Origin of the sequence: Candidatus Pelagibacter sp. FZCC0015 (genome assembly GCF_007833635.1) — a bacterium.
In the GTDB taxonomy this organism is placed as follows: domain Bacteria; phylum Pseudomonadota; class Alphaproteobacteria; order Pelagibacterales; family Pelagibacteraceae; genus Pelagibacter.
Window position 1 is genome coordinate 229,606 of record NZ_CP031125.1, and the last position, 57,671, is coordinate 287,276.

At 29.8% G+C, this 57,671-nt stretch carries 61 protein-coding genes, 1 tRNA gene and 1 other RNA gene (2 of these 63 only partly in view); 22 read left to right on the top strand and 41 right to left on the bottom strand.

Annotation, left to right across the window (positions count from 1 at the left end; genetic code table 11):
• The 11 genes from DT059_RS01215 to hflK all read right to left on the bottom strand — a co-directional run.
• A protein-coding gene (locus DT059_RS01215; protein ID WP_145596079.1) for an ABC transporter permease crosses the window boundary here: on the bottom strand, window positions 1-238 show its 5' end (the start). It extends 701 nt beyond the left edge of the window; the window shows 238 of its 939 coding nt (coding positions 1-238); its start codon is at window positions 236-238; the stop codon falls past the left edge of the window.
• A complete protein-coding gene (locus tag DT059_RS01220) occupies window positions 222-1,205 on the bottom strand; it encodes an ABC transporter permease (RefSeq protein ID WP_240704607.1) in 984 nt (327 codons plus the stop codon). The genes DT059_RS01215 and DT059_RS01220 overlap by 17 nt, the downstream gene beginning before the upstream one ends.
• 61 nt (window positions 1,206-1,266) lie before the next feature.
• Window positions 1,267-2,829: an ABC transporter substrate-binding protein gene (locus DT059_RS01225; protein WP_145596080.1), complete on the bottom strand. Its 1,563-nt coding sequence runs from the start codon at window positions 2,827-2,829 to the stop codon at window positions 1,267-1,269.
• An 82-nt stretch (window positions 2,830-2,911) separates the two neighbouring features.
• Window positions 2,912-3,934 carry a ketol-acid reductoisomerase gene (ilvC, locus tag DT059_RS01230; RefSeq protein WP_145596083.1) on the bottom strand — a complete coding sequence of 341 codons (1,023 nt, stop codon included), beginning with the start codon at window positions 3,932-3,934 and terminating at the stop codon, window positions 2,912-2,914.
• An 18-nt stretch (window positions 3,935-3,952) separates the two neighbouring features.
• The gene (gene ilvN / locus DT059_RS01235; RefSeq protein ID WP_145596085.1) at window positions 3,953-4,501 is read right to left on the bottom strand and encodes an acetolactate synthase small subunit; all 549 of its coding nucleotides are present in this window, start codon (window positions 4,499-4,501) and stop codon (window positions 3,953-3,955) included.
• A gap of 5 nt (window positions 4,502-4,506) precedes the next feature.
• Window positions 4,507-6,273: an acetolactate synthase 3 large subunit gene (locus tag DT059_RS01240; RefSeq protein WP_145596086.1), complete on the bottom strand. Its 1,767-nt coding sequence runs from the start codon at window positions 6,271-6,273 to the stop codon at window positions 4,507-4,509.
• 52 nt (window positions 6,274-6,325) lie between these two features.
• Window positions 6,326-7,234: a tRNA (adenosine(37)-N6)-dimethylallyltransferase MiaA gene (gene miaA, locus DT059_RS01245; RefSeq protein WP_168189250.1), complete on the bottom strand. Its 909-nt coding sequence runs from the start codon at window positions 7,232-7,234 to the stop codon at window positions 6,326-6,328.
• 2 nt (window positions 7,235-7,236) lie between these two features.
• Window positions 7,237-8,652, bottom strand: coding sequence for a Do family serine endopeptidase (locus tag DT059_RS01250; RefSeq protein WP_145596088.1), 1,416 nt, complete (start codon window positions 8,650-8,652; stop codon window positions 7,237-7,239).
• Between the two features lies 1 nt (window position 8,653).
• On the bottom strand, window positions 8,654-8,839 hold the full coding sequence (locus tag DT059_RS01255) for a DUF2065 domain-containing protein (protein WP_075484568.1): 186 nt from the start codon (window positions 8,837-8,839) through the stop codon (window positions 8,654-8,656).
• Window positions 8,840-8,846: 7 nt separating this feature from the next.
• Window positions 8,847-9,719: a protease modulator HflC gene (gene hflC / locus DT059_RS01260; RefSeq protein ID WP_145596090.1), complete on the bottom strand. Its 873-nt coding sequence runs from the start codon at window positions 9,717-9,719 to the stop codon at window positions 8,847-8,849.
• Window position 9,720: 1 nt separating this feature from the next.
• Window positions 9,721-10,821, bottom strand: coding sequence for an FtsH protease activity modulator HflK (hflK, locus tag DT059_RS01265; protein ID WP_072090949.1), 1,101 nt, complete (start codon window positions 10,819-10,821; stop codon window positions 9,721-9,723).
• Here hflK and DT059_RS01270 point away from each other — a divergent pair, their 5' ends adjacent.
• Window positions 10,822-11,697, top strand: coding sequence for an Mrp/NBP35 family ATP-binding protein (locus DT059_RS01270; RefSeq protein ID WP_145596092.1), 876 nt, complete (start codon window positions 10,822-10,824; stop codon window positions 11,695-11,697). It abuts the gene before it with no gap.
• Here the strand turns inward: DT059_RS01270 and thyX are convergent.
• A complete protein-coding gene (gene thyX / locus DT059_RS01275) occupies window positions 11,678-12,625 on the bottom strand; it encodes an FAD-dependent thymidylate synthase (RefSeq protein ID WP_145596094.1) in 948 nt (315 codons plus the stop codon). The genes DT059_RS01270 and thyX overlap by 20 nt on opposite strands.
• A 4-nt stretch (window positions 12,626-12,629) precedes the next feature.
• Here thyX and ssrA point away from each other — a divergent pair.
• Window positions 12,630-12,929, top strand: a transfer-messenger RNA (tmRNA) gene (ssrA, locus tag DT059_RS01280).
• Between the two features lie 54 nt (window positions 12,930-12,983).
• Window positions 12,984-13,148, top strand: coding sequence for a hypothetical protein (locus tag DT059_RS07275; protein ID WP_168189251.1), 165 nt, complete (start codon window positions 12,984-12,986; stop codon window positions 13,146-13,148).
• 17 nt (window positions 13,149-13,165) lie between these two features.
• On the opposite strand, the gene DT059_RS07280 is transcribed toward DT059_RS07275, so the two are convergent.
• A complete protein-coding gene (locus DT059_RS07280; protein ID WP_168189252.1) occupies window positions 13,166-13,342 on the bottom strand; it encodes a hypothetical protein in 177 nt (58 codons plus the stop codon).
• A gap of 221 nt (window positions 13,343-13,563) precedes the next feature.
• On the opposite strand from DT059_RS07280, the gene DT059_RS01285 reads away from it, so the two are divergent.
• Window positions 13,564-14,532 (top strand): polysaccharide deacetylase family protein, encoded by a 969-nt coding sequence (locus DT059_RS01285; RefSeq protein WP_145596096.1) that lies wholly within the window; start codon window positions 13,564-13,566, stop codon window positions 14,530-14,532.
• Between the two features lie 49 nt (window positions 14,533-14,581).
• Window positions 14,582-15,763 (top strand): hypothetical protein, encoded by a 1,182-nt coding sequence (locus DT059_RS01290; protein ID WP_145596098.1) that lies wholly within the window; start codon window positions 14,582-14,584, stop codon window positions 15,761-15,763.
• Between the two features lie 42 nt (window positions 15,764-15,805).
• On the opposite strand, the gene ppdK is transcribed toward DT059_RS01290, so the two are convergent.
• Genes ppdK through DT059_RS01310 form a run of 4 tightly spaced genes read right to left on the bottom strand, consistent with a single transcriptional unit; the run spans window position 15,806 to window position 22,206 of the window.
• On the bottom strand, window positions 15,806-18,463 hold the full coding sequence (ppdK, locus tag DT059_RS01295) for a pyruvate, phosphate dikinase (RefSeq protein ID WP_145596100.1): 2,658 nt from the start codon (window positions 18,461-18,463) through the stop codon (window positions 15,806-15,808).
• Window positions 18,463-20,529 carry a glycine--tRNA ligase subunit beta gene (gene glyS / locus DT059_RS01300; protein WP_145596102.1) on the bottom strand — a complete coding sequence of 689 codons (2,067 nt, stop codon included), beginning with the start codon at window positions 20,527-20,529 and terminating at the stop codon, window positions 18,463-18,465. The genes ppdK and glyS overlap by 1 nt, the downstream gene beginning before the upstream one ends.
• On the bottom strand, window positions 20,529-21,410 hold the full coding sequence (locus DT059_RS01305; protein ID WP_034390456.1) for a glycine--tRNA ligase subunit alpha: 882 nt from the start codon (window positions 21,408-21,410) through the stop codon (window positions 20,529-20,531). Before DT059_RS01305 ends, glyS begins: the two co-directional genes overlap by 1 nt.
• Complete coding sequence (locus DT059_RS01310; RefSeq protein ID WP_145596103.1) at window positions 21,400-22,206, bottom strand: S49 family peptidase; 807 nt, start codon at window positions 22,204-22,206, stop codon at window positions 21,400-21,402. Before DT059_RS01310 ends, DT059_RS01305 begins: the two co-directional genes overlap by 11 nt.
• 114 nt (window positions 22,207-22,320) lie before the next feature.
• Here DT059_RS01310 and DT059_RS01315 point away from each other — a divergent pair, with 114 nt between their 5' ends.
• A complete protein-coding gene (locus DT059_RS01315) occupies window positions 22,321-23,334 on the top strand; it encodes a polyprenyl synthetase family protein (RefSeq protein WP_145596104.1) in 1,014 nt (337 codons plus the stop codon).
• Here DT059_RS01315 and pdxH read toward each other — a convergent pair.
• Entirely contained in the window at window positions 23,331-23,957 is a 627-nt protein-coding gene (pdxH, locus tag DT059_RS01320) for a pyridoxamine 5'-phosphate oxidase (protein WP_145596106.1), read from the bottom strand. The genes DT059_RS01315 and pdxH overlap by 4 nt on opposite strands.
• Before the next feature lie 33 nt (window positions 23,958-23,990).
• Between pdxH and aroC the strand changes: the two genes are divergently transcribed.
• A complete protein-coding gene (aroC, locus tag DT059_RS01325) occupies window positions 23,991-25,073 on the top strand; it encodes a chorismate synthase (RefSeq protein ID WP_145596107.1) in 1,083 nt (360 codons plus the stop codon).
• A gap of 6 nt (window positions 25,074-25,079) precedes the next feature.
• Here the strand turns inward: aroC and dxs are convergent, their stop codons facing one another.
• Genes dxs through DT059_RS01340 form a run of 3 tightly spaced genes read right to left on the bottom strand, consistent with a single transcriptional unit; the run spans window position 25,080 to window position 28,097 of the window.
• Entirely contained in the window at window positions 25,080-26,996 is a 1,917-nt protein-coding gene (dxs, locus tag DT059_RS01330; protein WP_145596109.1) for a 1-deoxy-D-xylulose-5-phosphate synthase, read from the bottom strand.
• Window positions 26,993-27,865 carry a polyprenyl synthetase family protein gene (locus DT059_RS01335; RefSeq protein ID WP_145596110.1) on the bottom strand — a complete coding sequence of 291 codons (873 nt, stop codon included), beginning with the start codon at window positions 27,863-27,865 and terminating at the stop codon, window positions 26,993-26,995. Before DT059_RS01335 ends, dxs begins: the two co-directional genes overlap by 4 nt.
• Complete coding sequence (locus DT059_RS01340) at window positions 27,849-28,097, bottom strand: DUF3450 domain-containing protein (protein WP_145596111.1); 249 nt, start codon at window positions 28,095-28,097, stop codon at window positions 27,849-27,851. The genes DT059_RS01335 and DT059_RS01340 overlap by 17 nt, the downstream gene beginning before the upstream one ends.
• 20 nt (window positions 28,098-28,117) lie before the next feature.
• Here DT059_RS01340 and DT059_RS01345 point away from each other — a divergent pair, with 20 nt between their 5' ends.
• The 3 genes from DT059_RS01345 to DT059_RS01355 are packed head-to-tail and all read left to right on the top strand — an operon-like array spanning window position 28,118 to window position 30,566.
• The gene (locus tag DT059_RS01345) at window positions 28,118-29,050 is read left to right on the top strand and encodes an L-threonylcarbamoyladenylate synthase (protein WP_145596113.1); all 933 of its coding nucleotides are present in this window, start codon (window positions 28,118-28,120) and stop codon (window positions 29,048-29,050) included.
• Entirely contained in the window at window positions 29,050-29,772 is a 723-nt protein-coding gene (locus DT059_RS01350) for an ABC transporter ATP-binding protein (protein ID WP_145596114.1), read from the top strand. Before DT059_RS01345 ends, DT059_RS01350 begins: the two co-directional genes overlap by 1 nt.
• A gap of 2 nt (window positions 29,773-29,774) precedes the next feature.
• On the top strand, window positions 29,775-30,566 hold the full coding sequence (locus tag DT059_RS01355) for an ABC transporter permease (RefSeq protein WP_145596116.1): 792 nt from the start codon (window positions 29,775-29,777) through the stop codon (window positions 30,564-30,566).
• A 14-nt stretch (window positions 30,567-30,580) separates the two neighbouring features.
• On the opposite strand, the gene DT059_RS01360 is transcribed toward DT059_RS01355, so the two are convergent.
• A complete protein-coding gene (locus tag DT059_RS01360) occupies window positions 30,581-31,507 on the bottom strand; it encodes a hypothetical protein (protein ID WP_145596117.1) in 927 nt (308 codons plus the stop codon).
• On the opposite strand from DT059_RS01360, the gene DT059_RS01365 reads away from it, so the two are divergent.
• Window positions 31,490-32,101, top strand: a complete 612-nt coding sequence (locus DT059_RS01365) for a hypothetical protein (protein WP_145596119.1) — start codon at window positions 31,490-31,492, stop codon at window positions 32,099-32,101. The two genes, DT059_RS01360 and DT059_RS01365, sit on opposite strands and share 18 nt — an antisense overlap.
• A gap of 29 nt (window positions 32,102-32,130) precedes the next feature.
• Here DT059_RS01365 and DT059_RS01370 read toward each other — a convergent pair.
• A tRNA-Arg gene (locus tag DT059_RS01370) sits at window positions 32,131-32,207 on the bottom strand.
• 23 nt (window positions 32,208-32,230) lie between these two features.
• Here DT059_RS01370 and DT059_RS01375 point away from each other — a divergent pair.
• Both DT059_RS01375 and rpoH read left to right on the top strand, forming a co-directional pair.
• Window positions 32,231-33,211 (top strand): RluA family pseudouridine synthase, encoded by a 981-nt coding sequence (locus DT059_RS01375; protein ID WP_145596120.1) that lies wholly within the window; start codon window positions 32,231-32,233, stop codon window positions 33,209-33,211.
• Between the two features lie 53 nt (window positions 33,212-33,264).
• Complete coding sequence (gene rpoH / locus DT059_RS01380) at window positions 33,265-34,146, top strand: RNA polymerase sigma factor RpoH (RefSeq protein ID WP_080675012.1); 882 nt, start codon at window positions 33,265-33,267, stop codon at window positions 34,144-34,146.
• Here rpoH and DT059_RS01385 read toward each other — a convergent pair.
• The 18 genes from DT059_RS01385 to DT059_RS01470 form a co-directional block, all read right to left on the bottom strand.
• A complete protein-coding gene (locus DT059_RS01385) occupies window positions 34,143-35,435 on the bottom strand; it encodes an adenylosuccinate synthase (protein WP_145596122.1) in 1,293 nt (430 codons plus the stop codon). The genes rpoH and DT059_RS01385 overlap by 4 nt on opposite strands.
• A complete protein-coding gene (gene thiD, locus DT059_RS01390) occupies window positions 35,435-36,247 on the bottom strand; it encodes a bifunctional hydroxymethylpyrimidine kinase/phosphomethylpyrimidine kinase (protein ID WP_145596123.1) in 813 nt (270 codons plus the stop codon). Before thiD ends, DT059_RS01385 begins: the two co-directional genes overlap by 1 nt.
• A 1-nt stretch (window position 36,248) precedes the next feature.
• Entirely contained in the window at window positions 36,249-37,580 is a 1,332-nt protein-coding gene (gene glmM / locus DT059_RS01395) for a phosphoglucosamine mutase (protein WP_145596125.1), read from the bottom strand.
• Window positions 37,580-38,632, bottom strand: a complete 1,053-nt coding sequence (folP, locus tag DT059_RS01400) for a dihydropteroate synthase (RefSeq protein WP_145596126.1) — start codon at window positions 38,630-38,632, stop codon at window positions 37,580-37,582. The genes glmM and folP overlap by 1 nt, the downstream gene beginning before the upstream one ends.
• A 6-nt stretch (window positions 38,633-38,638) precedes the next feature.
• On the bottom strand, window positions 38,639-40,546 hold the full coding sequence (gene ftsH, locus DT059_RS01405) for an ATP-dependent zinc metalloprotease FtsH (protein WP_145596127.1): 1,908 nt from the start codon (window positions 40,544-40,546) through the stop codon (window positions 38,639-38,641).
• Window positions 40,547-40,609: 63 nt separating this feature from the next.
• Entirely contained in the window at window positions 40,610-41,638 is a 1,029-nt protein-coding gene (tilS, locus tag DT059_RS01410; protein WP_145596129.1) for a tRNA lysidine(34) synthetase TilS, read from the bottom strand.
• Window positions 41,598-42,605 (bottom strand): tol-pal system protein YbgF, encoded by a 1,008-nt coding sequence (gene ybgF, locus DT059_RS01415; protein WP_145596130.1) that lies wholly within the window; start codon window positions 42,603-42,605, stop codon window positions 41,598-41,600. The genes tilS and ybgF overlap by 41 nt, the downstream gene beginning before the upstream one ends.
• 83 nt (window positions 42,606-42,688) lie before the next feature.
• The gene (gene pal, locus DT059_RS01420; RefSeq protein WP_102133214.1) at window positions 42,689-43,177 is read right to left on the bottom strand and encodes a peptidoglycan-associated lipoprotein Pal; all 489 of its coding nucleotides are present in this window, start codon (window positions 43,175-43,177) and stop codon (window positions 42,689-42,691) included.
• Window positions 43,178-43,275: 98 nt separating this feature from the next.
• The gene (gene tolB, locus DT059_RS01425; RefSeq protein WP_145596132.1) at window positions 43,276-44,616 is read right to left on the bottom strand and encodes a Tol-Pal system beta propeller repeat protein TolB; all 1,341 of its coding nucleotides are present in this window, start codon (window positions 44,614-44,616) and stop codon (window positions 43,276-43,278) included.
• Between the two features lie 9 nt (window positions 44,617-44,625).
• Window positions 44,626-45,489 (bottom strand): DUF1002 domain-containing protein, encoded by an 864-nt coding sequence (locus DT059_RS01430; protein ID WP_145596134.1) that lies wholly within the window; start codon window positions 45,487-45,489, stop codon window positions 44,626-44,628.
• Window positions 45,490-45,494: 5 nt separating this feature from the next.
• Window positions 45,495-45,911: a protein TolR gene (gene tolR, locus DT059_RS01435; RefSeq protein ID WP_075484955.1), complete on the bottom strand. Its 417-nt coding sequence runs from the start codon at window positions 45,909-45,911 to the stop codon at window positions 45,495-45,497.
• Between the two features lie 3 nt (window positions 45,912-45,914).
• Entirely contained in the window at window positions 45,915-46,589 is a 675-nt protein-coding gene (gene tolQ, locus DT059_RS01440) for a protein TolQ (RefSeq protein ID WP_072090921.1), read from the bottom strand.
• Window positions 46,590-46,642: 53 nt separating this feature from the next.
• Entirely contained in the window at window positions 46,643-47,137 is a 495-nt protein-coding gene (locus DT059_RS01445; protein ID WP_145596142.1) for a crossover junction endodeoxyribonuclease RuvC, read from the bottom strand.
• Window positions 47,137-47,862 (bottom strand): YebC/PmpR family DNA-binding transcriptional regulator, encoded by a 726-nt coding sequence (locus DT059_RS01450; RefSeq protein WP_145596144.1) that lies wholly within the window; start codon window positions 47,860-47,862, stop codon window positions 47,137-47,139. The genes DT059_RS01445 and DT059_RS01450 overlap by 1 nt, the downstream gene beginning before the upstream one ends.
• A 5-nt stretch (window positions 47,863-47,867) precedes the next feature.
• The gene (locus DT059_RS01455; protein WP_072090918.1) at window positions 47,868-48,671 is read right to left on the bottom strand and encodes a TIGR00282 family metallophosphoesterase; all 804 of its coding nucleotides are present in this window, start codon (window positions 48,669-48,671) and stop codon (window positions 47,868-47,870) included.
• On the bottom strand, window positions 48,668-49,213 hold the full coding sequence (locus DT059_RS01460) for a 5-formyltetrahydrofolate cyclo-ligase (RefSeq protein WP_145596146.1): 546 nt from the start codon (window positions 49,211-49,213) through the stop codon (window positions 48,668-48,670). Before DT059_RS01460 ends, DT059_RS01455 begins: the two co-directional genes overlap by 4 nt.
• A gap of 4 nt (window positions 49,214-49,217) precedes the next feature.
• A complete protein-coding gene (gene zapA / locus DT059_RS01465) occupies window positions 49,218-49,664 on the bottom strand; it encodes a cell division protein ZapA (protein WP_023854316.1) in 447 nt (148 codons plus the stop codon).
• Window positions 49,652-49,975, bottom strand: coding sequence for a 5-formyltetrahydrofolate cyclo-ligase (locus DT059_RS01470; RefSeq protein ID WP_145596148.1), 324 nt, complete (start codon window positions 49,973-49,975; stop codon window positions 49,652-49,654). The genes zapA and DT059_RS01470 overlap by 13 nt, the downstream gene beginning before the upstream one ends.
• 53 nt (window positions 49,976-50,028) lie before the next feature.
• Between DT059_RS01470 and tkt the strand changes: the two genes are divergently transcribed.
• The 9 genes in view from tkt to DT059_RS01515 are tightly spaced (at most 35 nt apart) and all read left to right on the top strand, a layout consistent with a single transcriptional unit that may run on beyond the window.
• A complete protein-coding gene (tkt, locus tag DT059_RS01475; protein WP_145596150.1) occupies window positions 50,029-51,987 on the top strand; it encodes a transketolase in 1,959 nt (652 codons plus the stop codon).
• A gap of 1 nt (window position 51,988) precedes the next feature.
• Window positions 51,989-52,996 carry a type I glyceraldehyde-3-phosphate dehydrogenase gene (gap, locus tag DT059_RS01480; protein WP_145596152.1) on the top strand — a complete coding sequence of 336 codons (1,008 nt, stop codon included), beginning with the start codon at window positions 51,989-51,991 and terminating at the stop codon, window positions 52,994-52,996.
• Complete coding sequence (locus DT059_RS01485) at window positions 52,996-54,174, top strand: phosphoglycerate kinase (RefSeq protein ID WP_145596154.1); 1,179 nt, start codon at window positions 52,996-52,998, stop codon at window positions 54,172-54,174. The genes gap and DT059_RS01485 overlap by 1 nt, the downstream gene beginning before the upstream one ends.
• Window position 54,175: 1 nt before the next feature.
• The gene (locus tag DT059_RS01490) at window positions 54,176-55,186 is read left to right on the top strand and encodes a class I fructose-bisphosphate aldolase (RefSeq protein WP_145596155.1); all 1,011 of its coding nucleotides are present in this window, start codon (window positions 54,176-54,178) and stop codon (window positions 55,184-55,186) included.
• Window positions 55,173-55,787, top strand: coding sequence for a thiamine phosphate synthase (gene thiE, locus DT059_RS01495; RefSeq protein WP_145598028.1), 615 nt, complete (start codon window positions 55,173-55,175; stop codon window positions 55,785-55,787). Before DT059_RS01490 ends, thiE begins: the two co-directional genes overlap by 14 nt.
• Window positions 55,784-56,344, top strand: a complete 561-nt coding sequence (gene efp, locus DT059_RS01500; protein WP_145596157.1) for an elongation factor P — start codon at window positions 55,784-55,786, stop codon at window positions 56,342-56,344. Before thiE ends, efp begins: the two co-directional genes overlap by 4 nt.
• A gap of 1 nt (window position 56,345) precedes the next feature.
• A complete protein-coding gene (locus DT059_RS01505; protein ID WP_145596158.1) occupies window positions 56,346-57,086 on the top strand; it encodes an inositol monophosphatase family protein in 741 nt (246 codons plus the stop codon).
• 35 nt (window positions 57,087-57,121) lie between these two features.
• Window positions 57,122-57,352: a 50S ribosomal protein L31 gene (gene rpmE, locus DT059_RS01510; protein ID WP_145596160.1), complete on the top strand. Its 231-nt coding sequence runs from the start codon at window positions 57,122-57,124 to the stop codon at window positions 57,350-57,352.
• On the top strand, window positions 57,353-57,671 hold the 5' portion of the coding sequence (locus tag DT059_RS01515; protein ID WP_145596162.1) for a cell cycle transcriptional regulator TrcR. 263 nt of this gene lie beyond the right edge of the window; 319 of the gene's 582 nt are visible here — the first part of the coding sequence; the start codon lies at window positions 57,353-57,355; its stop codon lies off the right edge, out of view.

A 57,671-nucleotide genomic window follows, 5' to 3' on the forward strand; every position in this document is an offset into this window, starting at 1 on the left:
ATTTAGCAAGACCATCTTCTGTCCATGATGGTGGTGTGAATGCATCCATCAGTGAGAGAGAGGATGGGTCAAAAGGATTGTAAGGTGTTATCAGCTCAACAAAGAAAGAACAGAAAAAAATTATAAACAAAATAGTAGATGATATAATTGCAGTGGGAGATTTAATAAAGCTATGATAAATATCACTATCTTTTATTCTTTCCCAAGTACTTAAAGTTTTGTTATCCACTTGCAGCATCTCCTTTAACTCTTATTCTTGGATCAATTAAATAATAAAGAATATCAACTATAAAATTTATCATTACGAAAACAAAAGCTATAAAAACTAAATAAGCTGACATGATTGGTATATCTACGAATTGAACTGCTTGAATAAATAAGAAGCCCATTCCAGGCCATTGAAAAACAGTTTCTGTAATAATTGAAAACGCAATTAGAGTTCCAATATTTATTCCTGCTATAGTTATTACAGGTATCAATCCATTTTTTAATGCATGTTTATATTTAATACTATTTTCGCTTATGCCTCGAGCACGTGCAAATTTAATATAATCTGTTTGTAGTATTTCCATCATCTCTGCTCGTACAAGTCTGATGATATAAGTCATTTGGAATAGGCTTAATGTTACTGAAGGAAGTATAATTGCTTTTAATCCTGAAACTGTTAGAAAACCTGTAGTCCAAAAACCTAAATCAACAACTTCACCTCTACCAAAAGAAGGTAATATTCCTAAGATTACTGCAAATAAATATATAAATAATATACCAATTACAAATGTGGGGAGTGAAACTCCCAGCAAGGAGATGGCTAAGACAAAATCACTTAAAAAACCTTTTCGATTTATGCCTGTATAAACTCCTAACAATGTACCGGTTATTAGAGCAATTAGTGCTGAAATAACCACAAGTTCAATAGTTGCAGGCAATCTTTCCACTATTAATTCTGAAACAGGTCTTCTTAATTGATATGAAATTCCAAACTCACCCTTAGAAGCATTAACTATAAATCTTGAAAATTGAACATGAATTGGATCCATCAAACCTAATGTTTCTCTCAATTCAGCTCTTTCCTCATCAGAAGTCTCTTCTCCAACCATGTTATTAATTGGATCTCCAACAAAATTAAATAATGAGAAGGATACAAAGGCTACAACCAACATCACCAAAGCAGATTGAAACAGCCTTTTAAAAAAATATTTTATCAATTTGTGAAGGTTTAAACTTACAAGCCCTTTAAATTTTTAAAGGGCTTGTAATAATTTTTAATTAGTTAAAACTAGCAGTTCTGAATAACGGTTCGTTATTCGGTCTGATAGGAACATCAACATTGCTTTTAGATGCCCAAGAAATTACTTGGTGATGTAAAGGAAGATAAGAAATATCATCTTTTACAATTTTCCAAGCTTTTGCAATTGCAGCATTTCTTTTATCTAAATCAACTTCACCTTCCATAACTCTAATTGCAGCATCAACGTCTGCGTTACTAAAGTTAACTTTGTTCCAGCTAGCACCAGTTTCATATAAATAATGGAAAACATAGTGACTATCTAAAGTTGGAACACCCCATCCTAGCATATAGAAATCACCTTGATCATCTTTAAGCTCTTTGAAGTGTTTACTTTTAGTTTGAGCGAATAAGTTAACATTAACTCCAATTTTACCTAACATACCAACAACAGCAGTACAAATTGCTTCATCGTTTACATATCTGTCGTTAGGACATCTAAGTTCAACATCAAAACCATTAGGATAACCTGCATCAGCTAAAAGTTTTTTTGCAGCATTAACATCGTAAGGTAATCTTTTATCAAGATCAGCTGTATATCCATTTACACCTGGGAAAGTTATAATTCCTGCTGGTTCACTTAAACCCCTCATAACTTTTTTCTTGATCGCTTCAATATCAATTGCTTGATAAAGAGCTTGTCTTACTGCTTTTTTCTTAAATGGATTATCACCTGTATTACCAGTTCTTAATTTGTCAGCTGCTTGATCCATACCTAAGAAAATTGTTCTCATTTGAGCTGTACTTTCAACTTTGTGACCTGAAGAAGATCCGATTCTTTTTAAGTCTTGAACAGGAGCATCAGTAACTAAATCAATCTCACCAGATAATAAAGCCGCAACTCTAGTCGCTGCATTTTTAATAGGCATTAATTCGATTTGAGTTACACTTTTATCTTTCATTTCACCCCACCAGTGTTTATTTCTTTTAAACACTGTTTTTGTATTAGGCTCTCTTAATGTGATTTTGAAAGGACCAGTTCCTAATGCATTGGTAGCTGAGAATGTTTCTTGTCCTGCATCCCAGTTTTGTGGTGACATTGCAAAGTTTTTTTCTGACCATGCTTTAGACATTATAAAAATGTTTGATAGCTGGTTTAAAAGAATAGGGTTTGGTTTGCTCGTTGTTATTTTAACAGCATAATCCCCAACTGCCTCAACATTAGAAATGGTACTGATATATTCTTTAAAGTCAGATGTTCTTTGTTTTGCTCTTAATATACTGAACACAACATCAGCTGATGTCATTCCTGAACCATCTGAAAATTTAGCATCTTCTCTTAAAGTAAATATCCAAGTATTTGGATCTGAAGCTTTCCATTTTGTTGCTAAAGCAGGTCCTATTTTCATGTCCAAACCTCTTTGAACTAGAGCTTCATAAACTTGTCTAGATACTTGTGTAGTTGGACCCTCATTTTGTGCATGTGGATCTAGTGTTAGACTGTCTCCTTGCATAGACCATTTAATAGTTTTTGCCCATGCTGAAGAAAATCCGAATACTAGAACTAATGACAATAGTATTCTTACTATATTTTTAGTCTTCATTATTCCCCTCGTTTTTAAAATTTATTTAAAAAAGTATAAGTGAAATAATTGAATTATAGTAGCAATAATTTACTGATAAAATTTAACTTTTATCGCTATCAACTAATTTTTTCTTACCTATCCAAGGCATCATAGCTCTTAGTTCTGCACCTACTTTTTCAACAGGATGCTCGGCTAATTTAGCTCTTGTAGCAAGGAAGTTTTTTTGACCATTTTTGCATTCATCCATCCACTCTTTAGTGAATTTTCCAGATTGAATTTCAGCCAAAACTTCTTTCATTCTTTTTTTGGTTTCTTCTTTATTCACTACTCTTGGTCCAGATTGATACTCACCGTATTCAGCAGTATTTGAAATAGAATAATTCATGTTCGCAATTCCACCTTCATAAATTAAATCAACAATCAACTTAACTTCATGAACTGTTTCAAAATATGCCATCTCTGGTTCATATCCTGCTTCAACTAAAGTTTCATAACCATTTTTAATTAGCTCAACTAAACCTCCGCATAGGACAGTTTGTTCACCAAATAAATCTGTTTCTACTTCATCTTTGAATGTAGTTTCAATAATTCCTGATCTTCCTCCACCAACAGCTGAGGCATAAGATAAAGCTAAATCTCTTGCTTTTCCTGAACCATCTTGATGAACAGCAAATAAACAAGGTACTCCACCTCCTTTTTCATATTCGCTTCTAACTAAGTGACCAGGTCCTTTAGGAGCAACCATAAAAACATCCAAATCTTTTCTAGCTTTAATTAAATCATAATGAACATTTAAACCATGAGCAAAGGCAATACTTGTTCCTTCTCTTACTCTTTGTTCAATATGATTTTTGTAAATTTCTGCTTGTAATTCATCTGGTGTAAGTATCATTACTACATCAGCCCACTCAGCAGCATCAGATAAATTCATTACTTTTAAACCTTTTGATTCTGCTTTTGCTGCACTCGACGAACCTTCTCTTAAAGCTACAACAATATCTTTTACTCCACTATCCTTTAAGTTTAATGCATGAGCATGACCTTGGCTTCCATAACCAAAAATAGCAACTTTCTTGCTCTTAATCAGATTTACATCTGCATCTTTTTCATAAAACATTTTCATATCGTCTCTCCTATTAAATTAATTAAATATTTTAGCACCTCTGGTCATAGCTACTGCCCCTGTTCTCGAAGTACTTATAAGTCCCAAAGGCTTTAATTTTTTATTCATAACGTCTATCTCTCTTCTTAAAGCAGTTATTTGAATTACCGCTGAAGTTTTTGTTTCATCTAATATTACGGGATTAAATTTTTTACAAGCATTTAAGCATTTTTCAATTTTATTTCTTTTACCCACAACTTTAAATAAAGCCATTTCCTTAAATATTACATCCTTGTCCTCTCTTTTAAACTCAGCAACTTTATGAACAGGTACCAATTTAGTTAATTGAAGTTTTATTTGATCAATTACTTGAGGTGTTCCTGTAGTAACAATTGTTATTCTTGAAATGTTTTTAACAGCATCGACTTCAGCAACTGCCAATGATTCAATATTATATCCTCGACCTGAAAATAGACCAACAACTCTGGCCAAAACACCAGCCTCATTGTCTACCCATACTACAAAAATATATGTGTCAGATTTTTGCTTTTTCGACGGGATGCTATAAGCTGATTTTGATTTCGGCATTTTGATTATACTAAGGCTTTGCCTTTTCCTTTGATTTTATTTTCCTCTTGATCATTTGGACCCAAGATCATTTGGTTATGAGGTTTTCCAGATGGAATCATAGGAAAACAATTCTCGTTAGGATCCACATGACAATCAAATATAACTGGTCCATCAAAATCGATCATTTCTTGAATTTTATAATCAAGCTCATCTGGACTGTCTGCTTTAATTCCCTTGCAACCATATGCTTCTGCCATTTTCATAAAATCAGGTAATGCTTCAGAATAACTTTCAGAATAATTTTTTTCATGCAGTAATTCCTGCCATTGTCTTACCATTCCCATATATTGATTATTTAAAATAAATATTTTTATAGGAAGATTGTATTGAACTGCCGTAGACATTTCTTGCATGGTCATTAAAACTGAAGCTTCTCCAGCAATATCAATTACTAATTTTTCAGGATGAGCAATTTGAACACCAACCGCTGCTGGCAATCCATACCCCATAGTTCCTAAGCCACCAGATGTCATCCATCTGTTTGGTTTATTAAATTTATAATGTTGAGCAGCCCACATTTGATGTTGCCCAACCTCGGTCGTAACATAAGTATCTTTGTTCTTAGTTAATTCATAAAGTCTTTGAACGGCATGTTGAGGTTTTATACTTTCATTACTATTTACAAAATTAAGAGAGTTTTTTTCTCTCCATTTTTCGATTTGTTCCCACCACTTAGCTATATTTGATTTATTTGATTTGCTATGACCATTTTTTCTTTTAGCAATTGTCTTATTAATTTTACTGATAACACTCGTAACGTCTCCAACAATTGCAAGATCTACTTTGATAATTTTATTAATTGATGATGGATCTATATCAATATGAACCTTTTTTGAATTTGGTGAAAACTCATCAATTTTTCCAGTAATACGATCATCAAACCTTGCACCAATGTTAATTAAAAGATCACAATCATGCATAGCATTATTTGCTTCATAAGTACCATGCATACCAAGCATTCCTAAAAATTGATTATCATCTCCAGGGTAAGCACCTAATCCTTGAAGTGTAGAGGTTATAGGAAAACCAGTGAGCTCAACAAATTCTCTTAGAGCCTGACTTGCTTTTGGACCTGAGTTAATTACTCCTCCACCACTATAGATGATTGGTTTTTTTGATTTGCTTAATAAATTTACTAATTCATCAATTTGATCTTGAGAAAATTTATTGTGGGATTTTCCATTTAATTTTTTTTCTTTGTTTGGTTTTTTGTATTTTGTTTTTGCAAACTGAATATCTTTTGGAATATCAATTAAAACTGGTCCGGGTCTTCCAGTGGTTGCTACTCTGAAAGCCTCATGAATAACTTTTGAAAGGTCATTGATATCTTTCACTAACCAATTGTGTTTCGTACAAGGTCTTGTGATTCCCGTGGTATCACATTCCTGAAAAGCATCTGTTCCAATTAAATGCGTTGGAACTTGACCGGAAATACAAACCAATGGGACAGAGTCCATATATGCATCAGTTAATGCTGTAACTACATTAGTAGCTCCAGGACCTGATGTAACTAAAACTACACCTGGTTTTCCTGATGATCTAGCATAACCTTCTGCTGCATGACCAGCGCCTTGCTCGTGTCTAACTAAAATATGTTTTATAGAAGGATGATTTTTTAATTCATCATAAATCGGTAACACTGCGCCACCTGGATAACCAAAAATATGTTCTACCTTTTGGTCCTCAAGACACTTAAATACAATTTCTGCTCCAGTTAATAATTTTGGCATTAGGCAATCTAGCTGAAGTTGTGCTCATTGGTCAAGTTTAAGAATGAAAATTTTAAATTTTTTTCAAAAATTTATTTATGTCTTGTGGCTTTAGTTTCATCCAGTTCATCATATTGCCTCTAGCCCAAGTGCTTTGTCTTTTGGCGTATTGTCTAGTTTTTATGGCTATTTTTTCTTTAGTATCATTCAAATCTTTTTCTTTTTTTAAATATTCTCTAATTTCATTAACTCCAATAGCCTTATTGGCAGTTTTATCTTTTTTAACCCTTAGCTTTATGAAATCTTTTACTTCCTTTATTGCTCCATTTTCTATCATCTCCCTTGTTCTTAAATTAATACGCTCAATTAGTTCTTGTCTAGGATAATCAATATAAACTTTAAAGAAATCATCTTCTACGAAGTTTGATTTTGTACTCTTAAACCATTCATGTAGAGATTTTTTTGTAAACTTTTTTACTTCATAAGCTCTAATAGATCTTTGTGTGTCTGTAGGGTTTATTTTTCCTATTGAAGATGGATCTAATTTTAATAATTTTTCATAAAACTTCTTTTGTCCAAGTTTTTTTTGTAAATCTCTAATTTGAGTTCTTAATTTTAATGAGATATTTGGTATTTGAACTAAACCATCAGTTAAAGCTTTAAAGTATAGACCTGTACCTCCAACAAGAATTGGGGTTTTTTTTCTTTTTTGAACTTCACTAATTTTTTTAATTACTAACTTAAGCCAATCACCTGTAGAGAAGTTTTTTGTAACATTATGAAAACCATACAAATGATGTATTATTTTCTGGTATTTTTTTGGATCTGGTCTAGCTGATAAAATTTTAAGTTGTTTATATACTTGCATGCTATCTGCATTAATAATCTCTCCATTAACTTTTTTTGCAAACTTAATTGCAAAACTTGATTTTCCTGAAGCTGTTGGACCTGAGATTAATATAATCTTGGATTTTAGATCCATGATCAGTCTAACTTAACACCGATGTATCTTCGTTGGTTTTGGTTGTTATAGATAGCAAGTAAAACTGTTTTCTGATTTGAATTAAGAACTTCTTTAGTAATATCTCTTAAATCATCTGCAGATTTAATTTTTTTCTTCTGAGCTTCAATAATAACACTATTAAGTTCTATTGAATTTGCTATGGGACTATTGTTTGCAATTTTAGTAATAACAACCCCTGTTGTTTGATTTGGTAATTTTCTGTTTTTTATATCTTCTTTAGTTAATGGTCTTACTGCAATTCTTAAACTTTCAATTATTTCCTCATTATTCTGTTTTTGAGTTTCTTGATTTTTACTTATTTTAAAATCATCTGAAGTTTCTAATCTTCCTAAAATAACATTTTTAATAATTTCTTTTTTGTCTCTCCAAACTTTAACTTCAACTTTTTTTCCAACTTCTGTACGTGCTACAATAGCTGGAAGTTCTTTCATTTGATTTATTTTTTCTCCATTAAATTCTAAAATAATATCACCAGCTTGTATTCCTGCTTTTTCTGAAGGACTATTTTCTGCAACACTAGCAACCAATGCCCCTCTTGCTTTATCTAATTTTTCAACTTCAGCAATTTCATTTGTAACATCTTGAATTCTAACGCCCAACCAACCTCTTTTTGTTTCACCAAATTCGATTAATTGTTTAATTACAATTTGAGCACTGTTAGATGGTATGGAAAATCCAATTCCAATAGAACCATTACGTCCAAGAATTGCTGTATTAATTCCAATTACATTTCCTTCCATATCAAACAAAGGTCCACCAGAATTTCCAGAATTTATAGATGCATCAGTTTGTATAAAATCTTCATATCTTGATAAACCAATTGATCTATTTCTTGCTGAAATAATTCCAGCAGTAACAGTTCCACCTAAACCAAAGGGATTTCCAATTGCTAAAACCCAATCTCCAATTCTTGCTTTATCAGAGTCACCAAATGCGACTGGAATAAATTTTTCATCTGTTTCTAATTGTAAAACTGCAATATCCATAAGTGGGTCAGCACCAAGAACTTTTGCTTTAAATTCTTGGTCACCATTTACCCTAACAATAATGTCGTCAGCATCTTGGATAACGTGATTATTTGTAACTACAATACCTTTCTCGTCAATTATAAACCCTGAACCTAAAGCAGCTGATTGTCTTTCCTGAGGCGTTCCAAATTCTTTAAACATATCCTCAAAAGGAGATCCTGGAGGAAATTGAAAAGGAAAAGGATTAGTATTGGTTACGACGGTTGTTGTTGTAGAAATATTCACTACAGATGGCATTAATTTTTCTGCAAGATCTGCGAATGAAGCAGGAACTGGTTTAGAGTTTACATTTAAAGAAAAGCTAAATGATATAACCAGGGTTAAGAATATAAGTTTAATCTTATTCATATTAGCTCTTAATGTAATAAATAATTATAAAACCTATTACAGCAAAAATAAGTCCACCTGATCTAAGCTGACTATCTTTAACAAGTTCTAATTTTTTCAACATACTTTTCATTTTTGCTGGAAATAAGGCGTACAAAATTCCCTCAATAAATAAGAAAAGACCAAAAGCTATAACTAGCTCACGCATTTTAGAATTATTGCTGGATTTCAGGTTTTATATTTCCAAAAAATTTAAAAAATTCACTATCAGGTGATAAAATTAAAGAAGTTTCACCACCAATAAGAGCTTTTTCATATGCTTGCATGGCTCTGTAGAAAGCAAAAAATTCTGGATCTTGACCAAAGGCTTCGGCAAATATTTTATTTCTTTCTCCATCACCTTCCCCTTTCATTATCTCAGATTGCTTTTGAGCATCTGCTAAGATTACAGTAACTTCTTTGTCTGCAGTTGATGTAATTGTAACTGCCATCTCTGCACCTTTTGCTCTAAATTCTTTTGCTTCTCTCTCCCTTTCAGTCTGCATTCTTCTATAAATCGCATCACTGTTTGCCTGAGGAAGATCTGCTCTTTTAATCCTAACATCAACAATATTAATTCCAAAGTTTTGTGCTTCGTTATTAACACCTTCTTTAATTAAAGCCATTTGCTTAGATCTATCTTTAGATAATAATGTTTGTAATTCCTCTTGACCTAATACATTTCTAATTCTTGAATTTATAATTGTCGATAATCTTGATCTCGCAACTCTTTCATTTCCAACTGAAATATAAAACTTCAGTGGATCAACGATTTGAAATCTTGCAAATGCATCAACAATTAAACGTTTTTGATCTGACGCAATAACCTCTTCAGGTGGAGCATCTAAATTTAGAATTCTTTTATCTAAATAAACAACGTTTTGAATAAATGGAATTTTAAAGTTTAATCCTGGCTTCATTATAATTCTTTTTGGATCACCAAATTGAAGAATAATTGCTTGATTAACCTCTTTAACTATAATTACTGATAAAAAAGCTACAACTCCGATTGCAACTAATAAACCAACTAATATTTTTCCAGCTTTCATTTTAATTTGTCGCCTTCTTTTTTAACTCAGGCAAAGGTAAGTATGGAACTACACCTGAACCTGCATTTTTTTCAATAATTACTTTATCAATATCTGCTAAAACTTTTTCCATAGTTTCTAAATACATTCTCTCTTGAGTAACTGCTTTTGCATTTTTATACTCATTGTAGATAGCTATAAATCTGCTTGCTTCACCCTCTGCTTTTGCTACAACTTCTTTTTTATATGCTTCAGCTGCCTGTAAAATTTTTTGCGCTTCCCCTCGTGCTCTAGGAATAACATCATTTGCATAAGCTTCAGCCTCATTTTTAGATCTTTCCATATCTGCTCTTGCAGCTTGTACATCTCTAAACGCGTCAATTACTTGATCAGGTGGGTCAGCCTTTTGAGTTTGAACTTGTGTAATTTGAATTCCACTTTCGTAATCGTCTAAAATACTCTGAATTATGTTTTGAGTCTCAACCTCAATTTTAGATCTACCTTCAGTTAAAATTGGCTGAATATCACTCTTTGCTATCACTTCTCTCATTGCAGTTTCAGCAGCTGCTTTAACTGTGCCTTCTGGATCTTGAATTTTAAATAAAAAATTACCAGCATCTTTGATTACCCAGAATACCGAAAAATCTATATTAACTATATTTTCATCTCCCGTTAACATTAAGCTTTCCTGTGGAACATCAGCAACACCACCACCTGTAGAAAAACCACTGTCTCTCTCAGATCTAAATCCTATATCCATTCTATTAACCTTAGTGACTTTCGGTGTTTGAACAGTTTCAACGGGAAAAGGTATATGATAATTCAAACCAGGCTGTGTAGTTTTTACAAACTTACCAAATCTTAATACAACGCCTTGTTCATCGGGTAATACTCTATAAAGTCCACTCGCTAACCATACAAAAACTAAAACTAACAAAATTAGACTTATTGATTTTCCTCCTGAAGTTTTTCCACCGGGTAAAAATCTTTTGATTTTATCTTGAAGATCTCTAATTAATTCGTCGACATTCGGTGGTGTAGGACCTCTACCTGATCCATTGCCACTTCCACCTCCACCAGGAGGTGCTCCCCAAGGACTTTGGCCTTTAAAATCGTCTGACATATGTCAACTTATATAGTGTCTTTAATGCAAAAAACAAGTAATGATACTTTTATGAGTGATAAAAAACCTGAACTTAGTGCCGCAATGAAAAGTAAGCTAGAGCCTAAAAAATTCACTAAAAATCCAATCCTTGGAACTAAATTTACTATAGCCATCTCTAGTGCAAAAGGAGGTGTTGGAAAATCTACTTTTGCAACGAATCTTGCTTTGGCGTTAAAGAAAGTTGGATGCAAAGTTGGTCTTTTGGATGCAGATATTTATGGTCCATCAATTCCTAAAATGTTTGATATTAATGAAAAACCAAAAAGTGATGGTCAAAAATTAGATCCAGTTACAAAATATGACATTCAGTGTATGTCGATTGGTTTTTTAGCTGATCAACAAACACCAATGATATGGCGTGGGCCCATGGTGACAAGTGCAATCAAAACTTTTACTCAGAAAGTAAATTGGAAAGATTTAGATTTTATTATCGTTGATATGCCTCCAGGAACTGGTGATACTCAACTTACATTTTCTCAAGAAATAAAAATGGATGGTGCAATAATTGTAAGTACACCTCAAGAAGTAGCTCTTTTAGATGTCAAAAGAGGAATTAAAATGTTTGATAAACTTGGAGTTAAGATTTTGGGTTTAGTTGATAACATGAGCTTTTTCATAGGAGATGATGGAAAAAAATATAAAATTTTTGGAGAAGGTGGAGTTAAGAAAACTGCAGAGGAATTTCAAAAAGAATTTTTAGGTGAAATTCCAATTAATCCTGAAGTGGGTAAAACTGGTGATGAAGGAAAGCCAATTGTGGAAACTAACCCTGAGCATGAAATTTCTAAAATATATTTAAATTTTGCTGAAAAAATTAAATCAACTTATCTTTAAGATCAAAAGCAGTCATTAATTCATTCCACTCTCTTTTAGACAATCCAGAACTTTTAACGTCTACAGTTTCACTTTTAATAAGTTTTTGAATTATAACTTTTCCTTTTGCAGAAACTTCTGTGCCTCCTACTCTATAATCCATAAATGCATCATAAGTTATAGGAACCCATTTTTTTACAGTATCCAGCATTATATCAGCGTAAACTCTAATTTCATATTGAGCGTGACTATCAGCTCTTAATCTTAAAAAATTCATTAAATTTAATAAATCAGTTTTCCAATACCATTGAGTATAAGTATTTAGTGTTAAATTCATTCTTGCAAGTTCTCTCGCTAGACCTTTTTTATTTTCATCAATAGTTGATCCATCAAATCTTTCATTAAGCATAGTCTCATAGTTATCATAAGTTCTCTCTGCATCACTTTTTAGAAGTTCTAAAACTTCCTCTGCCTGTTTTCCTTCCAAGACATCTCCTCTACCCTGTCTGTTACTAGTTGATTGAGCGGCTAAATTTTCTTGTGATGGCAAATAAAATTCTTTATCCAAAATTGAATACCTTGCAGAATATTCATTTACATTTGCCGTTCTATGTCTAATCCATTGTCTTGCAATAAATATTGGAAGCTTTACATGATATTTTATTTCGCACATTTCAAATGGCGTACTGTGCCAATGTCTCATCAAATATTTAATTAAACCTTTGTCAGTTGAAACTTGTTTTGTTCCTTTTCCATATGACACTCTAGCTGATTGAACTATGGATGTATCATCGCCCATATAATCAACAACTCTTACAAAACCATGATCTAAAGCTGGAATTGCCTCATAAAGAATTTTTTCAAGCTCAGGAGCAGTAACTCTTTTTGTTTGATTGCTTTGAGATTGTTGGTTTTTTATTTCTTCTTGCTGTTCTTTAGTTAATTTCATGATTGTTATTGAATCTGTTGTAATTACTTTTATATTAATAATGTTGGTTTTCCAACTACGACGATAAACGAATTTCGTAATAACCATTGCGGACGTGGGGGCAGTACCCACCACCTCCACCATTACAACTTATGGGGGTGAACTAGATTCGACGGGTGACTAAAGGCTATTCTTTCGTTCGGGATTGTTCCACCGTAACGGGCTAATTTATAATTGCTAACGAAAGTTACGCACTTGCTGCCTAATTAACTTAGTTAATTAAGCAAACGGGGTTTTGGGGCACCTGGCAACAGAACGCCCCCTTAAAATGACAAAAAAAGATTTATCAGAACCTAATTTTATCTGTCTAAGTTGTGAAATGTCATTAAAGATACTTTGTGGAAAATGTAACACAAAACTAATTTACGATACCGCGATAAAAACAGGTGGCAGAAGTATTGAGGGAGCACTTTGTCCAAAACATAGAAATTGGATTAAAATTCCCGTTTGCGAAAAATGTGATAAAGAAATGACACCGTATTAATTAATGAAAAAGTCTGTTTAAAATCTATTTCTGTTTTTTTTCTTCTCTTTTCTCCACAGAATAAAAAATAAAAGAATTAATCCTGGTTGTAAAATTACAAAAATAACAATATTTGCCAAGTTGTAACCCATACCAGTAACTGTTCCGATATATTGAAGGACTCCAACACACCACCAAAAAAATTGATCAATCATTTGACAAGTATACAATTTTCAACGAAGTTAAAAAGCAATTCGTGGACAAAACAATTGAAACTGTCAACGAAGTTTTCAACGAAGTAATTTGATTAAGTGAGCAAATATGCTATTTTCTAATCTATTGCCGGGCAACAGAATGCCCCTACTTATTTGTTAAATAAGTTTATTGAAATTTATCCTAAAGACAGCTAGGAAAAGAGCTATCCTAATATAAATATATGTACTTTAATAATAATAATAATTTTTTTCATGGAATAATGTTTCACCATTTTCATGATAAAGACATTCATACTAAAGGCCAAGGTTCAATTTCAAAAGATGAATTTTATAAAATAATAAATTTTATAGGAAAAAAAAATATTCTTGATGCAGATATTTTTTTTGAAAAATTTAAAAGTAAAAAACTGAAAAATAACGAAGTTTGTCTAACATTTGATGATGCTATTAAAAGTCAAGTTGACATAGCTTTACCAGTTCTTGAAGAACTAAAGATAAAAAGTTTTTTTTTTGTTTATAGCTCAATATTTGAAGGTATACCTGACAATTTAGAAACTTTTCGATATTTTAGAATGAATTATTTTAATAATATCAATAATTTTTATACTGAGTTTTATAAATTTATAGAAAAAGATTTAAATATTTTTTTTGAAAGAAATATTTCAAAACTTGAGTCTGCAAAAATGAAATTTCCTCACTACTCAATAGAAGATATCAAATTTAGATTGGTTAGAGACAATTTTTTAAATAAGAAGGAGTATGAAGATTTAATGTTTCTTATTATGAAAGAAAAAAAATTTAATTATAAAAAATTTTACACAAAATTAGCTTTTAATGAAAACGACCTAAAAAAGCTAGATAACTTGGGTCATTTAATCGGATTACATTCACATAGTCACCCTACATTACTAGAAAAATTAAATTATGAAGATCAGAAAGAGGAATATAAGAGGAATTTGTCTGTAATATCAAAAATTTTAAATAAATCAGAAAAAGATATTAAATATATGTCTCATCCTTGTGGAAGTTACAATAAAAATACTTTAGATATATTAATTGAGCTAGAAATTGAACTAGGATTTAAACAGTTAATGACGATTGAACTTGAAAAAGGAATGGAAAAAATTAATAACTCATCTTTAGAAATAGCTAGGCAAGATCATTCAAAAATAATTAAGCTAATTAAATAATTATAGATTGTATAAATTTTTTAAAATGATAATAGAATATCCCTAAAATATGTTTTCTAAAGTAAACAGCCATAACGAGTGGGATAAACTTAAAGAGATAATAGTTGGTACAGCTAAAGGTACTACAGCATGTCTTACTTGGAACAAGAAAGATAAAATTTCTGAAAAAAATCTAGAGGAAGCAAAAAAACTTGCAAAAGAGGCATGTCCAAAATGGCTATATGACGAAGTTGAAGAAGATTTAGATGGATTATCAAATATTTTGAAAAAAAATGGTGTTATAGTTCACAGACCAAAGAGTTTTGATTTATCTGAAACCTTTTCTTCTCCTAATTGGTATTCAACAAGTAACAACATATATAACACCAGAGATTTAAATTTAGTTGTGGGTAATAGTGTTATTGAAAGTCCGTCATATTTAATTAGCAGATATTATGAAACAACAGCATTATACCCCATTTGGTATGAATACTTAAAGAATGGTTTTAAATGGATAGCAGGACCAAAACCCTCACTGGATTACCAATCAAGCTTACCTTATTTTAGAGATAGTGATGAAAGAGTTTTAACAGATGAAGATTTAAAACATAAAGAATTAACTGGTGGTAGAGTAGAGATGCTACATAAACTTGCAGAAAAAGAAATATTGTTTGAGGCAGCAAATACCTTAAGGATGGGTAAAGATTTATTATATTTATTATCTTCATCTGGAAATATGCTTGGAGCTAAATGGTTACAATCAGTATTGGGTGAGGAATATAGAGTGCATATTACAGATAAAATATATAGATCAAGTCATATAGACTCTACTGTAATGTGTCTTAAACCAGGAACAGTTTTGCTTAATAGTGCAAGAGTAAACGAAAAAAATTTACCAAGTTATTTTAAAAATTGGGATAAAATTTATTTTGAAGATGTGGCCCCAACGTCTGAGTCAGAGCTAAAAATCCAAAAAGAAATAAGAGACCCAATAGGTTATAAATTGAAAAATTTAGGATTTAAAACTAATCTTCATGATATGTCATCACCATGGGTTGGTATGAATATTTTATCAATAGACCCTGAAACAATTATTGTTGATGAGAGGCAAGAGAATCTAATTAAAGTATTAGAAAAAAACAAATTTAATATTATAAAACTAAGAATGAGACACATTTATACTCAAGGTGGTGGGATTCATTGTGCAACATTAGACACAGTCCGAGACAGTAAATTAGAGGATTACAGTTAATAATTAATTAAATTTCTATTTTCGAAATTACAAATTATAGCTTTATTTTTTCAATTCTGCTTGAGCAGCAGCTAACCTTGCAACAGGAACTCTATAAGGTGAACAAGAAACATAATTCAATCCTACATTAGAACAAAAAGATATACTATGTGGATCTCCTCCATGCTCTCCACAAATACCTAATTTAAGATTTTTATTTTGTTTTCTTCCTTTTTCTACTGCTATTTCAACTAAATCTGAAACTCCTTCATCTATTGAAACAAAAGGATCAACAGAAAAAATTTTGTTTTCTAAATAATCATTTAAAAATTTACCACTATCATCTCTACTAATTCCAAAAGTAGTTTGAGTTAAATCATTTGTTCCAAAACTAAAGAATTCTGCATGCTTAGCAATCTCCTTTGCTTTTATTGCCGCTCTAGGTAATTCAATCATCGTTCCAACTAAAAATTCTATTTTCAATTTATTTTCTTGTTGAACTTGACTAGCAGTTCTAATTACTAATTCTTTCATTATTTTAATTTCAGCCTCTGTAGATACTAAAGGTATCATTATTTCAGGAAATGCAGATTTAATTTTATTTTTTTTGAGGTAAGCCAAAGCCTCGAATATTGCTTTGCATTGCATTTCATAAATTTCAGGAAAAGATATTCCTAGACGACATCCCCTATGACCTAACATAGGATTTTGCTCATGGAGCTCTTCAATTCTTGACTCAACCTCTTTAACTGGGAGATTAACTATACTAGCAACCTCATTAATTTCCTTTTCTGTACGTGGTAAAAATTCATGTAATGGTGGGTCCAACAATCTAACTGTGACTGGTAATCCACTCATGATTTTAAAAATATCTATAAAATCTTTTCTTTGATGTGGTAACAGTTTTTGTAATGCTGTTGCTCTGTCTTCTTTTGTTTTAGATAATATCATTTCTCTTACAGACAAAATTCGTTCTTCATCAAAAAACATATGTTCAGTTCTGCATAATCCAATACCCTCAGCACCAAAATCTTTTGCTGTTTTGGTATCTTTTGGTGTCTCAGAATTTGTTCTTACTTTTAATTTCCTAAAGCTATCTGCCCAAGACATTAACTTGGAAAAATCACCAGATATTTCAGGCTTCACAGTTGAAACACTTCCAGCAATAATTCTTCCAGTTGAGCCATCAATAGTGATTACGTCTCCTTCTTTAATCTCCATTGAAGAAGTTTTAAAAGATTTATTTTCATAGTTTATATCAATTTCACTTGATCCTGATACACATGGTCTACCCATACCTCTCGCAACAACAGCTGCATGACTTGTCATTCCTCCTCTAGCAGTCAAAATTCCTTTAGCAGCATGCATTCCTTGTATATCTTCTGGGGAGGTCTCTACTCTAACCAAAATTGTATCTTGCATCATTGCGGTTAATCTTTCAGCCTCTTCTGATGTAAATACAACTTTCCCACTGGCTGCACCTGGTGATGCTGGCAATCCATTTGCTATAACATTAATTGAACTTTTTTCATCCAAAGTAGGGTGCAAAAGTGTGTCTAAAGAATTTGGGTCAATTCTTAATACAGCTTCCTTTTTAGAAATTAATTTTTCTTTAACCATATCAACTGCGATCTTCACTGCTGATTTTGCTGTTCTTTTTCCTGATCTTGTTTGAAGCATCCATAGTTTACTATTTTCAACTGTAAACTCTACGTCTTGCATATCTTTGTAATGCGTCTCTAATTTTTTCAAAATTTTTTGAAGTTCTTTAAAGACTTTAGGCATAGACTCTTCCATTGATAATTCTTTTACTTTAGCATCTCTCCTAGCTTTTTTCGTTATGTATTGAGGTGTCCTTGTGCCCGCTACAACATCTTCGCCTTGCGCATTAATTAAATACTCACCATATATTTCATTTGATCCATCTGATGGATTTCGTGTAAACACAACTCCCGTTGCACAATCATCACCCATATTTCCAAAAACCATTGATTGAACATTTACAGCAGTTCCCCACTCGGCTGGGATTTGATTTAGTTTTCTATAAACTTTTGCTCTATTACTTTCCCATGATAAAAATACTGCGCTTATTGCTCCTAGCAATTGTTCGTGAACATCTTGAGGAAAATCTTTTTTTGCCTTTTCTCTTACTGTTCTTTTAAAATCTTCAATTAATCCATCCCAATCACTTTCATCTAAATCTGTATCTAACAAAACACCTTTCGTAAGTTTATAATTTTCAATTAATTCCTCAAAATGATAACCTTCTACTCCCATTACCACATTACCGTACATTTGAATGAATCTTCTATAACTGTCTTTAGCAAATCTTCCATTTGAAGTTTTAATTGCTAAAGCTTTAACTGTTTTATCGTTAAGACCCAGATTTAGAATAGTATCCATCATACCTGGCATTGATACTCTTGCACCAGACCGCACAGATAATAAAAGTGGATTTTTTAAGTCCCCAAATTTCTTAGAAACATCTTTTTCGATTAATTTTAATTCTTTTTTAATTTGAGAAATTAAACTTTTATTTAATTTTTTTTTATCCTTATAAAAAATTTCGCAAACTTTTGTGGATATTGTAAAACCAGGAGGCACTGGAAGACCCATTCTTCCCATTTCAGAAAGATTAGCACCTTTTCCTCCTAAAAAATTTTTAGGATTTTTAATTTTTTTACTATCCTTAGAATTAAAGTTTAAAATAAGTTTTTTCATTAACGGGAGTCGATTAGAGCAAAATTAACATAATTGTTGAACGTTTTACACATCATTTGGATAAGTTCCAGCCTATTTTTCTTTATGACCAGATCATCTTCGTTCACAATTACATTATCAAAAAAGTCAAAAACTTCTCTTTTGACGCTAGCTAAATTGTCTAATGTTTGAACATAATTTTCATCTTTATTAATGCCTGAAAAATATTTCCTTAATTCACTAATTTTTTTAAATAGGTTTTTTTCTAACTCAGTTTTAAAAATTCCAGGGTCAGTTGTATTTGATAACTCTATTTTATCTTTTTTTAATTCACCGTCTAAAATGTTTGAGGCTCTTTTATAGCTTGCAATAATATCTAAACCATTTGGTTTGTTAATAATTTTATTTAAGTGTTTAGCTTTATTAAAAATAATAACAGATTGATCTAGGTTAAAAGAACTAGTTGATGCTTGAATTATATCATTTCTAATATTTTCTTCCTTCATGTGATATTTTAATCTATCCATTAAAAAATCTGATAATTCATTTTGTAGGGATTGGTTATCAATATCAAAACCTTGATCTAAATACAGGCTTAAAGAATAATTAATTAGATCTTTTATTTTAAAATCTTTTTTATTTTCAACTATTATTCTTATTACCCCCAATGCTAATCTTCTTAGAGCATACGGATCTTTCGAACTTGTTGGTTTTTGATTTAAACCAAAAAAACCAACTAAAGTATCTATCTTATCAGCTAAAGAAAGGGCTATGCTAAATGGTTTTTTTGGAACTCTTGAACCTAAACCTGTAGGTAAATATTGCTCACTTATCGCCAAAGCTAAATCTTTGTCAAAACCTTGTGCGCTAGCAAAATAACCTCCCATTACACCTTGAAGTTCTGGAAATTCACCTACTAGTTCTGATAATAAATCAACTTTACAAATTGATGCTGACAATTCAACTTTTTCTTTGCTGATTAAAAGTTCATCAGATATCATTCCACCCAATTTTCTCATTCTTTGGGCTTTATCGAAATAACTTCCTAATCCTTTAAAATAATTCATTGTTTTTAATTCAGTAACTTTTTTGACCATATTTTGAGATTTATCTTTTTTCCAAAAAAATTCTGCATCACTTAATCTTGCTTCAACTACTCTTTCATTTCCTAATTTAATTAATCCCTTTTTGTCTTTTTTGTTTGCAACCACTAAAAACTCATTGGTAATATTTTCTTTATTATCAAATATAGGAAAATATTTTTGGTGGTATTGCATGGTAATAATTAATATTTCTTTTGGAATATTTAAAAATTTTTTATCAAATTCACAAAGAAGGATATTTGGTTGATCTGTTAAATCTACAACTTCATTAAGTAATCTAGGATTATGTTGGATCTTAATATTTTTATTTTTTAATATATTGTTAAATTTTTTTTCTATTAATTTTTTTCTTTCATTGTGATCAACGATAATGTCAATTTTTTTAAAAAAACTTTTATAATTTTTAAATTCTAAGAAAGACTTTTTATTTTCCTCAAATTCTTTATCAATAAAAGTTGAGTTAGAAGATGTTAGGTGATGAAAATTAAAATTTAATTTTTTTTTATCAAATACAGCTAGAATTGATTTTAACGGTCTCCCCCAATTTAGGTCAAAGGTTCCCCAATACATTGATTTTTTCCATTGAATTTTACTTAACAATATTGGGATAAATTCCTCTAGCAATTCATGTGTATGCAATTTTTTTGATTTTGTCTTGAAAAAATAAAATTCTCCTTTATCAGTTTTCTTTTGGTAGAGATCCTTTTTTACGATTTTATTTGACCTAACAAATCCCTCTAGCGCTACCTCTAGTGACTTAATATTTGGACCTTTAATCTCCTCAGATTTTAGTACAACATTTTTTTGAACTCCTTCAAACAGTACCACTAGTCTGTTTGGTGTTGAGTATGATGAACTTTTTTTAAATAAAATTGATTTTTCTAAAAAAAAATCATTAAAACTTTTAAGTAAATCTTCCCTTAAATTTTGTTGAAGATTTGAGGGTATTTCTTCGCTAAATAATTCTAAAAAAAACTCTGACATTATTTTTGACTATCTAACCAAACGCCTGCCGCAGATTTTGTAATATCTCTTATTCTAGCAATATAACCTGCTCTTTGTGCAACACTGATTGCACCTCTTGCATCTAAAATATTAAATACATGACTGGCTTTTAAACATTGATCATATGCTGGTAAAGAAATTTTTTTTTCTACCAAATCTTTTGCCTCAGACTCATGCATTTCAAACATTTTTAAAAGTGTTTCTACATTCGCGTGTTCAAAATTATATGCTGAAAATTCTTTTTCAGCTTGATGAAATACTTCGTGATATTTTACACCTTCATCGTTCCACAATAAATCATAAACATTTTTTTCTTTTTGAGTGAACATACAAATTCTTTCTAATCCATAGGTGATTTCAACTGATACAGGTTTACAATCAAATCCAGCCATTTGTTGAAAATAGGTAAATTGAGTAATTTCCATTCCATCACACCATACTTCCCATCCCAATCCTGCGGCACCTAATGTTGGACTTTCCCAATCATCTTCAACAAACCTTATATCATGATCATTATGATCTATTCCTATAGTAGATAAACTATTTAGATAAAGTTTTTTTATATTTTCAGGGGAAGGTTTAATTAAAACTTGAAATTGATAATAGTGTTGTAACCTGTTTGGATTATCTCCATATCTTCCATCTGTAGGTCTTCTTGATGGTTGTACATAAGCTGCTTTCCACGGTTTATTTCCAAGTGATCTTAGGGTAGTAGCTGGATGAAAAGTTCCTGCACCAACCTCCATATCATAAGGCTGCAAAATAATGCATCCTTTTTTACTCCAAAATTTCTGAAGATTTAAAATTGTATCTTGGAATGTTTGAATTTTTTTTTTTTCTTTTTTTGCTTTAGAAACCATATCTTTGCCAAATTGATCTTTCATCTAAAATACTTGCTATTTGATCTACTTGATTGCTGGATGAAGAAAGTTTTTGACTTAACCATCCTTTTGATTTTTCAAATTTTTTAATTATTACATCTTCACCAAATTTATCCCTTAATATTTCATGTGCGTTACCTACTCCGTCAATTAATCCTAAATTTTTTGCTTTACTGCCTGACCAAAACTCACCTGAAAAAAGTTCTACATCAGATTTGTTTAATTTTGATCCTCTACTTTTTTCAACAACATCTATAAAGTCTTTATGAAGATCCAATTGAATATTTTTTAATCTTTCAATATCCTCGTTTTTTTCTTCTAAAAATGGATCAAGTGTGCTTTTGTTTTTGCCAGCAGTATGAACTCTTCTTTCAACCCCAATTTTTTTTATCAACTCTGTAAATCCAAAAGAAGAATATATCACTCCTATGGATCCAATTATTGAACTTGAATTTGCATAAATTTCGTCTCCAGCACAAGAAATCAAATAGCCCCCAGAAGCTGCTACGTCTTCAGCGAATACAATAACTTTTTTTTTGTGTTTTTTTGCTTGTTGTCTAATAAAACTGTATATTAAATGAGATTGGACTGGTGATCCCCCTGGAGAATTGATTGATATAGCAACACATGCACCTTTTTTCAGAGAAAAAGCCTTTTTAATTAGTTCTTCTTGACCTGCAAAATCAATACCTTGTTTAAATTTTCCTGCATTCCCAATAACCCCACTTAATTTTAAGTGAGCAACAATTTTTTTCTTTTTAAAAAAAGAGAACATAGGTAAGTCTTATAGAATTATTTATTGAATATAAAGACTACTTATAATTGAAGAAACTGGTGCGTCAATTGATAAGTAATATATATGAACAAATTATACTAATTTAAAAATGTTATGGGAACAGTTGTACAGCTTAAAAATCAGATAAATGATTCATATTTTCAGCTTAAGGACTCGGTTGAAGAAAAACTAGTTTTAACCGAAGAAAAAATAAAATCAAAATTATCTAGTGACGTACAGCTGGTTCAAAAAATGACAGATTATCACATAGAAACTGGAGGAAAAAGACTAAGAGCTTTACTAACATTGGGTAGTGCAAAATTATGTGGTTACTCTAAAGGCTCTAGAGATATAAATCTAGCTGCGTGTGTTGAATTAATTCACAGCGCAACGTTGATGCATGATGATGTAATTGATGAAGGCACTGTTAGAAGAGGTAAAGAAACTTTAAACAAAGTTTGGGATAATCATTCGTCAGTTTTAATAGGAGATTATCTATTGAGTAGATGTTTTGAAATGATGGTAGAAGACGGAAACCTAGAAGTTTTAAAATTATTATCGTCCACTTCATCTAAAATTGCTCAAGGAGAAGTTCTACAACTTCAGCACCAAGGTGAAGTTGATATGCTGGAAGAAACATATTTAAAAATAATCACAGCTAAAACTGCAGAGTTATTTGCAGCAGCAACTAAAGTTGGTGCAATTTTATCTGATGCAGAAAATAAAGAAAAAGAAGCTTTAGAATTTTATGGAAGAAACTTGGGATTAACTTTTCAAATAGCAGACGACACACTAGACTATAATGCTGAGCTTAAACTATTTGGTAAAAAAATTGGTCAAGATTTTTTTGAAGGAAAAATTACCTTACCAATAATTTTACTTTTTCAAAAATTAGGAAATGATGAAAAGAAAATTTTATCAAATATGTTTAAAAAAGAGTTAAGAACTAAAGATGACTTTAATGAAATTATTGCTCTTATAAATAAGTATAAAATAATTCAAGAATGCTATCAAAAAGCTCAACACTATATAAATTTAGCCTCAAACTCTCTAAGTGTATTTACAGACTCTGAAGAAAAAAATATTCTTAAAAGATTAACATCATTTAGTTTATCAAGAAATTTTTAAGGACTTAATAAAGACTTTATCCACTTCCCAGAGTTATCTTTATTGTATTTTAATCTCTCGTGGATTCTGTTCTCACCATCTAGCCAAAATTCAATACTATCTGGAGATAAAATCCATCCAGACCAGTAACTTGGTCTTGGTACATCTGATTTGTTGCTATATTTTATTTTGTAATCTTTTATAGATTTTAACAGTTGTTCTCGCGAATTTAATTCTTCACTTTGCTTAGAAGCCCATGCTCCTATCCGACTTTCATACGCTCTAGATGAATAATATTCATCTGCAACATGATCAGAAACTAATGACACCTTTCCATTAATTCTTATTTGTCTTAGGAGACTTTTCCAATGGAAACACATCGCAGCATACGGATTTTCTTTTAATTCATTTCCCTTTTGACTATTTAAATTTGTATAAAATACAAATCCATCTTTGTTGAAATCTTTAAGTAAAACCATTCTAACTGAAGGAATGTTGTTTTTATCTGATGTAGCCAAAGCAACAGCGTTTGGATCATTTGGTTCAGTTTTCTTTGCTTCCTCCATCCATTCATGAAATAAATGAATTGGATCATCTATATCAAGAAAACAACTATTAAGACCTAAAGAGTTTTTTTGATTCATAATTTAAACAAAATAATCTATATAATATAAATAATGTCATTTAATACTTTTGGAAAGCTATTTCGTTTCACAACTTGGGGAGAGTCACATGGACCTGCAATTGGTTGTATTGTTGATGGTTGTCCTCCAAATATAAATCTTAAAGAGCAAGATATTCAAATAGAATTAGACAAAAGAAAACCAGGACAATCTAAATTTACAACTCAGAGAAAAGAGGATGACAAAGTTCAAATATTGTCAGGAGTATTTGAGGGTAAAACTACAGGAACACCTATTTCTCTCATAATCTACAACAAAGATATGAGATCCAAAGATTATAGTAATATTAAAGATAAGTTCAGACCAGGTCATGCAGACTTTACTTATTTTAAAAAATATGGAATTAGAGACTATAGAGGTGGTGGTAGATCTTCTGCTAGAGAAACTGCAGCAAGAGTTGCAGCCGGTGCAATAGCAAAAGTTGTACTTCAAAAAAAATTAGGTAAAAAATTTAAAGTAATTGGTGCAGTAACTCAGCTAGGAATTCTTGGATGTGATACAAATCAATGGAACGATAAAATAATTTCAAAAAATCCATTTTTTTGTCCAGATAAATCAATGATTAAATTATGGGAAAAATATTTGCTTGGTGTAAGAAAATCAGGATCCTCATGTGGAGCAGTGATTGAAATAAGAGCAAGAGGTATCCCGGTTGGTTTAGGTGCTCCAATTTACTCAAAATTGGATACTGACATAGCTTCAGGTCTAATGAGTATTAATGCAGTTAAGGGTGTAAATATTGGAGCAGGAATGAACTCAGCACAATTAAGTGGAGAACAAAATTCAGATGAAATTTCTTCAAAAGGAAATAAATTAAAATTCAATTCAAATAAAGCAGGTGGAATTCTTGGTGGAATTTCTACGGGCCAAGAAATTATTGCATCTTTTGCTGTAAAACCAACATCGTCAATTTTAACTAGTAGAAAAACTATAAATAAATTTGGGAAAAATACTTCAATATCTGTTAAAGGTAGACATGATCCTTGTGTAGGTATTAGAGCTGTACCAATTGGTGAAGCTATGATGAACTGTGTTTTACTTGACCACTACTTAATGAATAAAGCCCAATGTAGTTAGCCGAAATTAATTTTTCACAACTCTTATTGTTTCCTTTTGAAACAAAATATCAGCAATTTTCTTAGAAATTTGAGAACTGTTTAATCCAGCTTTATCGTACATTTTTTTTGGATCATCTTGTTCAATGAATTCATCTGGTAAAGTCAGTGATCTAAATTTTAAACCTTTATCAAATACTCCTCTCTCAGCTAATAAATTTTTAACATGAGAACTAAAACCACCTATTGATCCCTCTTCAATAGTTATCATAAGCTCATGTTCCTTAGCAGATTTTAGTATAAGTTCTTCGTCTAAAGGCTTAGCAAATCTGGCGTCTATCAAAGTTGTTGAAACTCCTTTTGCTTTTAATTCCTCTGCAGCTAACTTGCACTCTTCAAGTCGAGTACCGAGATTTAAAATACAAACTTGTGTCCCTTGTTGAACAACTCTCCCTTTACCAATTTCAATTTTTTCGTCTATTGATGGGAGATCAACACCTACTCCAGTTCCTCTTGGATATCTAATTGCAGAAGGTCTATCATTTATATCTACTGAAGTATTAATCATTTTAACTAGTTCAGCTTCATCACTTGCTGCCATTACTACAAAGTTAGGCAAAGTTGATAAATAAGTTATATCAAATGAACCAGCATGTGTTGATCCATCAGCACCAACTAATCCTGCTCTATCTATCGCGAATCTGACTGGTAAACTTTGGATGGCAACATCGTGGACAACTTGATCATATGCTCTCTGTAAAAATGTAGAATAAATTGCAGCATATGGTTTGTATCCTTCTGTAGCTAGACCGGCTGCAAAAGTTACAGCATGTTGTTCTGCTATTCCTACATCAAACATTCTATTTGGAAACTCCTTTCCAAAAATATCCATACCAGTCCCCCCTGGCATCGCTGCTGTTATTCCTACTATTTTGCTATCTTTTTTTGCATGTTTAACTAACGTGTTTGCAAATACTTTTGTATAAGCTGGAAGGTTTGATTTGCTCTTTACTTGTTCGCCAGTCTCAACATTAAACTTTGACACTCCATGATAATGATCATTTGCTTTTTCTGCATAAGAATAACCTTTTCCTTTTTGAGTTTTGATATGAATCATTATAGGACCCTCATGTCTTGATTCTTTTGCGTTTTTTAAAATTGGAACTAGGCTTGATAAATCATGACCATCTATAGGACCTGCATAATAAAAACCAAGCGAACTAAACAATGTACCTCCAGTAACTGCTGAACGGAAAAAATCCTCTGCTTTTCCTGCTTTAGCACTAAATCTTTTTGAAAATGCAGATGTAATTAACTTTAAAGTTTCTCTAAGACTAAAATATATTTTACCAGTAAATAATTTTGCCAAGTAAGTTCTCATTGCTCCAACTGGTTTTGCAATTGACATATCGTTATCATTTAAAATAACAATTATTTTTGTTTTAGATGCACCAGCATTATTCATGGCTTCATAAGCCATACCTGCGCTAATTGCTCCATCACCTATTACAGCTATTACATTGGAAGACTTGTTTTCTAATTTATTTGCCTCTGCAATTCCTAATGCAGATGAAATAGATGTTGAACTATGTGCTGCTCCAAATGGGTCATACTCACTTTCAGATCTTTTTGTAAAACCTGATAAACCATCGCCCTGTCGTAAAGTTCTAATTTTATCTTTTCTTCCAGTTAAAATTTTATGTGGGTAAGATTGATGGCCAACATCCCATATTAATTTATCATTTGGGGTATCAAAAACATAATGAAGTGCAACTGTCAATTCAACCACTCCCAAACCAGCACCAAGGTGACCTCCTGTTTCTGAAACAGCGCTTATCATTTCCTCCCTCACCTCATCTGCTACTTTTTGTAAATTTTCTTCAGAAACTTTTCTTAAATCAGATGGAAAGTTGATATTATTTAAAAATTGATAATTTTTTTTCATTTTTTTCTATTCAATATATAGCTTAATGTTTCATTTATATTTACAGTTCTTAAACCATATTTTCTTAAATTCTTATTAATATCTTTAATTATCTTATCACAATACTTAAGTGAGTCATCATAGCCTATTAAATTTATAAGTGTTGCCTTGCCTTTTTTTTGATCTTTTCCTGTTTTTTTTCCAGCTTCCTTAGAATTACTTTTTAGATCAATTAAATCATCAGCTATTTGGAATAATAGACCAATTTTTGATCCAATATTTTCAAAAAATTTAATTTCTTGGATTGTTTTTTTCTTAATTATTGCTGGAGCCGCACAACAAAAACTAAATAACATTCCAGTTTTTTTTATTTCCATTTCTAATATTTTATTCCTTGATATTTTCTTTCTCTCATAACTTAAATCTAAATATTGCCCGCCAGCTATTCCTAAATGTCCTGAACATTCTGATAATTTTTTGATTAGGTTGATCTTTATCTTTTCATTTAATTTCAATTTAGGACTTGATAAAATTTCAAAAGCTAAAGTCAGTAATGAATTTCCTGCTAGAACTGCTGTAGACTCACCAAATTTAATGTGAGCTGAAGGTTTTCCTCTTCTTATATCATCATCATCCATGCAGGGTAGATCATCATGAATAAGAGAATAAGCATGAATACATTCAACCGCCGAACCAACTATTATTAATGTTTTATAATCTATTGAAAATAATGACCCTAAGTCGATTAAGATTTTAGATCTTATTTTTTTTCCACCTGGAAACAAACCATACTTCATGGGTGGCATTAGCTGAGAATATTTCTGTGAATTAACATATTTTTTAAGGAAACTATTTGTATCCTTAGCTATTTTGTTAAGCTGTTTTTTCATTTTTTTTAGTTATCTCTTTAATCTTTTTATTTGTCTCTTCCCCAATAGATTTAAAATTTTTATGAAATTTCTTTTCAATAATATTATTTAATTTTAGAAGTTCTTGATAACTGTCAACTGAATTGTTTAAATCATTTTCCTTCTCTAGAGACTCTATTATGTTATTTGCTTTTTCCGTAAGCTCCTCAACTGAATACTGATCATAATCAAGTGGTAATATTTTATCTTTCATATAATAATAATTATTAATACATGAAATCTATTCAATCAAATATCAAAAAAGCAAAAAAATATTTAGATAATAATCATTGTGTTGCGGTACCAACAGAGACCGTTTATGGATTGGCTGCAAACGCTTACTCGAATAGTGCAGTTAAGAAAATATTTAGTCTTAAAAAAAGACCATTAAACAATCCTCTTATTGTCCATTATTACGATATTCAAAGACTTAAAGATGACTGTGATATAAATGATAATCTAATAAAACTTTACAAAAAATTTTCTCCAGGTCCAATAACTTTTGTTTTGAAATTAAAAAATAACTCAAAAATATCAAAATTTGTCACTAATAATAAAAAAAGTATTGCCGTACGTTTTCCTAAACATAAATTGTTAAGAAATTTATTAAAAAATTTAGATTATCCAGTAGCGGCACCCAGTGCAAATATATCTTCAAGATTAAGTTCCGTTAAACCGTCTGATGTAAAAGAAGAATTTGGTACAAAAATAAAATATATTTTAAATGGAGGAAAAAGTAAAATTGGAGTTGAGTCCACAATATTAAATCTTTTAGGAAAGCCTTCACTTTTAAGATATGGAGGCTTGGATACAAAAAAAATTGAAAATGTTTTAAAAATAAAATTATTAATTAATACAAATTCAAAAAAAAAATTATCACCTGGTTTATTTCCTCTGCATTACTCACCAGGGATACCTTTAAGAGTCAATGTTAAAAAACCAAAAAAAGATGAGGCTTATTTATTAATAAAAAAAAGAAAATCAAAATTAAAAAACTATTATTATTTATCTAAAGTAAAAAATATAAAGGAAGCTACAAAGAATTTATATTCAACTTTAAGAAAAATTAAAAACGATGGTTTTAAAAAGATTGCAGTTGAAACGATACCAAACAAAGGTCTTGGCAAAACAATTAACGATAGATTAAAGAGAGCCTCTAAATATTAATGACAAATTCTATTGAAGTAATCAATATATCAAAAAAATATAAAGATAAAGAAGCGGTAACTAATATAAATTTTAAAATTAATGAAAATGAAATGGTTGGTTTATTGGGACCTAATGGATGTGGAAAAACTACAACTATTGGAATGATTTTAGGATTATTAAAACCAAGTAGTGGCAAGGTTTTAATCAACGGAGAAAATATTGAAAAAAATAAAATCTCACTTCTTCATAAAATGAATTTTATTTCACCATATATTGAATTACCTAAAAAACTTAAAGTTAAACAAAATTTAATTGTTTATGGAAAATTATATAACATTCAAAATTTAAATGATCGAATAGATCACCTAGCAAATAAACTTAGATTAAAAGACCTTTTAAACAAAATTACTGGGGAACTTTCTTCCGGACAAAAAAATAGGGTAAGTCTTGCTAAAGCTTTAATAAATGATCCAACGGTACTTTTATTGGATGAACCCACTGCTTCTTTAGATCCTGAAACTGGAGATTTTGTAAGATCTTTTTTAGAGGATTACAAAAAGGAAAAAAAAATATCAGTTTTGCTTGCCTCTCATAATATGGAAGAAGTAAAAAGATTATGTAGTTCTGTTTTAATGATGAAAGACGGTTTAATAGTGGATAGAGGAACTCCTGAAGATTTAATAAATAAATATGGAAGACGAAATTTAGAGGAAGTATTTTTAGAAATTGTGAGAAAATAAAAATGAATTTAATTAGAATTTACGGTCTTTTTTTAAGACACTTTTATTTAATAACAAAATCATTTCCAAGAATATTAGATTTAATTTATTGGCCTTCAATTCAAATTACTCTTTGGGGATTTATTTCTAATTTTTTTGCAGCTCATAGCTCTTATTACAGTGGTGCTGTAGGAGTTATTCTTTCATGTGCAATTCTTTATGATTTTTTATTTAGAACCAGTATTGGGTTTAACATGTTATTTTTAGAGGAAATTTGGAGTAGAAATTTTACGAATCTGTTTATCGCCCCAATAAAAATTAGTGAAATAATTGTTTCTCTAATTTTCACAGCTTTAATCAGAGCATTAATTGGATTAATCCCCGCAATATTATTAACTTCTCCATTATTTGGTATCTCTTTATTAAAACTTGGTCTTCCTTTAGCTTTTCTTTTTTTGAGTCTTTACCTATTTGGAATAACACTGGGTTTACTTGTTTCTGCAGGATTATTGAGATTTGGACCATCTTTCGAGAATATTGCATGGTCAACTATGTTTTTATTGGCACCGTTTGGTTGTATATACTATCCAGTTGAAACATTACCAGAAATATTTCAATCAATCGCTTACGCATTGCCATTAGTTTATATTTTTGAAGAAACAAGAAACATTTTAATTAATGGAATAGTAAATTATGCAAACATTTTAAATGCAATATATCTTAATGGATTTTATCTTATTTTATCAATATATATTTTTTATTACTCATTTGATAAAGCCAGAGAAAAAGGGACGCTAATTAATATGGGTGAGTGAAAAAAATTTATATTTTATTTTAATGCATTAAAAATTAAGTCTTGACTAATAGGACCACCATAATATTTTTTGCAAACACCGCTGCTATGAACAGAGATATTTTTAGATATATTTATACAAAATTTCTCAATTGGAATATTATTTATTCTAAGATTAGCAACATGGTGAGACAAAAAAAATCTTATTTTATTCGATTGAAATTTTAAAATATGTTCAACAGTATATTTATATTTTTTCTTACTCTTGGAAAATTTTTGTAATAAAAAAAATGAAGAGATTTTGGTATCATAATTAATTGTTTTTTTAAAAAAAAGTTTTGTAAAAGTATCCTTGATTCCCATAGGTATATAATAAAAAAAACTTTTATTTTTAAAAATATTTAAACTATAATTTACACCTCCATCATCATAAGTAATTATGTCTTTTTTATTAATATATTTTGAATTAAATAGAAGTTTAATTAAATTTAAATTTCCAACACATATACTTAATTTTTTTGTTTTAAATATTTTTTTACCACTAATTAAAAATATTAAATTTTTAGAAGTATAAAATTTATCTATAGATTTAAAACAAATTTTATTATTAAAAGTTTTTTTGTTTATTCTAAAAATCTTATCTGCCTTAAATTCACTAAGATAATATGTTTGTTCAAATTTATCGCTATTAAATAAAGATCTTATTTTAAGTTTTTTTGAATTTTTAAAAAAATTAAAATATTTTTTTTTTTTGTATAAATATTTGTGCCTTTTTAGATTTATATAACCGCCCCAAATATTTGTATTTCCGCCTAAAATATTCAATTCATAAAAATTTTTACTTCTTGTTATATTTAGATTTTGTTTTTTTTTTGGAGTAAATATTATTGAATTTTTTGAAATTTGATCTCTTACAAATGCACTTAAGCCAGAACCAATTATGGAATGAGTTATAATTTTCATGCTATAAATAAATATATGCGAAAAATATTGATTATTGGCTCTAGTTATATCATCAAAAATACATTTAAAAAAAAGTTTTCAAATGATGAAATTAAATTTTGTGGATTCCGAAAATTATGGGATCTAAGAAATATTGAAAAATTTGATATTATTATAGCTTCTGGCTTTCATCGTGAGATTTTATATAAAAATAAAAATTACATAAATGAATATACAGATAAATACTATAATTTCATAAAATATCTAAGTGTTAACTGTGATCAACTATACTTAATATCAACATTTATACCTAATTATTTTAGTTTAAGTAGAATAGTTTTTTTTTACAGAAGTTTAATTTTAAAGTCATTATTAGATAAAAAAGTAAATATTATTTCATTTCCAAAAATTATTGAAAAAAATTTTGAAAAAAAAATATTTTTTATAGTACTAAAATTATTTAAAATAAAACTTACTAATCAAGATTATTTAATCAATAATACTGAAAAATTTTTTTTAAAAAGTTTACCTGATACTAGATTTTTTTTATTAAATATACCCCGTATAATGTTTGTTGAAAGATTAATTAGGTTACTAGATATTGATAAAAATTGATAAATTTATAAATTCAAGAACTGAAGATTTGGTGCGCCTGCTAGGAGTCGAACCCAGAACCTCCTGATCCGAAGTCAGGCGCTCTATCCAGTTGAGCTACAAGCGCATATAGTATTAGTATTATATTTTATGGAAAAAAACATTAATTTTATAGTTAAAGAGGATGAGAAGAATTTAAGGGTTGATGTTTTAATTAACAAAAGAGAAGAATTAATTAGTAGAACTAGAATTAAAAATTTAATTTTAAAAGAAAAATTAACACTAAATAATAAAATAATTAAAAGTCCGTCAAAAAAAGTCTCAATTGGTGATACTATAAGCCTTAAGATCCCAGATCCTGAAATAGCATCCCTTAAACCTTACAAATTTAAATTAGAAATAATATACGAAGATGATGATCTACTAGTAATTAATAAACCTGCCGGAATAATCATGCATCCAGGAGCTGGAAATTATGATAAAACAATTGTTAATGCATTGATGTATTATGATAAAGATTCTTTGTCAAATATAGGTGACGAGTTAAGACCTGGAATTGTTCATAGAATTGATAAAAACACATCTGGTTTAGTTGTAATAGCAAAAAACAATCAAACTCATGAAAATTTATCAAAACAATTTAGTGATCATACAATTATAAGAGAGTACCAACTTTTAATATGGGGAAAATTAAGACCATCTTCAGGAAGGATTGAAACATTTATAACTCGTAGTTCAAAAAATAGACAACTTATGGAAGTTAGTACCTCTAAAGGCAAGAAAGCGATAACAAATTATAAAACACTTGAAATTTTTGAAAATCAGAAAACACCAACTTTAAGTTTAGTTGAATGTAAATTAGAAACAGGAAGAACACATCAGATAAGAGTCCATATGAATTATAAAGGTAATAGTCTAGTTGGAGATGATAAATATAAAAAAAAATATAAAAAATTAAAAAATATTAATTTAGATATTCAAAATTCAATTACTAAATTAAATAGACAATTCCTGCATGCAAAAACATTGGGATTTATACATCCTCGTACTAAAAAAGAGATGATTTTTTCCTCACTTTTGCCAAAAGATCTAAATAATATTCTTAAAATGCTTAGAAACACTGAAGAATAAATTATTGAAAATTAGGTATAATTAATTAAATAAACAGTTCTATGAGTACAACAATGAGCAATAATCTGCCAACCCTTTCTAATGAGGGTGGACTATCAGCATATTTAGAGCAGATTAAAAAATTTCCGATGTTAGCTGCAGAAGAGGAATATATGTTAGCGAAAAATTGGAAAACGACTGGTAATATTAAAGCTGCAGAAAAACTAGTCACTAGTCACTTAAGATTAGTTGCAAAGATTGCTATGGGCTACAAAGGATATGGTTTGCCTATTAATGAAATGATTTCAGAGGGAAATGTAGGTCTTATGCAAGCTGTTAAGAAATTTGAACCAGAAAAAGGTTTTAGATTGGCAACTTATGCAATGTGGTGGATTAAGGCTTCTATTCAAGAATATATTTTAAGATCTTGGAGTCTTGTCAAAATTGGAACTACTACTGCTCAAAAAAAATTATTTTTTAATCTAAAGAAAATTAAAAATCAAATTTCTCCAGAAACTGAAGGTGACTTAAGAGATGAACACGTTGATCATATAGCTAATAAGCTCGATGTAAGTAAAGAAGAAGTCGTTTCAATGAATAGAAGACTTTCTGGGAAGGAGTTCTCGCTAAATGCTCAAGTTGGAGAAGATGGCGATGAATGGCAAGACTGGTTGGTTGATAAAGAACTTGATCATGACTTAAAATTTGCTCACCACGAGGAAATGGAACAAAGAAAAGATTTATTAAAAGACTCTATTAAAGTTCTTAACGATAGAGAAAGAGAAATTTTATACTCAAGAAGACTAAATGATGACCCAACTACACTAGAAGATTTAAGTAAAAAATATAAAATTAGCAGAGAAAGAGTTAGACAAATAGAAAATAAAGCATTTGAAAAACTCCAAAAGCATATGCTTCTTTTAGCTAAATCAAAAAATCTTTTACCTGCAAACTAAACTTCAAAAGGGTTTTCGATTAAAATAGTATCATCTCTTTCTGGGCTAGTTGAGACACTTGATACTTTTGCACCAATAAAATCTTCAACAGCAAAAATATATTTTTTTGCATTTTCAGGTAATGAATCCAGATTTTTAACTCCATTTGTAGAAACTTTCCAACCTGGAAAAGTTTCATAAATTGGTTTTATTTTTATTTGATCTTCTACAGCAGCGGGTAAATAATCTAATCTTTTACCATCAAGCTCATAAGCAACACACATTTTAATTTCATCTAATTCATCGAGCACATCTAATTTCGTTAAAGCGATACCATCAATCCCTGAAACTTTAATAGTTTGCCTTACCAAAACACCGTCAAACCATCCACATCTTCTTTTTCTACTTGTAACAGTTCCAAATTCTTTTCCACGTGTTCCTAAAAGTTCACCGATATCATCTGTTAACTCGGTAGGAAAAGGACCTTCCCCAACTCTTGTTGTATAAGCTTTTGTAATTCCAAGAACATAATTAATCGAATTAGGGCCACAACCAGTTCCTGTAGCTGCGCTTGAGGCAACAGTATTAGATGAAGTTACAAAAGGATAAGTTCCATGATCAACATCAAGCAAAATACCCTGGGCTCCTTCGAATAAAATTCTCTTTTTTTGTTTTTTAAATTGATCAATCTTTAGCCAAACTGGCTGAGAAAATTCTAATATTTTGTGTGCTATTTTAAGCAAGTCAGATTTAAGCTGATCTTTTTCAAAAATTTTTTTTCCTAGGCCTTTTCTAATTGCATTATGATGAACTAGTACAGAGTCAAGTCTTTGATCTAAATTTTTTTCAGATCTTAGATCCATAACTCTTATAGATCTTCTTCCAACTTTATCCTCATATGCTGGTCCAATTCCACGTCTTGTAGTTCCTATTTTGCTTTTTCCTGCTGCATCCTCTCTAATCTCATCCATTTCTCTATGAAAAGGCAAAATTAAATTTGCGGACTCAGAAATAATAAAATTATTTACATTTACTTCTACGCCTTTAGATTTTATTTCTTCTATTTCCTCTAATAGAGCCCATGGATCTACAACAACTCCGTTGCCAATAATTGATATTTTGCCTTTTCTAACTATTCCAGATGGTAATAATCTCAATTTATAAGTAACACCATCAATCACTAAAGTATGGCCAGCATTATGACCTCCTTGAAACCTTATTACTACATCAGCCTGTTCAGATAACCAATCAACAATTTTTCCTTTACCTTCGTCACCCCATTGAGATCCAACAACGACTATATTTTTCATTATTTAAATTTTCTGTTTACTTTTAAGGAAGTGAGATGGTTAATTGGGCCATGACCTTTTCCATATTTCGGGTTTGATTTAATTGCAGAATTTACATATTTAATTCCAAGCTCACAAGATTTCTTTACTGTTTTTCCACATGATAAAAAAGTTGTAACTGAGCTAGATAATGTACAACCTGTCCCATGAGTATTCTTTGTTTTGTGACGCTCGCTTTTGAAGATCTTTATGTCTTTTTTGTTTATTAAAATATCTATTACATTTTTATGTTTTAAATGACCACCTTTTATAAGTACATTTTTAGCTCCTAATTCTATAAGTTTATTAGCAGCAAAAATCATATCCTCTTTTGTTTTAATTGTTGTTTTAGTCAAAATTTCTGCCTCTGGAATATTGGGGGTAATTAGTGATACCTTTTTAATTAATTTTAATTTTAGTAATTGAATAGCTTTAGTATCTATTAGTTTAGCCCCTCCTTTAGCAACCATAACTGGATCTAATACGATTTTTTTAACTTTAATTACATCTAGAGCTTTCAGTACCATTCTAATAACCTCTGAAGAATGTAGCATACCAATTTTTATTGCATCAGGTTTTATATCTTTGCAACTATAAATAATTTGATTAAAAATTTCTTTCGGATTAATTCCAACAATTGATTTTACACCAGTGGTATTTTGAGAAGTAACTGCTGTTATTGCTGTCATTGCATAAGAACCTAGAGCAGTAACAGTTTTTATATCAGCTTGAATACCTGCTCCACCAGATGAATCAGATCCTGCAATAATTAAAATTTTAGAATTAGGTTTCAATTTATTTAATTTTTTTCGTAATCATGTTCACGCATTTATATAAAAGATCTTTATTTTCACTTTCTCCCATTACTCTTATTTTAGATTCTGTTCCTGATTTTCTAACTAAAATTCTTCCATTACCTTTGATTAATTTATCTGCATTTTTTATGATTTTTTTTATCTCCGGTTTATTAATTATATTTTTATCTTTAACCTCGATATTTTTTAAATGCTGAGGTGTTTTCTTAAATTGATCAAAAAATTCACTTGCCTTTTTTCCTTTTCTTAAAGCAAAAAGAGCTTCTAAAGCTACTAGCAAGCCATCTCCTGTGGTTGCAAATTTACCTAAAATAATATGTCCTGATTGTTCACCACCTAAATTAAAATTATATTTCTGCATTTTTTCTTTAACATATCTATCTCCAACATTTGCCCTTAAAAATTTTATTCCTTTTGATTTAAAATATTTTTCTAACCCATAATTTGACATTAATGTTCCAACAACTCCCCCTTTTAACATTTTTTTATTTTTCCATCTTGTTGCTAAAGCAGCTATAATTTGATCTCCATCTATTATATTACTTTTTTCATCACACATTATAATTCTGTCAGCATCTCCATCTAATGATATTCCAATATGTGCCTTATATTTTTTTACAGCAGATCTAATTTTTCTTGGAAAAGTTGATCCACAATTTTTATTAATATTTAAACCGTTTGGTTTAACACCTATTGCTATGACTTTAGCTCCTAATGATTTCAATAATTCAGGACCTGCCTTATAACCAGCACCATTTGCGCAATCGATTACTATTCTTAGTCCTCTTAAATTGAATTCTTTAGTGAAATTTTTTTTTAATATTTTAATATATTTTTTGGTACCTGTTTCTAATCTTTTAACTCTTCCTAATTTTTCAGAATGCGAAAGGTTTTTTGAGATTTTCTTATCTATAAGCCCCTCAATTTTTTTTTCTATTTTATCTGATAATTTCATTCCATCAGGACCAAACAATTTTAAACCATTGTCAAAATGTGGATTGTGAGAGGCAGTGATCATTATACCCATATTAGCCTTCATTTCTTTTGTAAGCATAGCCAACCCATTAGTTGGTAAGGGTCCTAGAGTATAAACATGCATGCCAGCTGAAGCTAAACCTGAAACAAGAGCTGGTTCAAGTGTATATCCTGACAATCTAGTATCTTTTGCAATTATTGCTGTTTGTTTTCTTTTTTTTTGTGATTTAAAGTATGTTCCGCTAGCAAGTCCAAATTTAAAGAACATATCTCCATTAATATATTTACTATTGACTGCTCCTCTTATTCCATCTGTTCCAAAATATTTTTTTGTCATTAATTTTTGACTATTTCGTTAAAAACTTTAATTCCTTGCTTAACTTCATTAACATCATGAATTCTTAAAATCTGAATTCCTTGCATTAAAAGATATATTGAAGAGGCCATAGTTCCACCGATCCTTGTTTTGCTATCATTTTTTTTTGATATATCTTTAATAAATCTTTTTCTTGAATTCCCTACTAGTATAGGAAAACCTAATGAATGAAAAATAGAAACACCTCTTATAAGATTCATATTATGTTTCAAATTTTTTCCAAATCCAATTCCAGGATCTAAAATTATATTATTGTGTTTAATACCCTTGGACCTTATTAACTTAATCTTATCTTCAAAATAATCATATATATCTAATAATTCATTTTTATATTTCGCCTTCTTTTGCATATTTTCTGGTGTTCCAACTGAATGCTGTATTACAAATGGAATTTTATACTTTTTTATAATGCTTATTGTATTGGGATCATAACTTAACCCTGAAACATCATTAATCAGTTTAACTCCCATCCTAATACCATTTTCCATAATTCTAGACTTTCTTGTGTCTAAAGATATTGGTATTTTTTTTACAATTAATTTTAATATCTTATTAATTCTATTCCATTCTTGCTTTTCATTTACAGGCTTCGATCCTGGTCTTGTAGACTCTCCACCAACATCTATTATAGATGCACCACTTTTGAACAAACTAATAGCATGAGTGATACCCTTATTTTTTTTATTAAATTTTCCTCCGTCTGAAAAACTGTCAGGTGTAAGATTTAATACTCCTAAAATATTTGGAATTTTTTTAAAATTAAAATTAGAAAAATTTGTTTTTTTTGAATTTATTTTTTTAATATCAGCATTTATTTTTTTTTTTAAGTTAATTGGTAATTTCTTGACTTGATTTATAGAAATTCTTCTTATATTTTTTCTTGTAATAATCTCAACATGGTCAAAAGATATTTCTTTAATCTGATGTAACGGAATGGATTTTTTTTTATTTACTAAAATTTTTGATTGATTTCCAAAGTAAAAATTACACGCTCTTGTGTAATATCTTTGCATTATTTATTAATGAACAATTTTAGGTTTCAAACCCATAGCACCCAGGGCTGAGTCTTGATCATCTTTTATTTCTGGATTATCTAAAACTTTATCTTTAGGATATAAATTTTTATTAATTATATTCTCTATTTCTTCACCAGTTAATGTTTCGTATGTTATTAAGGCTTTAGCGATTTTATGTAAGTCATCTATTTTTTCTGTCAAAATTTTCTTAGCTTGGTTATATCCTTCATCAACAAGTTTTCTTATTTCTTTATCAATTTTTTGAGCAACTTCCTCTGAAACAGATTGAGTTTGCGTAACCGATCTTCCTAAAAACACTTCCTCTTGATTTTCTCCATATTCCACTGGGCCCATTTCCTCGCTCATACCATATTTTGTCACCATGGCTCTTGCAAGTTGTGTAGCTTGGTTAATATCTGAACCACTTCCACCACCTGCGCCTGTAGATATATTGTCTTTTCCAAAAATTAATTCTTCAGCAACTCTTCCTCCAAAACAAACTGCCAATCTTGCTTTTAAATATTTTATTGAGTAACCATGCTTATCTCTCTCTGGTAAATTCATCACCATTCCAAGTGCTCTTCCTCTTGGTATAATAGTTGCTTTATGTATTGGATCATAGCTTGGCATATTGAACGATACTAAAGCATGACCTCCTTCATGATATGCTGTAAGTTTTTTCTCATCTTCAGTCATAACCATTGAACGTCTTTCAGCACCCATCATTACTTTATCTTTTGCTTCTTCGAATTCTAATAATGTTACAATTCTTTTATTTTTTCTTGCTGCTAACAAAGCTGCTTCATTAACAAGATTTGCAAGATCAGCTCCTGAAAAACCTGGTGTTCCTCTTGCTATTGTTCTTAAATTGACATCTGGTGCCATTTTTATTTTTTTCACATGAACTTTTAAGATTTTTTCTCTTCCAATAATGTCTGGGTTTGAAACCACTACCTGTCTATCAAATCTTCCTGGTCGCAATAAAGCCGGATCAAGCACATCTGGTCTGTTTGTTGCAGCAATAATAATAACACCTTCATTAGTGTCAAAACCATCCATTTCAACTAATAACTGATTTAATGTTTGTTCTCTTTCATCATTTCCACCACCTAAACCAGCTCCTCTACTTCTTCCAACAGCATCAATTTCATCAATAAAAATTATACATGGAGAATTTTTTTTACCCTGCTCAAACATATCCCTTACTCTAGAGGCCCCTACTCCAACGAACATCTCTACAAAATCAGAACCTGAAATTGTGAAGAATGGAACACCCGCTTCACCTGCAATAGCTCTAGCTAATAAAGTTTTACCTGTACCTGGAGGACCAACAAGCAAAGCACCTCTTGGAATTTTTCCACCTAACCTGCTAAATTTTTTTGGATCTTTTAAAAATTCTACTATTTCTTCTACTTCTTCTTTAGCTTCCTCTACACCAGCAACATCGTTAAACGTAACTTTGCCTTTTAGTTCGTTCATCATTTTTGCTTTTGATTTCCCAAAACCCATCGCTCCACCTTTTCCACCTTGCATTTGTCTCATAAAGAAAATCCATACTGCAATAAGCAGTAACATAGGAAACCATGATAAGAGCACACCAAACAACGAAGGCATTTTTTCCTCTAGAGGTGCTGCTGAAATACTTACACCTTTATCTGATAATTTTTCTATTAGATTTGGATCATTAGGAGCATAGGTTGAAAAAGAATTTCCATTTGAATAAACACCTTTAATGTTATTTCCTTGGATCTCAACTTTTAGAACCTCACCATTTTCAACTGAATTTAAAAAATCTGAAAATATTATTTGATTTCCACCTCTGATATTAGACTGAGGATTTTTAAACATGTTATAAAGACCTATAGTTAAAAAAACTATAATTCCCCACATTGCCAGATTTTTTAAATTCATGAGTTTAAAATAAGAATTATTATTAAATTAACAAGTGGCAAAATATCAGTTATTTCATCAACTTTAACGCTCTTTTGATACTAAAACTGAGTTATTAACCTTTTTTATTACACAGTTTCCTAAAGTGGTCATAAATGAGTTATCATTTTTAATTCTATAAATTAAGTTATCAATTTTTTTTCCTCGTACTGGGTAGTATTTTTTACCAACAGCTTTTAACACTTCTGTTAGAGACCTGAAAACTACTTCTTCTGGTTGAAGAAAAAAATTTTTATTCAAAATAACAAACTTATTAATATTTGTAATTGTTGAATTGTCTTTTAAATTTTTTTCTACAAAGTATTTGATTGACTCGTTGGCAAATTTTAAATTTTTAATCGTTAGATTAAATTTATCATTATCCAATCCCTCTAATTCCAAGTTTTTTATAAAATTTCTAATTTTTACTCTTTTAAATTCATCATTTTTATTCGAGGGATCTTCAACATAATTTTTAAAAACTTTTTTAGTAGTATGTTCTAAATTTTTTTTAGAAAATTTTAACAAAGGCCTTATCAAATTAATATTTGATAAGTTGGTTCTTTGATCAAATGACACCATACCATTTAAACCACTGCCTCTTAAAATTCTAATAAAAAAATTCTCTATTAAATCATCGTTATGATGACCTAATAAAATATTATTTATTTTTAATTTTTTTGCCTTATTGATAATCAGTGCATATCTTTTATCTCTTGCAATAGATTGGATGTTGCTTTTTGGTTTTTTTCCAACCCAGGTTAAAATCTCAAGATTAGTAGACAATTTTTTTAGAAGCAATTTTAAAAATTTTGCCTCTTTTGTTGAATTATTTCTAAGTTTATGATCAACATGCAAATATTTTACTTTTAGATCTTTTTTAATCGAATAAATTTTTGATAAAAAACATAAAGCTAGACTGTCTGGTCCACCAGAAACCGCAACTATAAAATCTTCTTTTAATTTAAGATTTTTTTCAAATTTTTTGTAAATTTTAGAAGTTTGTTTATCTTTTAATTGATTTAATAAAAACTTATGAGTCTTGTTTGATGCATTCAAATTTTTTGGACTCATATTTTGCTTTTTGTATTACAGACTGATTTGCATTAGGATATTGTAATTCTACACCATTTATCATTTTACATCCTTGGTCTTTTTCACCAATTTGAACCATTGATACTCCAAGTTTTAATAGATTAATTGGAGCTTTTTTTCCTTTAGGATATTTTTGGTAACCTTCTAAATAAGCAGAAGCTGCATCTGTGTATAATTGTCTAATTCTGAATGTTTCTGCATACCAGTATTGTGCACTACCCGCTAACTCATGATCAGGGTTAGATAGAACAAATTCTCTAAAAGCTCTTTCCGCTGTACTGTAGTCTCCAACTTTTAAAAAACTTGTTGCAAATTCATATTGCTCCACAGGGTTTAAATCTTGAGGAAGTATTTTTTCTTCAGATTGAAAAGTTTCTGTTACAATTGAAGCTGTAGTATCAACAGATTGAATTTGTTGTGAAGTTTCGTTTGTCTCTGTATCTTTATATGAAATTGTTCCTAAATCTTGGGGCTGAGAACTACCAGGTAAAACTTTTTGTTCATCAGTCTTAGGTTTTGAGCTTAATTGATTTTCTACGCTACTTATATTTCCAGAGCTAATGTTTGTCTCTATATCTTGAAATCTTATTTGGTTATCTGCTTGAATTTTTGAAACACGGGTAGATAATTTATCCAACTTAAAATTTATTTCTTCAAATTTATTAGTAAGTTCTCTAAACTGATCCTCAACTTCTGACAATTTTAATAGATGTCTAGTTAAAACATCTTCTGAGTTTTGGTCCAAGTTTGAAACTGAACTATCATTAGTACTTGCTTTCACTTCTATAGATCCAGAATAAACCGCTCTTTCAAGAGTTTTAAGATCATTTTTTATTATTTCTAATGTTTCATAAATATTATGGTTATCTGCAAAAGAAATATTAATAAAAACGAAATTTAAGATTAAAAATAATTTTAAAATTACTAATTTAAATATGAGTATCATTTAAATTAGATTTATGATTATAAAAATGGCAAAAAAAAGACCCTAAATCCAATAAAGGTTTTAGGGTCTTAAATTTTAAATTATTAATTTGCTTTAACAGTTACTGATCTTCTGTTTTTTGACCAAGCTAATGGGTTTGAACCAGAATCAACTGGTCTCTCTTTACCATAACTTAAAACAGTTATTCTGTCAGATGAAATACCATAAGTCATTAAATAATCTTTAGCTGCGTTAGCTCTTCTTTCACCAAGCGCTAAGTTATATTCTCTAGTTCCTCTTTCATCAGCGTGTCCTTCAAGCACTACATTGATGCTTGGATTTTTTCTTAACCAACCAGCTTGTGCTCTTAAAGTTTCTCTTGAAGCTGTTGTTAAAATAGACTCGTTTGTTGCAAAGAATACTCTGTCTGGAACACCGTCTGCAAGATATTCAACCGTATCTGTTCCAGTGTAAACATCACCTTGCATTTGACCTTGAACATTTGAAACTTCTTTTTTTGTTGCACAGGCTGTAAGTGCTAAACAAGCCATTAACACTAAAAGTGTGTTTTTTAAAATTTTGTTTAATCTCATTAAATTGCTCCTTGCTGCTAATTTCAATTTCTTAACTTTTTCACAACTAAATAGAGGTTTCAAGTATAAAAATCAAGAAATTTACAAAAATTAATCTCTTAATTACTTAATAAAGATGACCATGATGGGTCAGAAGCATCTGTTGGTGTCTTTATTTGCCTCTCATTATAACCAGTTAAATCTATAGACCACAATTTTGCTGAAAAGCCTTCTCCTTTGGAGTTAGTTTTTGTCTCTCTATAAAATATTAATACCCTCCCATTCGGAGACCAAGATGGTGCTTCTTGATAATAATTTTCAGTTAACAGCCTTTCACCACTACCATCGGTTCTCATTACCCCTATATAAAATTTTCCTTTATGTAATTTTGTAAATGCAATTAAATCTCCTCTTGGAGACCATACAGGTGTTCCGTATAAACCGTTACCAAAAGAAATTCTTTTTACATCACTTCCATCATTCTTCATTACATAAATTTGCTGATAACCACTTCTATCAGAATTAAATGTAATATATTTTCCATCAGGAGAATAAGACGGAGAAGTATCAATTGATGGATGATTGGTAATTTTTTCTACAATTCTATTTTCTAAATCCATAGTGTAAATATCTGACTTTCCATCTTTAGCAAAACTCATAATTATTTTTTTACCATCAGGTGAAAAACGTGGTGCAAACGTCATTCCAGGAAAATCTCCAACTACCTCTTGTGTACCAGTTTCTATATCTAACAAATAAACCCTTGGCATATTTTTAAAGTAAGACAAATAGGTTACCATTTGACTTGCTGGATTAAATCGTGGTGTTAAAACTAACTCATTCCCTAAAGTCAAAAATTTATTGTTAGCTCCGTCTTGATCCATGATTGCTAATTTTTTTATTCTTTGTGTTTTTGGTCCTTCTTCTGAGACATAAATTATTCTTGTATCAAAATAACCTTTTTCTCCAGTCAGCCTTTCGTAAACCTTATCAGAAATAATATGCCCTACTCTTCTCCAATTGCTAGGAACTGTGGTAAAAGCTAAAGCCATCATTTCTTTAGCAGCCAAAACGTCCCATAATCGAAACTCAACTCTTAATTTATCGTCAACATAATTTACTTTGCCTGTAATAAGTGCTTGAGCTTTAATTAAATTCCAATCTTCAAATCTTGGTTTTAAATTTGCAATATCAGGAGCTTGTAAAAAAGCCTTTTTATCAAGAGGGTTGAATAATCCTGAAATCCTTAAATTGTTCTCAACAATATTTGATATTTCAGAACCAATATTTTCTTTTTTAAGTATTTTTTGAAAACCTTTTCTAGATTCTTCATCAATTGACAAGGGGGAGACTGCTAAAGGAAGTGGATTTAAATTTCCCCTAGTTATATCAACTTCTATTAAAGCATTTGCTTTGATAGGTATTAATATAAATAATAAAATTAAAATTTTTTTTATCATTTAAATATACTACCCTTCTAACATCTCTCTTGCATCAAAATTTAATTGTAATTCTTTCCATCTTTCATATCCAGTCGTTGGAACTCTTAATGGTTGGCATAACTTTACAGCTCTCAAAGCACTTTCTGCTAAAACCTTATAAAATCCTTGACCTGGTTTATTCATCCTTGCATGATCCAAAATTTCAGTTTTTGAAACTGTTCCATCAGGTTTTAATTTTAATTTTATTCTTACCAATAAATTTTCATTATATGGTAATCCTAAAGGTATACTCCAGCATCCAAATATTTGCGCCTTCAGAGCATCTTCCTCACTTAATGAAAGACCTACATTTTCTACATTTCTCACTTGATCTTGAGTGATGTCATCTTTAGTTTTTAAAACTTCCGCACTCTCTTCTTTTGATTTATCAATTAAAGCAGCAATATTATTTGGATCAAACAAATCTTTTTTTTCAAATTCTGATACTTGTTTAACTTCATTATCTACTTTTTCAGGATTTTGTTTTTTTTCCTCTTTTGTTTCAACCTTTTTTAAAGTTTTATCTGGAAGTGGAATTGCCTCGGGTGTTTCATTCTCTATTTTTTTATTATTTTGATCAGGAGCCAGAACAGTTTTTGTTTTCGTTTTTTCTACTTTTTTTGGTGGAGCTTGCTCTGAAACAAGTTTTTTTTCTTTCTCTTTTACTTTCTCAATTATTTTTTTAGCCTTAGGTGCAAATGGAATATTGGTTTTTTCTGCTATTTGAATTAACTCAACCGATACGATTGGTGGAATATCAAGTGGTTTCTTTGCCAAAAAAGGTAAGCTCATAGCTGTAATAAAAATTAACAAAGCATGCAAAACAGAAGAAATAATTAAACTTCTATTCACTTTAATTACCTTTGTTTATACGGTTCTGAAATCAATGCTACTTTAGTAAAACCAGATCCTGATAGTAATCCCATTATTTCTAAAACTCTCCCATAATTTATAGTTTTATCACCTCTAACATAAATTCTGGTATCAGTTCTATTTTTTGAAACTGCTAAAACTTTTGCAATAATATTATCGTATTCAACTTTTGCTTCTTGAATAAAAATTTCACCTTTTGCGTTAATTGACAACGTTAAAGGTTCTGTTTCTTCAGGTAAAGAGTCTGCCGAACTTTCTGGTAAATCAACTTGAACACCTACCGTTAATAATGGTGCTGTTACCATAAATATAATTAATAATACCAACATAACATCAACGAATGGAGTAACATTTATTTCACTCATAGGTTCTTTAGAAGAACGATTTAATTTAAAAGCCATTTTTTAGATTATAGTTAAAAATCTTTTAGAGAAGTTTTCTAATTTTTCAGAATATTTTTTAGAGTCATTATTAAATTTGTTGTAAGCAACTACTGCTGGTATTGCAGCCAACAAACCAAGAGCAGTTGCAAATAAAGCTTCAGCTATCCCCGGCGCAACTATCGCAAGACTTGTGTTTCTTGAAATAGCTATAGATTGAAAAGAATTCATAATTCCCCAAACAGTTCCAAACAAACCAATAAATGGTGCTGTTGAACCTACTGTTGCCAAAAAAGTAAAACCTTTTTCAATTTTTGTCATTTGTTTTTCAATTCCAGCTTCTAGAGAAGCGCTCATTCTTTCACTAATGTTAGTTCTTGTTTTTTTTTTAAGTAAACCTTCCATTGCATCTTGAAACACAAGTGACATTGGATCCTCAAGTTTACTAGGTAAACTATTGTAAAAAGTTTCGGCAGATTTAGAATTCCAAAATTTTTCTTCAAATTCTTCTGAAGATTTGGTTATTTTTTTAAATAAACGAAACTTTTCAATAATTACAGCCCAAGAATATATTGAGCACAATATTAATATAATCATTACAGACTTAACAATTATGTCTGCTCTAAAAAATAAACTGAATAATGAAAAATCAGTATTTGTTCCTAATTCAACTGCTTTTGCTGCTATATCTGCTTCCATACTTACTCATCACACGTAAATGTGTCATGATTTTGTCTTTTAATTTAAATTGATTATTCTTCTTTTTGATAAGTTTCGTAGAAAAAACTAGCTATTAGAATAGCATCTGCCTTGTTGTTATCTTTTTTTTTTGACAATTGTGATGAAAAATATGGAAAAATTTCAATAGCTCTTGTTCTGCTCGCATCTTTTTCTGAATTAATAAGGTTAAAATATTTTTTCCACTTTGCAGGCCTAACATAATAAACAGGTAAATGCATTGCGCTGCATATTCCTTTTAAAATACCAAAAGATTGACCAAAATTAAACATGCTAGTAACGCCTTGTCCAGGCATTGCAGAAACTTGTTCAATTACAACTTTTATGTTTTTTTTATCAAATTTGTTTATCCTTTCACTAATTTCATTAAATATTTGAGCACCATTTACTTGTCTTTTATTCTTCTTACCATCTGTCATGGTTGGCATTTCAATTACGTCTTTTATTATACCATCTTGAAAAAAACAGATTGAACCTGAGATGCCTGGATCAATTCCAATAATCATCATTAAATACCTCCTAAATTAACGTTTGAATAAACGTTCTGAACATCGTCATCTTCCTCAAGAGTTTCTAAAAAATCTACAACATTATCTTTATTTTCTTTATTTACCTCAACACTATTTAATGGGAACCATTCAATTTCTGTAGAAATAAAATTCGCAATAATTTTCTCAAGATTTTTTTTTACATTATATATTTCGCTCATTTGACACTGAACCTCATGATAATCCTCATAAGAAAAACATTCATCAGCTCCTGATTCAATCGCTAAATCTAAAATTTTTTCATCAGATATCTCTTTTTTATCAATTTTGATTATACCCAATTGTTGAAAATTGTGAGATGCTGAACCTTGAGTTCCTAAACTCCCACCACTTTTTTGAAAAATATTTCTAATATTTGATGCGGTCCTATTTTTGTTGTCTGTTAAAGTTTCAACTATAACAGCAATCTTTTCTGGTCCAAACCCCTCGTATCTTAAATTTTCAAAATTTGCTCCTGTAGCTGCAGACGATTTATCTATTGCTCTTTCAATATTATCTTTAGGCATATTTGCAGATCTAGCAGCCTGTACTGCAGATCTTAGTCTAGGGTTCATTGCTGGATCTTTGTCACCAAGTTTTGCTGCAACAGTAATCTCTTTAGATAATTTTGAAAATATCTTTGATCTTTGCTTATCAGCCTTACCTTTTTTATGTTTTATTCCTGCCCAATGTGAATGTCCTGCCATGATCTTTAAATATTTTTTAGTTGATCTCCGTATACATAGCTTTTGATGTCTATTGCTAAACCTGTTTTTATATCACAATCTACTATAACACCACACAAAGTAGCATCTCCAGTAGCGGGAAAGTGTTTCACTGAATTCTTTTTTAAAAATCTATTCAAGGAATTTTCTTTATTCATTCCAATCACTGAATCATAATCCCCACACATACCTGCATCGGTTTGATATCCAGTGCCATTATTAAGTATTCTGGCATCATTTGTTGGGATATGAGTATGGGTTCCAACCACGAGAGTTGCCTTTCCATCAAATAGATGTCCTATAGCATTTTTTTCGCTAGTAATTTCACCATGGAAATCAACTACAAGTAAATCAAAATCCTTTTTCATTTCATTTTCTTTTAAAAATTTTTGAGAAGCTTCAAAAACATCTTCACACTTTTTCATAAAAACGTTACCCATCAGATTAAGAACTCCAATTTTTATATCATTCTTTATTTTATAAATCTGAAAACCTTTTCCTGGTGCAGGTTCAAATAAATTCTTAGGTCTTAATAATCTTTCTTCTTTATCAATAAATTCCATAATTTCTTTTTGATCCCAAACATGATTGCCGGTTGTAATAACATCAACTCCACAATTAAAAAAATCCTTACATATTTCTTTAGTTAGCCCTACACCTTGAACTGCTGCATTTTCACCGTTTACTATTACAAAATCGATTTTATTTTTGTCAATTTCATTTAATAAATTACTTGTTAATTTTGAACATCCTGAAATTCCAACAACATCTCCTAAAAATAAAATTCTCATTGTATAATTTTTTTCTCGGTTATTATTAAATCAAGTTTTTTATCATACTTATTGATAGGTATTTTTTTTATCTCCTGGTATGAAAATCCTAATCCAATTTTAAATATTTTTTTAATTTTAGATACTTTTTCTAAATAACGATCATAAAATCCTCCACCATAGCCCAGTCTATTCAAATCATCATCATAAGCTACTAAAGGAACAAATATTATATCTGGGTAAATTTTCTTTCCTAAAGTTGGCTCAGCAATTCCATACTTATTAATTTTTAAAGGATCTTTATTTGTCCATTCAAAAAAATCCATTTGGTTATTTTCTCTAATTATTGGTAAGGAAATATTTGCCTTTTTGTTTCTTAAAAAATAAAGCGTATCCAAGTCATCCATTTCATAATTACAAGGGTAATACCCTCCTACATTTTTGAAATTAATTTTATTTTTTTTTAAAAATCGATAAATTCTGTCAGGATTGAGACTAAGCTTTTTATTCAAATTTTTTTTTCTAAGATTTAAAATTTTACTTCTTAGCTTAGATTTATTCACAGACCTACTTTGAAATGTTTTCTAATTTTGCTTTTTTTACAAAATTTGATATTTGATCAGCAGCTTCATCAATTAAATTTTCGTATTTTTTTTGATTATCGTCAATTTCTTGTTTTAAATTTTCATGATCAAGATTTAGTTTTTCAATTTCAGATTCTTTTGTGTCCCTATAATCGTAAATTAGAGATTTTAATTCTTTAAATTTTTTTGATAGATCGTTTAATTCTTCTTTTTTTTGATCTACTTTTTTCTTAGTTTCATAATATTCATCCATTATTTTTACAGCTGTAATTAATAATAATTTATTTTCACCTAGATTTCCCAAATCATTTTTTAAATTATTAAACTTTTTGTTAATCTGAATTAACAATTCTTCTAGGTGCTCCTCTTGTCCATCTTCACAGGCAAGCAAAAACTCTTTGTTGTTAAATTTTATACTTACATTTGCCATTTATCTATTTCATCCAATAGTGTGTCAGTTTCTTGATTAAGTTCATCAATTTTTTCAGAAAATTCAATTTGTTTTCTTTCTTCCAACTTTTCTTTGTTTTTTAAATCCTCAAGTTTTTTTGATAGATTTTCATGTTCCTCGAGTAACGTTTTATATTTTTCCTCAATCTGTGTTTTTTCAATTTCTAATTGATTTTGTTTTGTGCTTAAATTTTCGATATTTTTTTGTAATTCAGGATTTGTTAGATCTAAATTTTTTAATTCCTCTAATGCAATATTTAATTTTTTTTCTTTTTCGTTTATAGAATTCATATATATATGTTTATATTATTAAATAGATTCTTCTTAGTCTAGTCAGGATAATTTTGAGCAAACTACACAATGATTTAGCTAATTGCATCAGATTTTTATCAATTGATGCTGTTCAAAAAGCAAATTCAGGTCACCCGGGAATGCCAATGGGGATGGCAGATGTTGCAACAGTGTTATTCAAAAATTTTTTAAGATTTAATCCAAAGAATCCAGATTGGTTGAATAGAGATAGATTTGTTTTGTCTGCTGGTCATGGCTCTATGCTTTTATATTCTTTGCTTTACCTAACTGGATATAAAAGCATATCAATTAATAATATTAAAAAATTTAGGCAGCTTAATTCTATTTGTGCTGGACATCCTGAATATCATCCGAAAACAGGTATTGAAACTACAACAGGTCCTCTTGGGCAAGGTATATCTAATGCAGTTGGTTTTGCAATAGCTGAAGAAATTTTAAAAAATAAATTAGGTAAAGATTTAATTAATCACAAAACTTATGTTTTAGCTGGAGATGGATGCTTAATGGAAGGAATAAGTCATGAAGCGATGAGTTTAGCGGGACATTTAAAACTTAAAAATTTAGTTATGCTATTTGATAACAACTCAATTTCAATCGATGGTCCAACAAATCTTGCAGTTTCAGATAATTTTAAAAAAAGATTTGAAGGATATGGTTGGGATTATATTTCTATCAACGGTCATAATGAAAAAGAAATTTTTAAAGCACTAAAAAAAGTTCAAAAAACTAAAAAACCTACTGTGATTTCTTGTAAAACAAAGATTGGATATGGTTCACCGAATAAATCAGGAAAAGCATCGTCCCATGGAAGTCCATTGGGAGCAGATGAAATCAAGCTTGTGAGAAAAGCCTTAAATTGGAAAACCAAACCCTTTGATATCCCAAATAAAATTTTAAATGAATGGAGAAAAATTGGCAAAAGAGGTGAAATTTTAGAAAAAAAATGGAACAAAGTATTAAAAAGAAAAAAAATAAAATTTAATCAAACTTTAAAAAATAACTTTACTGCGGTGCTTAAGAAAGAAAAAGAGAATGCAATAAAGGAACCAAAAAGTTTAGCTACTAGAAAATGTTCAGAAATGACATTGAATGCATTAACAAAACAAAAAAATAATTTAATTGGTGGCTCTGCTGATTTAGCTGGATCAAATAATACAAAAACTAAAAACCATAAAATAATTAAACCTGGAGATTTTACTGGTGACTACATTCACTACGGAGTAAGAGAACACGCAATGAGTGGAATTATGAATGGTATCGCACTTCACAGTCATCTAATTCCTTATGGAGGTACTTTTTTAATATTTTCTGATTATTGCAAACCTTCGATCAGATTATCTGCCTTAATGAAAAAAAGAGTCATTTATGTAATGACACATGACTCTATTGGGCTCGGAGAAGATGGCCCTACCCATCAACCTATAGAACAGCTTTCGGGCTTACGTGCTATACCTAACCTAAATGTATTCAGACCTGCAGATAGAATTGAAACTATCGAGTGTTGGGAACATGCATTAAAAAGCTCAAAAACACCTAGCGTGCTATCTTTAACAAGGCAAAATTTAAATCCAGTAAGAAAAACATACCCAAATAAAAACTTATGCTCATTAGGTGCTTATGAGGTTTTAAGAACAAATAAAAAAATTAATCTAACAATATTAGCGAGTGGATCTGAAGTTAATCTAGCGTTAGAGGTTAGCCATAAATTAGCCAAAGATAAAATATATTCCAAAGTGATATCAATGCCTTGTATGGAACTTTTTGAATTACAATCAAAATCTTATAAAAATAAAATTTTAGAAGAAACAAAATTTAAAATATCCATTGAAGCTGGATCAAGCGATTGTTGGAAAAAATATGTAGGGGATAACGGTATTGCTTTTGGAATTGATGAATTCGGAAAAAGTGCACCCTATAAAGATATTTATAAATATTTTGGACTAGAGAGTACAAACATTAAAAATGTCACTAAAAAATTATTAAATAAATAAAATGACAATTAAAATAGGAATTAATGGAATGGGACGGATTGGTCGTATGGTTGTTAGATCAATTGTCGAAAGTAAAAATAAAAATTTAAAAATTAATCATATAAACAACAGGTCAAATTCAGAAACTACATCTAAATTAATCAAATATGATTCTATACATGGAAAATTAAATGCTGATTTAGATTATGATCCAAATCATTTGATAATTAATAAAAATAAAATTACATTTTCTCAAGAAACAAAAATTGAAGACATAAATTGGAAAAAACATGATGTTGATTATGTTTTCGAATGTACTGGAAAATTTAATTCAAAAGAAAAACTTCTTGCTCATATAGAAAATGGTGCAAAAAAAGTGATCGTTTCTGCTCCATGTAAAAATGCTGATAAAACAATAGTATTTGGTGTTAATGAAAATATAATTACAAAAGAGGATAAAATAATATCTGCAGCGTCGTGTACCACCAATTGTCTAGCACCAGTAACCAGCATTCTTGATGAAAAATTTGAAATTGAAAAAGGTTTTATGACTACAATTCATGCGTTTACTAGCGATCAGAGAATTTTAGATAATTCACACAAAGATCCAAGAAGAGCAAGATCAGCGAGTCAATCAATAGTTCCTACCTCAACAGGAGCTTCGAAAGCAATAGGAGAAATAATACCAAACCTAAAAGGGAAACTAGAAGGTGTTGCGATGAGGGTGCCCACTCCTAATGTTTCTCTTGTTGAATTAGTTTTTTGTACAAAAAAAGATATCAATATAAAAAAAATTAATGATGCCTTTGAACAAGCATCAAAAAATAGATTAAAAAACATCTTAGAAGTTACTCATGAAAAATTAGTATCTATAGATTTTAATCATAATCCTGCTTCCGCAATAGTAGATGCTTCTTTAACAAATGTAGTTGGAAGTAATATGGGTAAAATATCAGCCTGGTATGATAATGAGTGGGGCTTTTCTAATAGAATGTGTGATATCGCAGAAACTTTGCATAAAATCTCTTAATGAGAAGCATTATAAACGAAAAAAATCTAAACAATAAAAAAATATTATTAAGACTAGATTTGAATGTCCCTTTGGAAAGAGACAAGATAACAGACACAACAAGGATTGATAAAATTCTTCCTACATTAAATTTTTTGATTAAACAAAAAGCTAAAATTATAATTTTATCTCATGTTGGAAGACCAAAAGGTAAAATTGTTAAAGAGCTCTCCCTAAAACCAATTTGTGAAGAATTGCAAAATAAATTAAAAAAAAAAGTAAAACTTATTAAAGAAAATATTAAAGAAATAAAAAGTAAAAATTTCTTCAGTGACTATAATGAAGATGTTTTTGTTTTAGAAAATATTAGATTTTATTCAGAAGAAGAGCAAAATGACAATAAGTTTGCTGAACTGATATCAAATTTTGGAGATATATATGTCAATGATGCTTTCTCTTGTTCGCATAGAGCTCATGCCTCAATTTATGAAATTCCAAAATTCTTACCCTCGTTTTCTGGGTTGCAATTAGACTTGGAAGTAAATGCGCTTAATAAAATAACTTCTGAAATAACTAGACCAATTACTTGTATTATTGGAGGATCAAAAATTTCAACTAAGATTAATGTTATTAAAAATTTAATTCCTAAATTTGACAATATTATAATTGTTGGGGGTATGGCTAATAATTTTATAGAATATTTTGGAAATAATGTTGGAAAATCTATTAAAGAAAAAAATTGTGATAAAATACTTGAAGAAATCATCTCTATTTCAAAAAAAGAAAAATGTAAAATAATCTATCCAGAAGATGTGATTGTATCTAGAGACTTAAATGGATCTCCTCAAAATAAAGAGTTGAACGAAGTATTATCTGATGAAATGATATTAGATATTGGTCCAAAAACTATAAAAAAAATAACAAAAATTATTGATAACAGTAAAACTATACTTTGGAATGGACCCGCTGGATATTTTGAAAATCCAAATTTTGCTTATGGAAGTATTCAAATAGCAAAAAAAATAATTGAAAATAACAAAGCAAAGAAAATTTTTTCAGTTGCTGGAGGTGGAGACACAGTTTCTTTATTAAATAATTTAAAAGCTGTTAATGAGTTTAATTTTGTTTCAACTGCAGGTGGAGCTTTTTTAGAATATCTTGAAGGTAAAAACCTTCCTGGTATAACTGCATTAAATTAAAATGTCTGAATTAAATAAAATTGCACTTAAAATAATTTCTAACGGTAAAGGTATACTTGCGGCTGATGAAAGCAATGGAACTATGACAAAAAGACTTGAAGCAGTAAATGTCAAATCAACACCAGAAAATAGGCTTTCCTTCAGAGAAATTCTTTTTTCATCTGATGGAATGAAGGATTGCATAGGTGGAGTTATTCTTTACGATGAAACAATCAATCAAATTTCAAGCTCAGGAGAATCAATAACAAATTTAATATCTAGTTCAGGTGCAGTTCCTGGAATTAAAGTTGATACTGGTGCAAAAGATTTAGCAAATTCTACTAAAGAAAAAGTTACAGAAGGATTAGATGGCCTTAGAGATAGATTAAAAAAATATTATGATCTTGGAGCAAGATTTACAAAATGGAGAGGCGTCTATTCTATTGGTGAAAATTATCCAAGTAAACTGGCAATAAGTAGTAATGCTCATGCACTTGCTAGATACTCTGCACTAGTTCAAGAAAATGGAATGGTTCCAATAGTAGAACCCGAGGTATTAATGAATGGAAACCATTCTGCAGAAGTTTGTTTTAATAAAACATCAGAAGTAATTAAAAAATGTTTTGAGGAACTTATTTTACACAAAGTTGATTTATCTGGAATTATTTTAAAACCGAATATGATTTTGTCTGGCAACCTTTCAGAAAATAAAATTTCTAGTGAAGAAGTTTCTATCAAAACGTTGGAATGCCTTAAAAATTGTGTACCTAATGAAGTTCCTGGAATAGCTTTTTTATCTGGAGGGCAATCTGAAATTGAAGCTACAGAAAATTTAAATTTAATAAATAAAAACAACAATACTAATTTTATAATGACCTATTCATATGGAAGAGCTCTTCAGCAAAGTGCTTTAAAAGTTTGGTCTAATGATATTAAAAATGTAGAAGCAACTCAAACTACTTTTAATCATAGAGCTAAAATGTGCACCTTAGCTGCTCAAGGAAAATGGTCTAGTGAGCTTGAAAATAAGTAAAAAAAAATTTATTTATCTTATTTCTCCTAACAAAATTCCTAATTCTTTCTATAAAAATCTAAAATTAGTTCTTAAAACAAAAAAAGTAAGTTTTTTTCAACTTAGACTTAAAAATTACTCACTTAAAAAGAAAATTATAATTGGGAAAAAAATTAAAAATATTTGTAAAAAAAATAAAGTAAAATTTATAATTAACGATGATCCTTTACTTGCTTTAAAACTAAATGCAGATGGTTGCCATCTAGGTCAAAAAGATATGAATATTTATATAGCAAAAAAAATACTTGGTAAAAAAATTATAGGGATTACTTGTCATAATTCTGTGAATTTAGCAAAAAAAGCAATTAAAGCTAAAGCTGATTACATTGCCTTTGGTGCTTTTAATCAATCTAAAACTAAAAAAACTAGGCATGTAGCCTCAGTAAAGATATTGAATAAAGTTAAAAAATTTTCAAAAACTCCATTAGTAGCTATTGGTGGAATTAATGCTGTTAATTATAAAAATCTATTATTGAATAATGCGAATTTTTTAGCTATCTCAGGCTACATTTGGAAAAATAAAAAATATAAACCGTTACAAGCTATAGAAAGATTAAAATGAAAATTAATGCTGGAGAAATAAGAGTTGGAATGCTCTTAGAATATAAAAATGATTTATGGCAAGTTTTGAAAACCCAACATGTAAAACCAGGAAAAGGTGGCGCATTTGCACAAGTTGAAATGAAAAGCTTAAACAAAAATACAAAGTTAAATGAAAGATTTAGATCAAGTGAAACAGTAGAAAAAGCATCATTGGAGGAAACTACTTTCAGTTATCTTTATAGTGATGAAGCTAATTATTTTTTTATGGATCCAAAAACATTTGAACAAATAGAAATAAAAAAAGAAACTGTAGGTGATAAGGGAAAACTTTTAACTGAAAACTTACAAGTTTCTGTAAGTTTTTATAATGAAAACCCATTATCAATTGAATTACCTAACCAAGTACAGTGTAAAATTGAAACTACTGATGCAGCTCTTAAAGGACAAACTGTATCATCATCTTATAAACCAGCAACTCTTGATAATGGTTTAAACATTCAAGTTCCTCCGTTCATTGAAGCAGGTGATGAAATCGTAGTTGATACTAGAAATTTAGAATACATTAAAAAAATCTAAAATGATCTCTATATCTTCAAATTTAAATATTATGATTAAAGCGGCTGAAAAAGCCTCGAAGTCTGTGATAAGAGATTTTGGAGAAGTAGAAAAACTACAAGTATCTAAAAAAGGACCTCGAGATTTTGTTACAAAAACTGACAAACATGTAGAAAAAATTCTAATTGAAGAACTTTCTAAAACCAAAAAAAATTATTCTTTTTTATCAGAAGAAGTTGGTTCAATTAAAAACAAAGATAAAGATAATATTTGGATTATTGACCCAATAGATGGTACAACAAATTTTTTACATGGCATTCCTCATTTTGCAATTTGTTTAGCTCTTGAATCTAAAAAAGAGATAATTTGTGGTTTAATTTATGATCCTATTAAAGATGAAATGTTTTATGCAGAAAAAAATAAAGGAGCTTATCTAAATAATCAAAGATTACGAGTATCAAATAAAAACTTAATAGATGAATGTTTGTTTTCTAGTAATCATGAAGGAGTCAAATTCAGCAATTTGAATATGAGATGTAGCGGATGTGCAGCTTTAGACTTGGCTTATGTAGCTTCAGGTAGATTAGATGGTTTTTTTCATAATAAAATTAATATCTGGGATGTAGCAGCAGGAGCCTTGTTAGTAGAGGAGGCAGGTGGAATAGTTAATGATTTAGATAAATTCGATCATAATAATATAGATATTCGAGCATCAAGTGGTGCAATTAATGATAAAATGCTCGAAAATTTAAAGAACTTTTAATTGTGTTCTAAGTTTCTTTTGCTATAAGTCTCGATATGAAAAAAGACATACACCCAAACTACCACACTATTAAGGTTGAAATGACTGATGGCACTCAATTTGAAACTAAATCAACTTGGGGTGCTGAGGGGGATATATTAAAATTAGAAATAGACCCTAAATCTCATGCAGCCTGGACTGGTGGAAAACAAAAACTAATGGATAAAGGTAGAATAAGTAAATTCAATAAAAAATTCCAAAACTTTAAATCAGAAAAAAATAGCTAAATGTCAAACGCACCCTTAATGCCAATGGCAACTGCCGTATGGTTAGTAGAAAATACCACATTAACTTTCAAGCAAATAGCAGATTTTTGTAAATTACATGAAGTTGAAATACAAGGTATTGCAGACGGTGAAGTGGCAAAGGGTATTAAAGCATATAATCCCATTATATCTGGTCAACTTTCAAGAGAGGAAATTGAACTATCTTCAAAAGACGAAAATAGAGCATTAAATATTAAAAGCAGTGATATTGAAATTTCAAATAACGAAAAAAAAATAAAGAAATATATTCCTTTATCAAAAAGGCAAGATAAACCCGACT

Excerpts from the sequence above, each read along its gene's own strand:
- DT059_RS01225 (WP_145596080.1), bottom strand. The coding sequence starts at position 2,829 with ATGAAGACTAAAAATATAGTAAGAATACTATTGTCATTAGTTCTAGTA.
- ilvC (WP_145596083.1), bottom strand. The coding sequence starts at position 3,934 with ATGAAAATGTTTTATGAAAAAGATGCAGATGTAAATCTGATTAAGAGC.
- ilvN (WP_145596085.1), bottom strand. The coding sequence starts at position 4,501 with ATGCCGAAATCAAAATCAGCTTATAGCATCCCGTCGAAAAAGCAAAAA.
- DT059_RS01240 (WP_145596086.1), bottom strand. The coding sequence starts at position 6,273 with ATGCCAAAATTATTAACTGGAGCAGAAATTGTATTTAAGTGTCTTGAG.
- miaA (WP_168189250.1), bottom strand. The coding sequence starts at position 7,234 with ATGGATCTAAAATCCAAGATTATATTAATCTCAGGTCCAACAGCTTCA.
- DT059_RS01250 (WP_145596088.1), bottom strand. The coding sequence starts at position 8,652 with ATGAATAAGATTAAACTTATATTCTTAACCCTGGTTATATCATTTAGC.
- DT059_RS01255 (WP_075484568.1), bottom strand. The coding sequence starts at position 8,839 with ATGCGTGAGCTAGTTATAGCTTTTGGTCTTTTCTTATTTATTGAGGGA.
- hflC (WP_145596090.1), bottom strand. The coding sequence starts at position 9,719 with ATGAAAGCTGGAAAAATATTAGTTGGTTTATTAGTTGCAATCGGAGTT.
- hflK (WP_072090949.1), bottom strand. The coding sequence starts at position 10,821 with ATGTCAGACGATTTTAAAGGCCAAAGTCCTTGGGGAGCACCTCCTGGT.
- DT059_RS01270 (WP_145596092.1), top strand. The coding sequence starts at position 10,822 with ATGTCAACTTATATAGTGTCTTTAATGCAAAAAACAAGTAATGATACT.
- thyX (WP_145596094.1), bottom strand. The coding sequence starts at position 12,625 with ATGAAATTAACTAAAGAACAGCAAGAAGAAATAAAAAACCAACAATCT.
- DT059_RS07275 (WP_168189251.1), top strand. The coding sequence starts at position 12,984 with ATGTCATTAAAGATACTTTGTGGAAAATGTAACACAAAACTAATTTAC.
- DT059_RS07280 (WP_168189252.1), bottom strand. The coding sequence starts at position 13,342 with ATGATTGATCAATTTTTTTGGTGGTGTGTTGGAGTCCTTCAATATATC.
- DT059_RS01285 (WP_145596096.1), top strand. The coding sequence starts at position 13,564 with ATGTACTTTAATAATAATAATAATTTTTTTCATGGAATAATGTTTCAC.
- DT059_RS01290 (WP_145596098.1), top strand. The coding sequence starts at position 14,582 with ATGTTTTCTAAAGTAAACAGCCATAACGAGTGGGATAAACTTAAAGAG.
- ppdK (WP_145596100.1), bottom strand. The coding sequence starts at position 18,463 with ATGAAAAAACTTATTTTAAACTTTAATTCTAAGGATAGTAAAAAAATT.
- glyS (WP_145596102.1), bottom strand. The coding sequence starts at position 20,529 with ATGTCAGAGTTTTTTTTAGAATTATTTAGCGAAGAAATACCCTCAAAT.
- DT059_RS01305 (WP_034390456.1), bottom strand. The coding sequence starts at position 21,410 with ATGGTTTCTAAAGCAAAAAAAGAAAAAAAAAAAATTCAAACATTCCAA.
- DT059_RS01310 (WP_145596103.1), bottom strand. The coding sequence starts at position 22,206 with ATGTTCTCTTTTTTTAAAAAGAAAAAAATTGTTGCTCACTTAAAATTA.
- DT059_RS01315 (WP_145596104.1), top strand. The coding sequence starts at position 22,321 with ATGGGAACAGTTGTACAGCTTAAAAATCAGATAAATGATTCATATTTT.
- pdxH (WP_145596106.1), bottom strand. The coding sequence starts at position 23,957 with ATGAATCAAAAAAACTCTTTAGGTCTTAATAGTTGTTTTCTTGATATA.
- aroC (WP_145596107.1), top strand. The coding sequence starts at position 23,991 with ATGTCATTTAATACTTTTGGAAAGCTATTTCGTTTCACAACTTGGGGA.
- dxs (WP_145596109.1), bottom strand. The coding sequence starts at position 26,996 with ATGAAAAAAAATTATCAATTTTTAAATAATATCAACTTTCCATCTGAT.
- DT059_RS01335 (WP_145596110.1), bottom strand. The coding sequence starts at position 27,865 with ATGAAAAAACAGCTTAACAAAATAGCTAAGGATACAAATAGTTTCCTT.
- DT059_RS01340 (WP_145596111.1), bottom strand. The coding sequence starts at position 28,097 with ATGAAAGATAAAATATTACCACTTGATTATGATCAGTATTCAGTTGAG.
- DT059_RS01345 (WP_145596113.1), top strand. The coding sequence starts at position 28,118 with ATGAAATCTATTCAATCAAATATCAAAAAAGCAAAAAAATATTTAGAT.
- DT059_RS01350 (WP_145596114.1), top strand. The coding sequence starts at position 29,050 with ATGACAAATTCTATTGAAGTAATCAATATATCAAAAAAATATAAAGAT.
- DT059_RS01355 (WP_145596116.1), top strand. The coding sequence starts at position 29,775 with ATGAATTTAATTAGAATTTACGGTCTTTTTTTAAGACACTTTTATTTA.
- DT059_RS01365 (WP_145596119.1), top strand. The coding sequence starts at position 31,490 with ATGAGTTATAATTTTCATGCTATAAATAAATATATGCGAAAAATATTG.
- DT059_RS01360 (WP_145596117.1), bottom strand. The coding sequence starts at position 31,507 with ATGAAAATTATAACTCATTCCATAATTGGTTCTGGCTTAAGTGCATTT.
- DT059_RS01375 (WP_145596120.1), top strand. The coding sequence starts at position 32,231 with ATGGAAAAAAACATTAATTTTATAGTTAAAGAGGATGAGAAGAATTTA.
- rpoH (WP_080675012.1), top strand. The coding sequence starts at position 33,265 with ATGAGCAATAATCTGCCAACCCTTTCTAATGAGGGTGGACTATCAGCA.
- DT059_RS01385 (WP_145596122.1), bottom strand. The coding sequence starts at position 35,435 with ATGAAAAATATAGTCGTTGTTGGATCTCAATGGGGTGACGAAGGTAAA.
- glmM (WP_145596125.1), bottom strand. The coding sequence starts at position 37,580 with ATGACAAAAAAATATTTTGGAACAGATGGAATAAGAGGAGCAGTCAAT.
- folP (WP_145596126.1), bottom strand. The coding sequence starts at position 38,632 with ATGCAAAGATATTACACAAGAGCGTGTAATTTTTACTTTGGAAATCAA.
- ftsH (WP_145596127.1), bottom strand. The coding sequence starts at position 40,546 with ATGAATTTAAAAAATCTGGCAATGTGGGGAATTATAGTTTTTTTAACT.
- tilS (WP_145596129.1), bottom strand. The coding sequence starts at position 41,638 with ATGAGTCCAAAAAATTTGAATGCATCAAACAAGACTCATAAGTTTTTA.
- ybgF (WP_145596130.1), bottom strand. The coding sequence starts at position 42,605 with ATGATACTCATATTTAAATTAGTAATTTTAAAATTATTTTTAATCTTA.
- pal (WP_102133214.1), bottom strand. The coding sequence starts at position 43,177 with ATGAGATTAAACAAAATTTTAAAAAACACACTTTTAGTGTTAATGGCT.
- tolB (WP_145596132.1), bottom strand. The coding sequence starts at position 44,616 with ATGATAAAAAAAATTTTAATTTTATTATTTATATTAATACCTATCAAA.
- tolR (WP_075484955.1), bottom strand. The coding sequence starts at position 45,911 with ATGGCTTTTAAATTAAATCGTTCTTCTAAAGAACCTATGAGTGAAATA.
- tolQ (WP_072090921.1), bottom strand. The coding sequence starts at position 46,589 with ATGGAAGCAGATATAGCAGCAAAAGCAGTTGAATTAGGAACAAATACT.
- DT059_RS01445 (WP_145596142.1), bottom strand. The coding sequence starts at position 47,137 with ATGATGATTATTGGAATTGATCCAGGCATCTCAGGTTCAATCTGTTTT.
- DT059_RS01450 (WP_145596144.1), bottom strand. The coding sequence starts at position 47,862 with ATGGCAGGACATTCACATTGGGCAGGAATAAAACATAAAAAAGGTAAG.
- DT059_RS01455 (WP_072090918.1), bottom strand. The coding sequence starts at position 48,671 with ATGAGAATTTTATTTTTAGGAGATGTTGTTGGAATTTCAGGATGTTCA.
- zapA (WP_023854316.1), bottom strand. The coding sequence starts at position 49,664 with ATGGCAAATGTAAGTATAAAATTTAACAACAAAGAGTTTTTGCTTGCC.
- DT059_RS01470 (WP_145596148.1), bottom strand. The coding sequence starts at position 49,975 with ATGAATTCTATAAACGAAAAAGAAAAAAAATTAAATATTGCATTAGAG.
- gap (WP_145596152.1), top strand. The coding sequence starts at position 51,989 with ATGACAATTAAAATAGGAATTAATGGAATGGGACGGATTGGTCGTATG.
- DT059_RS01485 (WP_145596154.1), top strand. The coding sequence starts at position 52,996 with ATGAGAAGCATTATAAACGAAAAAAATCTAAACAATAAAAAAATATTA.
- DT059_RS01490 (WP_145596155.1), top strand. The coding sequence starts at position 54,176 with ATGTCTGAATTAAATAAAATTGCACTTAAAATAATTTCTAACGGTAAA.
- efp (WP_145596157.1), top strand. The coding sequence starts at position 55,784 with ATGAAAATTAATGCTGGAGAAATAAGAGTTGGAATGCTCTTAGAATAT.
- DT059_RS01505 (WP_145596158.1), top strand. The coding sequence starts at position 56,346 with ATGATCTCTATATCTTCAAATTTAAATATTATGATTAAAGCGGCTGAA.
- rpmE (WP_145596160.1), top strand. The coding sequence starts at position 57,122 with ATGAAAAAAGACATACACCCAAACTACCACACTATTAAGGTTGAAATG.